This window comes from Nocardioides sp. SYSU D00038 (assembly GCF_016924665.1).
In the GTDB taxonomy this organism is placed as follows: domain Bacteria; phylum Actinomycetota; class Actinomycetes; order Propionibacteriales; family Nocardioidaceae; genus Nocardioides.
In genome coordinates this window covers 1-57,671 of the sequence record NZ_JAFFJT010000023.1, presented here as the reverse complement: position 1 = coordinate 57,671, position 57,671 = coordinate 1, and the positions used below count along the sequence as shown (strand labels likewise).

The following is a 57,671-nucleotide window of genomic DNA, read 5'->3' as shown; positions in this document are numbered from 1 at the left end:
AACGACAGCTTCACGCCCTCGGTCGCGGCGAAGTCGGCCTTGATCGAGTCGCGGAGCCGGGCGATGCCGGTGACGTCGACCTCGACGACGGTGGTCAGCTGGGCCGACACCTCGAGCGACTCGACCATCCGCTTGGCGATGGTCTGGCGCAGCCGGGTCATCTTCACCGTCTGGCCGCGCAGCGGCGACGGCTCCGCGGTCGGCGCTGCTGCTCGGGCACCCGACGGCTGGCCGCCGGCCTGGCCGCTCGACGCCTGGGCCGGGGCGGGCTGCTGGGGGGCGGACGTGGCCTGGGCGGCCTGCGCCGCCTCGAGCACGTCCTGCTTGCGGATCCGGCCGCCGACACCGGAGCCCGTCACCGTGGACAGGTCGACGCCGTGCTGGCTGGCGAGCTTCCGCACCAGCGGGGTGACGTAGCCGGACGCGTCGCCGCCGGACGTCGCCGCGGGAGCGGCCTGCTCCCGGGCCGGCTGCTCCCGGGCCGGCTGCTCCTGGGCCGGCTCCTCGACGGCCGGCTTCTCGGTCGTCTCCGGCGCGGCTTCCTCCTGGGGGGCCGCGGCCTCCGACGTCTGCTCCGGCTCCGGCTCGGGCTCCGGCTCGGACTCGGGCTCGGGCTCCGGTTCCGGCTCCGGCTCGGACTTCTGCTCGGGCTCGGGCTCGGACGACTGCTGGGGTGCTGCGGACCCGTCGCCGATCACGGCCAGCTCGGCGCCGACCTCGACGGTCTCGTCCTCCTCGACCTTGATCTCCAGCAGGGTGCCGGCGACGGGGGAGGGGATCTCGGTGTCGACCTTGTCGGTGGACACCTCGAGCAGCGGCTCGTCGACGGCGACGTCGTCGCCGACCGCCTTCAGCCACCGGGTGACGGTGCCCTCCGTGACGGACTCGCCCAGCGCGGGCAACGTGACCGGCGTACCGCCACCGCCACCGCCGCCCCCGCCGCCGCCACCGGAGGACTCGGCGGCCGGCTGCTCGGGCTGCTGCTCGGGCTCGGGCTCGGGCTCGGGCTCGGCCGGCTGCTGCTCCGGCTCCGCCTGCTGCTCGGGCTCGGGATCCGGCTCGGGCTGCTGCGCGGCCTGGGGCTCCGGCTCGGCCGCCTCGCCGCCACCACCGCCGGTCGACTCTCCCTCGTCGCCGATGACGGCGAGGATCGCCCCCACCTCCACGGTGTCGTCCTCGTTCGCCTTGATCTCCAGCAGGGTGCCGGCGACGGGGGAGGGGATCTCGGTGTCGACCTTGTCGGTGGAGACCTCCAGCAGCGGCTCGTCCACCGCGACACTGTCACCGACCGACTTGAGCCAGCGGGTGACGGTGCCCTCGGTGACGGACTCGCCGAGTGCCGGGAGGTTGACTTCGGTGGCCATGGAGTTCCTTCGTTCTCAGGAGTGGGCGTGCAAGGGCTTGCCGGCGAGCGCCAGGTGGGCCTCGCCGAGGGCTTCGTTCTGGGTGGGGTGGGCGTGCACCAGGGGCGCGACGTCCTCGGGGTGCGCCTCCCAGCCGTAGATCAGCTGGGCCTCGCCGATGAGCTCGCCGACCCGGTCGCCGACCAGGTGGATGCCGATCACCGGGCCGTCCTTGCGGCGGACCAGCTTGACGAACCCCTGCGTCCGGAGGATCTGGCTCTTGCCGTTGCCGCCCAGGTCGTAGGTGAGGGTCTCGACGGCGTCGGCGCCGTGCTCGGCCACGGCCGCGGCCTCGGTGAGCCCGACCGAGGCCAGCTCGGGGTGGGAGTAGGTGACCCGCGGGATGGCCAGCTCGTCGACGGGTCGCGGCGCGAGGCCGGCGATCTCCTCGGCGACGAAGATGCCCTGCTGGAAGCCGCGGTGGGCGAGCTGGAGGCCGGGCACCAGGTCGCCGACGGCGTAGACGCCGTCGAGGTTGGTGCGGCAGCGCTCGTCGGCGAGCACGAACCCGCGCTCCATCGCGACGCCCTGCTCGGCGTACCCGAGGCCGTCGCTGGCCGGGCCGCGACCGACGGCCACGAGCAGGAGCTCGGCCTCGAGCACGTCGCCGCCCTCGACGGTGACGGCCACGCCGGTGTCGGTGGTCTTGACGCTCTGGAACGGCGTGCCGGTGCGGAACGCGATCTTGCGCTTGCGGAACGCGCGCTCGAGGGCCTTCGACGACGCCTCGTCCTCCGCGGCGACCAGCCGGGGGAGGGCCTCGACGATGGTGACCTCGGCGCCGAAGCTGCGCCACACGCTCGCGAACTCGCAGCCGATGACACCGCCGCCGAGCACGATCACCGACGTGGGCACCCGGTCGAGACCGAGCGCGTGCTCGGAGGTGAGGACCCGCTCGCCGTCGACCTCCAGGCCGGGCAGGCTGCGGGAGTAGGAGCCGGAGGCGAGCACCAGGTGCTCACCGGTGTACGCCGTGCCGCCGACCGTCACCTCGCGGGGCCCGGTCATCCGGCCCTCGCCCTCGATGACGGTGATCCCGCGCGAGCCGATCAGCCCGGTCAAACCCTTGTGGAGACGGGCGACGACGCCGTCCTTGTAGGAGTTGACGCCGGCCATGTCGATGCCGTCGAGGCTCGCGCGGACGCCGTACTGGCCGGCGTCGCGGGCGCTGTCGGCGACCTCGGCGGCGTGCAGCAGCGCCTTGGTGGGGATGCAGCCGACGTGGAGGCAGGTGCCGCCCAGCTTGCCCTTCTCGACCAGCCCGACCCGCAGCCCCAGCTGGGCCGCTCGCAGCGCACAGGAGTAGCCACCCGATCCCGCTCCGAGCACGAGAACGTCGAAGTCGGCCACGCTGGTCCTCTCCCCTGGGGTCTCGACGAGGGCACGTCGACGAGCGCGTCCATCTTTGCACCTCCGGCGAGCGTGTCCACACCGGGTTCAGCGCGGGGTTGCGGGTGGTCTTGGCCCGCGTGGGTCACACTTGTCCCCATGTCATGGCTGGACCGGTTCCGCGGGGGCTCGCGGCAGAAGATGAGGGGGCCGGCGAAGGACGCCGCACGCACCGGCTCGACCCGGGTGCGCGCGGCCAACAGCGCCGACGTCGACCACCTCCACACCTGGGCGACCGAGCGCCGCGGCGTCGAGGGCTTCGTCGAGCCCCGCACCGCGGTCAGCGACGTCACCCTCCTCCTCGTCGCCCACGACGGTGAGTGGACCCGCCGCCGCGTCCCCTCCGTGGAGTGGGCCCACACCTTCTGCAACAAGCACCAGATCCCGTCGTACGACGCCGCCGTCGTGGGCATCCCGCAGCGGATGCGGGAGTACAACCGTCGCCGCAAGCAGCAGGGTCTCTGAGCTCGCCTCGCCGCGGTAGTCCCTGACGAAATGGCCGGGTTGAGGCCGTCTGAGGGGGCCATCTCGTCCGGGACTTTCCCGGTCGCGGCGCCCTGTGGATGAACGCCGCGCGCTGGCCGCGGACGGGGGACGCTGCGGTCATGGCACTCGAAGGGTCTCCGCGCACGACGGTCGCACCACTGCGCGTTGACCCCTCCGGCCGCGTCGGGCCGACGCGGAGTCAGGCGCGCTCGCGTGCCTGGCGACGCAGCTCCCACGGCCTGTACGTGCCGTCCCACGTGGACGGGGAACGACTGGAGCAGCGCATCGTCGAGGCCGCCGCCGTGTTGCCGGGCTATGGCGGCGTGACCGGCTGGGCGGCCCTGGCGTGGTGGGGCGGGGTGTGGTTCACAGGTCACCCCTGGTCACGACCGGGTCCGGTCGCACCCGTCGTGCTGGCCACCCCGTCGCACGCCGTACGCAGCCAGCCGGGCTGCGGGTTCATCGTGAGCGAAGAGCGGCTCAACCCCGCCGACCTGACCGTCCACAACGAGCTGCCGATCACGACCCCGGTCAGGTCGCTGGCCTTCGAGATGCGCTACGCCCCGACCGACTGGCTGGCGGTCGTCGCCCTCGACATGGCGGCGTACGACGATCTCGTCTCTCTCGACGAGGCCGGCGACTGGGCGGCCGCACACAACGGGTGGACCGGCATCCCGCGGATGCGCCTCGCCCTCACCCTCGCTGACGAGAACTCATGGTCGCCGCCGGAGACCCTGATGCGCATGCACTGGCGCCGCCTGGTCGACGGTGTGAGGTTGCGGTGCAACGCGGCCGTGCTCGACCCGGACGGTCGGCTGATCGGGACCCCCGACCTCATCGATCCTGCCACCGGCGTGGTCGGCGAGTACGACGGCGCCGTCCACCTCGAGGGCGAGCAGCGGCTCCGGGACGTGGACAGGGCAGCGCGGTTCCGCGCCCACGGGCTCGAGCCGGTCACGAGGATGGCCGGAGACCTGCGCCGGCCCGCGGCGTTCGCCGACCGGCTCCTGACCGCGTACCGCCTCGCGGCGGAGATCCCGCTCCGCCGCCGTCGCTGGACCCTCGACCCCGGGCCGGGCTGGATCGACACCAGCACCGTGGCCGCCCGGCGAGCCCTCTCCGAGCCGGAGCGCGAACGGCTGCTGCGGTACCGCGCCGCCTGAGCGCCCTCGTCGGGATAGTCCCGGACGAAATGGTCGGGTCCGGGCCCCCGGAGGGGGCCATTTCGTCAGGGACTACCGCGCCCTGGCGAACCCGAACCCGGCCCCTCAGGCCAACGACCGGGCCAGGTCGACGAGGGTGGCGACGGCGACGCCGGTGCCGCCGGAGGTGACGTGACCCCACGGGCCGCCGGAGTTGAACGACGGACCGGCGATGTCGATGTGGGCCCAGGGGAGGCCGGCGGTGAACTCGCGCAGGAACGCCGCCGCGAACAGCCCGCCACCCCAGCGCACCCAGTCGTGCTGGGCGAGGTCGGCGATCTTGCTGCTGTGGATCCGCTCGTCCATCGACTCGGGGATCGGCATGTGCCAGTGCTCCTCGCCGGCGGTCTCGGCGGCGGCGAGCACCCGGTCGACGACCTCCTGCGAGCCCAGCACGCCGGCCACCCGGTCACCCAGCGCGACGACCATGTGGCCGGTGAGGGTGGCGACGTCGACCACGAGGTCGGGCGACTTCTCCGTCGCGCGCACCAGCGCGTCGGCGAGCACCAGCCGGCCCTCGGCGTCGGTGTTGAGCACCTCGACGGTCGTGCCGCCGTAGATCGTCAGCACGTCGCCGGGGCGCATCGCCCGGCCGGAGACCATGTTCTCGGCGAGCGGGGCGAAGGTGGAGACCTTCACCGGCAGCCCGAGCCGGGCGATCGCGATCGTGGCCTGCACGACGGCGGCCGCGCCGGCCATGTCGCTCTTCATCTCGTTCATGCTCGCGGCCGGCTTGATCGTGAGCCCGCCGGAGTCGAAGGTGATCCCCTTTCCCACCAGCGCCAGGTGGGTCGTGGCGCCGGGCGGGTCGTAGGTCAGCTCGACCAGCCGCGGGGGAGCGTCGGAGCCGCCGCCGACGCCGAGGATCCCGCCGCAGCCGAGCTTCTCCAGCCGGGCCTCGTCGAGCACCGACACCGACACCTTGCCCAGCGGACCGGAGGCCTTGCGCACCGCGGCGCGCACCTGGTCGGCGAGCGCGGGCGGGGTGAGGTCGCCGGCGGGGGTGTTGACCCAGTCGCGGGTGGCGGCGACCGCCTCGGCGACGACCTGCGCCTCCTCGAAGGCCCGGGTGACGTCCTTGCGTCGCGCCGCGGGGCTGAGCACCACCAGGTCGCCGACCGCCGTGCTCGCGGCGTCCTTCTTGTACGTCGTGAAGGTGTAGGTGCCCAGCGCCCAGCCCTCGGTCACCGCCCGCACCAGCGCGGGGGAGTCGGCCGGCAGGGCGACCGCGGCGGAGGCGGCGTTGGTGACCGCACGGCCCGCCACCCCGGCGGCCCGGCGCACCGCGGTCGGCGTCGCCTCCGCGCCCAGGCCCACCAGCACCAGCAGCGGCGACGACAGCGTCCCCGACGTCGGCACCCGGTAGACCTCGCCGGCCTTGCCCTTGGCGCCGAGTGTGGCGAGCAGCGGACGCAGGGTCCGGCCGTAGGCCTTGCCGACCTCCTCGGCGCCCGCGGCGAGCTCCACCCCGGACGGGGTCTGGACGAGGCCCACGACCACGGCCTCCGCTCGGGTCCGGGCCGGGCTCGCGCTGCGCAGCGTGTACGTCGTCACCGGCGAAGAATATCCACCGGGTGCGGTGCGCTCCGCGCAGCACCTGCTGCGGTAGGTTCCCGCGCATGGCGGATCTGCTGCTCTCGCCCCTGCACGCCCGGCACGAGGCGCTCGGGGCCAAGTTCGGCGAGTTCGGCGGCTGGTCGATGCCGCTGGAGTACGCGACCGGTGTGGTCAAGGAGCACACCGCGGTGCGCGAGGCGGTCGGCATCTTCGACGTGAGCCACCTCGGCAAGGCCACCGTGGTGGGCCCCGGCGCGGCGGCGTACGTCAACGCCACGCTCACCAACGACCTGGCCAAGATCGCCCCCGGCCAGGCGCAGTACACCCTCTGCTGCGACGAGAGCGGCGGCATCGTCGACGACCTCATCGTCTACCTCCACACCGACGAGCGGATCCTGCTCGTGCCCAACGCCGCCAACACCGCCGAGGTGGTGCGGCGGCTGGCCGAGCACGCCCCCGCGGGCGTCGAGGTCCACGACCACCACACCGACTACGTCGTGCTGGCCGTCCAGGGCCCGCGCTCCGACGAGGTGCTCACGGCGCTCGGGCTGCCGGCGGGCCACGGCTACATGTCGTTCGTCGAGGCGGAGTACGACGGCGTCGGCGTGGTGGTGTGCCGCACCGGCTACACCGGCGAGCGCGGCTACGAGCTGATCGCGGCCAACGAGGTCGCCGAGCGGCTGTGGGACGCGCTGGTCGCCGCGGGGGAGCCGCACGGGCTGCTGCCCTGCGGGCTCGGAGCACGCGACACCCTGCGCACCGAGATGGGCTACCCCCTCCACGGCCAGGACATCTCCCTCGACGTCACCCCCAACGAGGCCCGGCTGGGCTGGGCGGTCGGGTGGCGGAAGCCGGAGTTCTGGGGTCGGGAGCGGCTGCTGGCCGAGAAGGCCGAGGGCCCGCGCCGGCTGCTGCACGGCATCGTCTCCACCGGCCGCGCGATCCCGCGCCCCGACATGCAGGTCAGCCTCACCCACGACGTGGTGCTGGGCGAGGTCACCTCCGGCACCTTCTCCCCGACGCTGAGGAAGGGCGTGGGTCTGGCGCTGCTCGCCTCGACAGTCCACCCCGAGGCCGAGGTGGGCGTCGACGTGCGCGGGCGCCGCGAGATCTTCCAGGTCACCCGCCCGCCGTTCGTCGACCCGTCGGTGCGCGAGTCGTAGGGTCGCCGGTGTGAACCTCCCCGACCAGCCCCCCACCTTCCGCCAGCCCACCGCCGCCGAGCGGCCGTGGTGGTGGCGGCTCGAGGACGCCTCGGGTGCCGAGGTCGCGGTCGAGGGCGAGCTCGCCGACCAGCGCTTCGCCAGCCAGGCCGACGCCGAGTCGTGGGTGGGCGAGATCTGGGCCGAGCTCGCCGCGGCCGGTGTCGCCGCGGTGACCCTCCACGAGCTCGACCGCCGGGTCTACGGCCCGATGTCGCTCTCGGCCTGACCCGGCCCCGCCCCGTGCGCCCGTTCCGCCAGGTCGACGTCTTCTCCGCCGAGCCGCTGCTCGGCAACCCGGTCGCGGTCGTCCACGACGCCGAGGGCCTCACCGACGAGCAGATGGCCGCGGTGGCGCGCTGGACCAACCTCTCCGAGACCACGTTCGTGCTGCCGCCCACCAGCCCCGACGCCGACTACCGACTCCGGATCTTCACGCCCGGCCGCGAGCTACCGTTCGCCGGGCACCCCACCCTCGGCAGCGCCCACGCCTGGCTCGAGGCCGGTGGCACGCCCCGCGGCGACGACGTCGTGCAGGAGTGCGGCGTCGGACTGGTGACCGTGCGCCGGGGGGCGCGGCTCGCGTTCGCCGCCCCGCCGCTACTGCGCTCCGGGCCCGTCGACGACGCCGACGTCGACCGGGTCGCCGCCGCGCTGCGCCTCGACCGCGCCGCGCTGCTCGACACCGCCTGGATCGACAACGGCCCGGGGTGGACCGGCGTGCTGCTCGCCGACGCCGATGCGGTGCTGGCGCTCGAGCCGGACTGGACGGCGTTCGGGGACCTCAAGATCGGCGTGGCCGGCCCTCACACCAACGGCGGCGCCGCCGACGTCGAGGTCCGCGCGTTCTGCCCCCAGTACGGCGTCCCCGAGGACCCCGTCACCGGCAGCCTCAACGCCGGGCTGGGCCAGTGGCTGGCCGGTGACCGGCTGCCGGCGTCGTACGTCGCCGCGCAGGGCACCGTGCTGGGCCGGGCCGGGCGGGTGCACGTGGGGCTGGAGGGGTCGCAGGTGTGGGTGGGTGGCCACACCCTGAGCACGGTCACGGGCACCATCGCCCTCTGACACAAATCCGACACCAATCCGACGCCACTGTGCGCGTCCTGCGCCGCCTTCGGACACCTGTCTGTATGGTTCGGGACTAGCACAACTTCCCCAGGCGACCCGGCGACAGGCCGTCAACCTTCCCGGGTCGCTGACCACTCCAGTCACTCGATTCGTATCGCTTCGGAGGAGCAGGTGGAAGAGCCGTACGCGCGCATCGTCGCGGACAGTAGGAATGAGCAGGGAGTGCGCCTGACCTCAATGGAGGTCCGCTTTCATCGCTTCGTCCTCTCGGAGTTCAATACGCATCGCGTGTTCTCGCGGAACTCAGCGAGCAGCCGAGCCATACCAATCGCGAAGCAGCTGAGCAAGTTGCAAGACGGGCTCGCGATACCTCTCTCGTGGCCCACCGAGAAACCAGGCATGCAAGGTGGCCCTGAGCTGGAGCCAAGCGCGATGACTTGTGCCGAGAAGGAATGGGTCTCAGCGGCTGATGCGGCGATCGAAGCAGTAAGGAAACTGCAGGATCTTCGCGTCCATAAATCGGTTACGAATCGGCTTCTCGAGCCTTTCATGTGGCACACGGTCGTGGTGACGTCGACGGCATGGGAGAACTTCCTACTCCAGCGAGACAGCGACTTGGCTCAACCGGAGATCCGAGTGGTTGCGCAACAAATGCGGAAGGAACTCGACAACTCGTCGCCAACTGACCTTGTTGAGGGTCAGTGGCATCTGCCATATGTCAGGGCTGAGGACAGGGACGCAGGCCTGAGCGTCCTAGATCTAGTGAAGGTCAGTGCCGCCCGCTGTGCCAGGACGTCGTATCTGACCCAGGACGGGAGTCGCGACGTTGAGAAAGACTTCTTGCTCTATGAGCGGCTTGTGTCTGCTCGACCTGCGCACTGGTCCCCGCTCGAGCACGTAGCGACGCCATGGGTCGAAAATCAGATGCAGCACGATATTGAATTCCAGGACATCTCTGGGTCCTCGCACACTGTGCGCACAGTTCACCTACCGCGTGTCGGGAATTTACGTGGCTGGCGATCCCTGCGTACTGAGGTCGAGGCGGCTCAAACTGCCGTCACGTTCAAGTAACTCCTGGCCCGGGACGTTGAGCAAGCGGATCATCCTGGTCGCCGCGGTCGCCCGCAACCGGGTCATCGGCAACGGCGCCGACATCCCGTGGCGGATCCCGGGGGAGCAGGCGGAGTTCAAGGCGCTCACCACGGGCCACGTCCTGGTGATGGGGCGCACGACGTACGAGTCGATCGGGCGGCCGCTGCCGGGCCGCACCACGATCGTGCTGACCCGCGACCGGTCCTGGTCGGCCGACGGTGTGCTGGTGGCCCACTCGTTCCTGTCGGCGTGCGCCAAGGCGGCGTCCCACGAGGGCGAGATCGTCGTGGCCGGCGGCGCCCAGGTCTACGCCGAGGCGCTGCCGCTGGCCCAGGAGCAGATCCTCTCGATGGTGCCGCTGGAGCCGGAGGGCGACGTGCTCTACCCCGAGTTCTCCGACCGCGAGTGGGTCGAGGCCGACCGCGAGCACTTCGACGGCTACGACCGGGTGTGGTGGGAGCGGGTCCCGCCCCGCTGAGCCGGCCCCGGGGAGCCACCTGAGAGGCTGGGGTCATGGAGCTGCGCGTGTTCACCGAGCCCCAGCAGGGGGCCACCTACGACGACCTGCTCGCGGTAGCGCTCGAGGCCGAGCGACTCGGGTTCGGGGCGTTCTTCCGCTCCGACCACTACCTCGGGATGGGCACCGAGGGGCTGCCCGGCCCCACCGACGCCTGGATCACGCTGGCCGGCCTGGCCCGCGAGACCAGCACCATCCGGCTCGGCACGATGATGACCAGCGCGACGTTCCGCCACCCCGGCCCGCTCGCGATCACCGTCGCCGGCGTCGACCAGATGAGCGGCGGCCGGGTCGAGCTCGGCATCGGCGCCGGCTGGTTCGAGGCCGAGCACACCAAGTACGGCATCCCGTTCCCCGACACCCGCACCCGCTTCGACGTGCTCGAGGACCAGCTCGCGATCATCACCGGGCTGTGGGCCACCGAGGGCGGCTTCACCCACGAGGGCCGGGTGCAGTCGGTGGTCGACTCGCCCGGGCTGCCCAAGCCGACCCAGGACAAGCCGCCGGTGCTCATCGGTGGTCACGGCAAGAAGCGCACGCCGGCTCTGGCCGCGCGCTACGCCGACGAGTTCAACCTGCCGTTCGCGCCGTTCGAGGAGGGGCTGGCCCAGAACGACCGGGTGCGCGCCGCCTGCGAGGCGATCGACCGCGACCCGGCGACGATGATCTTCTCCAGCGCGCTGGTGCTGTGCGTCGGCGCCGACGAGGCCGAGGTCGAGCGGCGCGCCGCCGCGATCGGTCGCGAGCCCGCCGAGCTGCGCGAGAACGGCCTGGCCGGCACCGTCGAGGAGGTCGTCGACAAGATCGGCCGCTACGCCGAGTCCGGCCAGACCCGGCTCTACCTCCAGACCCTCGACCTCTCCGACCTCGACCACCTGCGGCTGGTCGCGGCCGAGGTCATGCCGCGCGTGTGAGCGTGGGGCAGAACAACCAGGGGGAGCGATAACCTGATGCCCATGACCTCGACCCCCCTGCCCGCGGCGCCCTTCGGCCGGTTCCTCACGGCGATGGCCACCGCGTTCCAGGACGACGGGTCCGTCGACCTCGAGGGCACGGCGGCGATCGCGGCCCACCTGGTCGACCACGGTCACGACGGCGTCGTGGTCAGCGGCACCACCGGCGAGGCGCCCACCACCACGGTGCCCGAGGACGGCGAGATCCTGGCCGCGGTCAAGGATGCCGTCGGTGACCGCGCCGTGGTGGTCGCCGGCGTCGGCACCAACGCCACCGCCCACTCCGTCGAGCTGGCCCGGCAGGCCGAGAAGATCGGCGCCGACGGGCTGCTGCTGGTCACGCCCTACTACAACAAGCCCGGGCAGGCCGGCGTCCTCCACCACTTCCGGCAGGTCGTCGAGGCCACCGACGTCCCGGTGATGCTCTACGACGTCCCGGGCCGCACCGGCACCACCATCGCGATGGAGACCTACGAGGTCGCCGCGCAGTGGGAGTCCGTGGTCGCGGTCAAGGACGCGGTGGGCGACTTCGCCCGCGGCATCCGGCTGCGCGAGCTCGGGCTGGCCGTCTACTCCGGCGACGACGTCGCCAACCTCGCCTGGCTGGCCCACGGCGCCGCCGGGTGGGTCAGCGTGGTCGGTCACGTCGCCGGCGACCAGCTGCGCGCCGTCGGTGAGGCCTTCTGGTCCGGCGACCACGTCGCCGCGCTCCAGCACTTCACCCGCCTGCTGCCGGCGATCGACGCCGTGATGGGGGCCGCCAACTACGGCGCCACGACCGCCAAGGCGGGCCTGGAGCTGCTGGGCGTCCTCGACAACCGCAACGTCCGGGCACCCCTGGTGCCCCTCGACGACGACGAGGTCGCCGCCCTGCGCGCCGGCCTGGTCGCGTCGGGACTCCTCTGACCCCGAAGGACCTTCGTGAGCCATCCCCACCCCGAGCTGTCCGCGCCCGCCCCTCTCGCCCCCGGAGGACTCCGGGTCATCCCGCTCGGGGGGCTCGGCGAGGTCGGTCGCAACATGACCGTCTTCGAGCACTCCGGGCGGCTGCTCGTCGTCGACTGCGGGGTGCTGTTCCCGGAGGACCACCACCCGGGCGTCGACCTGATCCTGCCCGACTTCGCCGCGATCCGGGACCGCCTCGACGACGTCGAGGCGCTGGTGCTGACCCACGGCCACGAGGACCACATCGGTGCGACGCCGTACCTGCTCCGCGAGCGGCCGGACATCCCGCTGGTCGGATCGCAGCTGACCCTGGCGCTGCTCGACAGCAAGCTCCGCGAGCACCGGCTGCGCGAGACCGTGCACCACAAGGTGCGCGAGGGCGACCGGATCACCTTCGGGCCGTTCGACCTCGAGTTCGTGGCGGTCAACCACTCGATCCCCGACGCGCTGGCCGTCGCCATCCGGACCAGTGCCGGCATGGTGCTCCACACCGGTGACTTCAAGATGGACCAGCTGCCGCTGGACCGGCGGATCACCGACCTGCGCGCCTTCGCCCGCCTCGGCGAGGAGGGCGTCGACCTCTTCCTCACCGACTCCACCAACGCCGAGACACCGGGCTTCACGCCCACCGAGAAGTCGATCACCCCGGTCATCGACCAGGTCTTCCGCGACTCCAGCCAGCGGATCATCGTGGCCTGCTTCGCCTCCCACGTGCACCGCGTGCAGCAGGTGCTCGACGCCGCCGTCGCCCACGGCCGCAAGGTGGCCTACGTCGGGCGCTCGATGGTGCGCAACATGGCGATCGCCAGCGACCTCGGCTACCTCGAGGTGCCGCCCGGCGTCGTCGTCGACGCCAAGGAGCTGACCGGCCTGCCGCCCGAGCGCCAGGTGCTGATCTCCACCGGCTCGCAGGGCGAGCCGATGAGCGCGCTGAGCCGGATCGCCCAGCGCAACCACAACTTCGTGCACATCGAGGAGGGCGACACCGTGCTGCTCGCCTCGAGCCTGATCCCGGGCAACGAGAACGCCGTCTACCGGGTCATCAACGGCCTGGCCCGCTGGGGCGCCCACGTCGTCCACAAGGGCAACGCGCTGGTGCACGTCAGCGGGCACGCCAGCGCCGGTGAGCTGCTCTACTGCTACAACATCGTGCGGCCGCGCAACGTGCTACCGGTGCACGGCGAGATCCGGCACATGCTCGCCAACGCCGCGCTGGCCCGCTCGACCGGCGTCGAGAACGTCGTGATCGCCGAGGACGGCGTCGTCGTCGACCTGGTCGACGGCGTCGCCAAGGTCGCGGGCAAGGTCGAGTGCGGCTACGTGTTCGTCGACGGCTCCTCGGTCGGCGACATCACCGAGTCCGACCTCAAGGACCGCCGGATCCTCGGCGAGGAGGGGTTCATCTCGGTGATCGTCGTGGTCGACTCGGTCAGCGGCAAGGTCGCCGCCGGCCCCGAGATCCACGCGCGCGGCAACGCGCTCGAGGGATCCAGCTTCAGCGAGATCAAGCAGCCGATCATCGACGCCCTCGACCGCTCCATCGCCGACGGCAACACCGACGCCTACCAGCTGCAGCAGACCGTGCGCCGGGTGATCGGTCGCTGGGTGAGCAACACCCACCGCCGCCGCCCGATGATCATCCCGGTCGTCATCGAGGCGTAGCAGCCCGCACCCGACCAGCGCGCCCGGGACCGCGCGACCTCGACGGGCCGCCGTCGGCGGTCATCGGTCAGGTACGGGTGCGCAGGCCCGCGACGAGGAGGTCGAGCCCGAAGGCGAACTGCTCGTCGGAACCGACCGCCGGCATCCGCTCGGCAGGCAGGGCGTCGGCACTGACGCTCCGCATCGCATGGGCGCCCTCGGACCAGCGCTCGTCCCGCTCCCCTCCAGCCGCCACGGCCATGGCGATCGAGCTGGACAGGTAGGCGACGAGGATCTGGCTCGCTGCCACCACGACGTCCGGAGGAAGGCCGGCCTGGCCCAGGGCGTCGACCAGAACGCCACCGATCCGCTGGCCGTTCGGGCCGAGCGGCGGTCGGCTGGCGACGTGGGGCGCGATGCCAGGATGGGCGAGGGCTGCCGCGCGGGCCGCGACGAGCACCGCAGGGAGCCGTTCGTCCCACGGCAGGCCAGCAGGCGGAAGCTCGACCTCGGCCACGGCCAGGTCGGCGACCGCGTCGAGGAGCGCGACCCGGTTGGGGAAGTGGCGGTAGAGCGCCATCGGGTCGCAGTCCAGCTCGGCAGCGATACGCCGCACGGTCATGGCGGAGGCGCCGTCGCGGTCGCCGAGCACCAAGGCCCTGCGCGCGATGAGGTCGGGCGACAGCCGAGGCCCGGAAGCCCGGCGCGTGGAGCGGGTCACGGGGTCGGAATCTACACCGTAGACAGAGCGGGACTCCGGGTCTACGCTGTAGACATGAATCAGCGGGTCATCGGGATCAGCCGCGGCGTCGCCGCCGTGCTGGCGTTCGCCATGGCGACCTACTTCGCCACGGACAACTTCGGCGGAGAGCCGGTGCGGACGTGGGACAACGCGTTCCTCGTCCCCGACCTGCTGATCGTCGTGCTCCTGGGGGTCTCGGCCCTCCTTCCCCTGCGGCTGGCGCGGCCAGCACTGATGTTCTCGCTCGCCTGGGGCGCTGCGGTGTGGACGACCTCCCTCTCGCACTGGTTCGTCGAGGGTGAGTACGGCCGCGGGGTGGGACATCTCTTCTTCATCGGCCCGGCGGTCATCGCTGCCGCGCTGCTCGCGCGGGAGCGCCCGGTCGATCCCCGAGGTCACTCGTCAGGTGCCGTCAGCGATCACTCGGCGTCGAACAACGCGTAGCGGCGAGCGCGCCCGGCAGCGGTGGCTCCGCAACGGCGATGGCCCCGCCGGACCGGGTCCGACGGGGCCACCTGCGCGCGGCTGGCTGCCGCTACCGCTTCTTCGGCTTCGTCACCGTCACCTTGAAGGTGTCCTGGCTGCCGGCGACGTTCGCGGTCCCGGCGTACCGGGCGGTCAGGGTCTTCACCCCGACGCCGAGCCGCTTGGTGACCTTGATCGTCACCGTGCCGCCCCGCAGGGTGCCGCTGCCGATCTTGCGGCCCTTGAGCAGGATGTCGACCTTGCCGGTCGGCGTGCTGCCCTTCGACGTCACCGTCACCTTGGCCCGGAAGGCCTTGCCCTTGGCGACCTTGCGCGGGTTGGCCGCCGCCACGGTGCGCGAGCTCGCCTTGGTGACCGTGAGGCTCACCGAGTCGGTGGCGCCGGCGTAGGCCGCGTCACCGCCGTACTCGACGGTCAGGGCGTGCGCCCCGGCCGCCATCGTCGTGGGGAGCGCCACGGTCGCCGAGCCGCCCGAGAGCGACGCGGTGCCGAGGGTGGTCGACCCCTCCTTGACCGTCACGGTGCCGGTGGGGGCCTCGCCCGCACCGGTCACGGTCGCGGTGACGGCGCGCGGGGCGCCGTAGACGGCGCTGGCCGGAGCCGTCGCCTCCAGGGTGGCGGCGGCCTTCTCGACGCAGGTGGTGACCCGCAGGTTGTCGACCCACCAGCCCTTGACGCCGCCACAGCCGTCGCGGCCGATCGCGAACCGGATCCGCAGGGTGTCCCCGGCGGCCACGCCGGCGCCGGCCAGGTCCACGACCGAGGTGCCCCAGTCGCTGATGATCTTGCCGCCGTCGGTGCCGGTGAAGCCCGGCTGGCCGGCGAGCGGGTTGGTCGACTCGTCCTCCTCGGTGGCGAGCTGGGTCGGCCCGTTGAAGGTGTACGCCGCCGCCGGGATCGCCTCGAACGCCCCGCCGTTGACGGAGAGCTGGACGTTGCCGCCGTCGTAGCCGAGCTCGGTCTGGATGTTGTGGTCGAAGCGCAGCGCCGCACCCGCGGCCCCGGTCTCGCCCACCTCGAACTCGGGGCTGGTCATGGTCACGACCGAGGAGAAGTCGGAGGAGTCACCGTTGCAGGCACCGCGGTCGGGTGCGGGCCCGAACGCGGCCGTCTGGCTGCCGGCGGGACGGTTGCCGGCCGGCAGGTCGTTGGTCGACCGCCAGTCGAGCAGGGGCTGGTCGTAGCCGAACACGCTCTCGCCGTCGAGCTCCCAGCCCTCGAGGCCGCCCTCGAAGTCGTCCTCGAACGCGACCTCGTCGGTGAAGCCGGCGCCGCAGGCCGAGCCCGGGGTGTTCGGGTCGAGCTGGGGCTTGAAGTCGCACTGCACCGGGTCGCGACGCAGCTCCACCGCGGCGATCATCTTCGTCACCTCGGCGCAGTCGGCCGCGGTGACCTTCTGGTCGTAGGCGTTGGAGGTGTTGGGGTCGGTCGACAGCTCCCGGATGGTGGCGCCGGGTCCCGCGCTGAGGTCGGCGCAGGCCGCCTCGAGGGCGTCGGCGTGGTCGGCGAAGCTGCTGACCGGGGTCATGTACGCCGTCATCGCGCGGTAGTAGATCGCCGCGGCCTTGGTGAGCCCGATGCCGGAGACCGTCTGACCGTTGAAGCTGCCGCCGTCGACGACGAGCGCGTAGCCGTGGTTGGGCACGCCGGAGTTGCCGTGGACGCCGCCCTGGTCGTCGGTGGAGCAGACGTACTCGACGTCGGAGACCTTCCCCGGGTCGCCGTAGCAGGTCGGGTTCCACATGTCGCGGATCGCTCCGCCGAACGCCGGCGACTTCTCGCTGACCAGCCACCGGTAGGAGTCGGCCTTCTCGGCGGTCTCGACGTCCTTGACCGTGATGTTGAGGACGCCGTCGACGCTCTTGATCTTGGCACCGTCCTCCTGGGTCACCATCGCGCCGTAGAGGTCGCTCTGACCCGCCACGGAGCCGACGCCGGGGGCGTTGTTGCCGAAGATGATGCCGGTCGCGCCGGCCTCCTCGGCGTGCGCGATCTTGTCGGCGAACGCGCAGGTGCCGCGGTCGACGTAGACGAACTTCCCGTCGATCTCCGCGGCGTTGGTGAACGGCGAGCACCCGTCGGTGGTCGACCCGGTGCCCTCGGTGGGCTCGTCGGTGCCGACGACCAGGTCGGCGGTCACGCCCTGCTTGTCGAAGACCGGGCCGAACGCCGCCGCGGCCGCGCCGGCGCACGGACCGGCGACCTCGGCGGGGGAGTTGATCGTGACGCCGATGGCGCCCCGGGTGTACTGCGAGCAGAGGCCGTCGGGGCGCTTGGCGTTGATGTCGCCCTCGCCCTCGTCCTCACGGTTGTTGATCAGGTCGACCGTCTCGCCCCAGATGTCGGAGTAGGACTCGTTGAGCGCGCCCGACTGCCACTGGTAGATGCCGCCCCAGGTGTGCTCGGTGTAGGCGTGGCCCCACTCGTGGGAGACCACGTCGTCGGAGGTGACCCCGTCGCAGTAGTTGGTGGTGATGCCGTTCCAGTTGGCGTTGGGGCAGGCGATCCGCGGGTCGTTGTTGACCGTGACCATCCGGGCGCCGTTGCCGTCGTAGGAGTCGCGGTTGAAGGCGTTCTTGAAGAACCAGTAGGCCTCACCGGCCGAGGCGACCAGGTTCTTCTGGTCCTCGTTGAGGCCGTCGGTCGGCTGGCCCTCCTCCCAGACCGTCTCGAAGCCGACGAAGTCGTCGTCCTCGTCGTCGGGGGTGCCGTTGTCGTCGAGGAACGCCTCGCGCAGCTCGCGGTCGAGGGCGCTGTCGATCATCGAGTAGCGGTTGAGGACCTTCTGGCTGTGGGCGTCGACGAACACCTTCTGCCGCACGGCGTGGCCGTCGGTCACCTCGACCACCCAGGCCAGCGTGTTGGCGCCCGCCTCCTGCTTGACCACGCCCTGGCGGTAGACGGCCAGCTGGTTGCTGGTCACCTCCAGCTCGCCGACCTCGACGCCCTCGGGCGCGTGGGCCCGGGTGACGTTGATCGCGGTCTGCGCGGCCTGCTCGGCCGTGCGGCTGGGCTCGACGTCGACGTTGAGCGCCGGGGCGACGAAGCCGTTGACCGACGTCAGGTCGCCGTCGCGGTCGACGTGGGCACGCAGCAGCGCGCCGAAGACCGGGACGCCCCGGTAGGACTGGGCGTAGTCGACGGTCCAGCCGAGGTCGTCGGCGACGACCCGGCCCCGGACCAGCTGCTCGGGCCGGGCGCCGAACGCGCCGGCGTACTTGTCGAGGTACGCGCGGGTCTTGGCCACCGCGCCGTCCCGGCCGGACGCCTCGCGCGCCGGCAGCAGGTCGCCGTCGGTGCCCGCCCGCAGGAAGCCGACCTTGCCGGTGGCGTCGAGGGTCGAGGCGGCCACCGAGCCCCGGGCCTCCGCGCGCAGCTGCTGCACGAGGCTGCTGCCGACCGCTGCGGCCGGCGGGGCGGAGGCGGCGGGCGTCGTGCCCGTCACCACCGCCAGCCCGGCCCCGATGAGTGCAAGGCCCACGCCCTGCCTGAGGTGCTTCACGTCAGGTTCTCCTCCGAGTAGGAACGACGGCCCGAGACGACCATCAGCCGCACCCTAGGTAGCCCCGGCCCGCGCGGTCCAGAGCCGGCGGGAAATTGGCCGCCGCGGCGGCGGCGTCGCCGGACGGCGTCCGGGGTGGGCCGCCGACGACGGGCAAACCGCCCCGGTGGGTGGGGTGACGGCGGGGACGACACGCATCCGTGTGATCCCTGTGACTGGAGTGACGGTGGCCTAGGTTTGGTGGCATGGCGACCCGTACGTCTTCCCCGCCGGGTACCCGCCGCTCGAGCACCTCGTCGTCCTCCTCCCGAGGGGGGTCGGCCAAGGGCTCCGGCACGCGGACCCGGAGTACCGCCCGCAGCAGCTCGCGCAGCACCAGCCGTGCGAGCGGCAACCGTCGACCCCGGGCCCCGAAGGGCAAGGGCTCGACCGCCCGGCGGGTGCCGCCGCGCGCGGTCCGCACCGGGCGCGGCCCGGTCGCGCGGGTCTTCGACGGCGTCTTCCGTGCGGTCGCCACCGTCTGGCTCGGCATCGCCCACGCCGTCGGCGCGGTCGCCCGCAGCCTCGGCCACAGCGCCCGGGAGATCGAGCCCGAGCAGCGCCGCGACGGCGTCGGGCTGCTCGTGGTCGCCCTGGCCCTGGTCTCGGCCGGTGCGATCTGGTTCGAGATCGGCGGCTCGGTGATGGAGCTGGTGCGCACGCTCACCACCGGCACCGTCGGCAAGGTCGCGTGGCTGGTGCCCGTCGCGCTGGTCGCGGTGGGCTGGCGCACGATGCGCGACCCGGTGACCAACGGCCCGGTCGGCCGCCAGGTGGTCGGCTGGACCGCCCTCTCCTTCGGACTGCTCGGCGTCGTCCACGTCGCCAACGGCAGCCCGGTGCCCGAGGCCGGCGACACGGCGCCGCTGCGCGAGGGCGGTGGCGCGATCGGCTACGTCGTCTCCTCGCTGCTGCTCGACCTGCTGCGCAGCGAGTACGTCGTGGTGCCGCTGCTGCTGCTCCTGGCGGTGTTCGGTCTGCTGGTCATCACCGCGACCCCCGTCTACCAGGTACCGGCCCGGCTGGCCGAGCTGCGCGACCGCGCGCTCGGCCGCGAGGTCGAGGAGCCCGAGCCCACGCAGCCGGTGCGCCGGCGTCGCGGTCGCCTCGACGACACCGGCATCGACCCCGACCTCGGCGACCCCGCCTACGACAGCCCGGTCATCCCCGACGAATCGCCGCGCCGCCGGCGGCGTACCAAGGACGCCGTCGACGTCGCGCTCGAGCAGACGGACGCCGACCTGTTCGCCCCCGAGGCCGCTGCGCCCGAGCCGGTCGCGCCGGTCGTGGCGGTCGCCGACGACCCCGACGACCGGACCGAGCTCGAGCCGCCGCCGCACACCCCGCTGCCGCAGCGCGTCGAGCAGCTCGCGCTGTCGGGCGACATCACCTACGCATTGCCGGCCAACGACGTGCTCAAGCCCGGCTCGCCCCACAAGGCGCGGTCGAAGGCCAGCGACGACGTGGTGGGCCGGCTCACCACGGTGCTGGAGGAGTTCGGCATCGACGCGCAGGTCACCGGCTACACGCGCGGCCCCACCGTGACCCGCTACGAGGTCGAGCTCGGCCCCGCGGTGAAGGTCGAGAAGGTCACCGCGCTGTCGAAGAACATCGCCTACGCCGTCGCGTCGGCCGACGTGCGGATCCTCAGCCCGATCCCGGGCAAGTCCGCCATCGGCATCGAGATCCCCAACGTGGACAAGGAGATCGTCTCCCTCGGCGACGTGCTGCGCTCGAACGCGGCCCGCTCCGACCACCACCCGATGGTGGCCGGTCTCGGCAAGGACGTCGAGGGCGGCTTCGTGGTCGCCAACCTGGCGAAGATGCCGCACCTGCTGGTGGCCGGCGCGACCGGGTCGGGCAAGTCGTCGTTCATCAACTCGATGATCACCTCGATCCTGATGCGCTCCACGCCCGACGAGGTGCGGATGATCATGGTCGACCCCAAGCGGGTCGAGCTCAACGCCTACGAGGGCGTGCCCCACCTGATCACCCCGATCATCACCAACCCCAAGAAGGCCGCCGAGGCGCTGGCCTGGGTCGTGCGCGAGATGGACCTGCGCTACGACGACCTGGCGAACTTCGGGTTCCGCCACGTCGACGACTTCAACAAGGCGGTGCGCGCCGGCAAGGTGCAGGTGCCCGCCGGCTCGGAGCGCGAGCTGGCGCCGTACCCCTACCTCCTGGTGATCGTCGACGAGCTCGCCGACCTGATGATGGTGGCGCCGCGCGACGTCGAGGACGCCGTCGTGCGCATCACCCAGCTCGCCCGCGCCGCCGGCATCCACCTGGTGCTGGCCACCCAGCGCCCGTCGGTCGACGTCGTGACCGGCCTGATCAAGGCCAACGTGCCGTCGCGGCTGGCGTTCGCGACCTCCTCGCTCGCCGACAGCCGGGTCATCCTCGACCAGCCGGGCGCCGAGAAGCTGGTCGGCCAGGGTGACGGGCTGTTCCTGCCCATGGGTGCCTCCAAGCCGGTGCGCGTGCAGGGGTCGTGGGTCACCGAGGCCGAGATCCACCAGGTCGTCAAGCACTGCAAGGCCCAGCTCGAACCGAGCTACCGCGACGACGTCACCGCACCCGCCGCCAGCAAGCGCGAGCTCGACGACGACATCGGCGACGACATGGACCTGGTGATCCAGGCGATCGAGCTGGTCGTGTCGACCCAGTTCGGCTCCACCTCGATGCTGCAGCGCAAGCTGCGGGTCGGGTTCGCCAAGGCCGGCCGGCTGATGGACATCCTCGAGAGCCGGGGCGTGGTGGGCCCCAGCGAGGGCTCCAAGGCCCGGGACGTGCTGGTCAAGCCCGACGAGGTCGACGGGCTGATCGCGACGCTGCAGGGAGAGGGGTGAGCGCCATGGACGCCACGACCGACACGACCGACCAGATGGCCGACGGGACGACCGCGCCGACGGACGCCGGGCCGGAGCACGGCAGCGAGGTGGAGGTGCGCCGCGAGGTGCGGCTCACCACCGCCCTGGCCGCCGGGTCCCTGCTGGTGGCGCTGGCCTGGCTGGTGCGGGCCGCGGGCTGGGGTGGGGCGGGCAGCTGGCTCACCGGCCTGGCGCTGCTTGGGCTCGCCGCGGCGTACGCGAGGGCGGTCCACGACGCCCGCACGCCGCTGCTGGTCGCCGACGAGCAGGGCCTGCGGCTCCGGCTCGGCCGCGACTGGACCGGGCTGCCCTGGGACGCCGTCGAGGAGGTCGAGCACCTGCCCCGTCGTGGCCGGCTGCGTGACGGCCGGCTCGTGGTCTTCCCGCTCGACCCCGACGCCGTGCTCGACGGGCTGCCGACCCGGGCGCGCTGGCACGCGCGGCTGGCCGAGCGACTGCACGGCGCCCCGTTCGCGGTGCCGCTCGGGCTGGCGACGACCGTGCGCGGCGGTGCGGACCCCACCGAGGCCCTGGCCGCCCTGGCCGACGGCCGCTGCGAGATCGTCGAGATCGTCGACGCCACCTCCGCCGACGATCTGGTGACGCTCGACCCCTCCCGGTCCGAGCCTCCCGTCGGGACCACCGACCGGCTGCTGTGGGAGGAGTCGACCGACGAGGTGCCGGTGGTGCCCGAGGCCGACCTCGACCCCGACGCCACCGCCGCGATGGGGGCGGTGGGCCGGGTCCTGCCCGAGGACACCGTCGACTTCTCGCCGGTCCTCGACGTGCGCCTGGTCGGCCCTGCGCCGGCCGAGGACACCGGCGTCTGGCGAGCCTCCACCGAGCTGATCCACGACCTCTCCGAGGTGCCGGTGGTCGACCCCACGATCGGGCCGCGGCTGGCCGCCGCACGCGAGCGACTGGGCCTGCGCATCGAGCAGCTCGCCGAGCGCACCCGGATCCGCCCGCACGTCATCGAGGCCATGGAGATCGACGACTTCGTGCCGTGCGGCGGCGACTTCTACGCCCGTGGCCACCTGCGCACCCTGGCCCGGGTGCTGGGCCTCGACGCCGCTCCGCTGCTCGCCACCTACGACGAGCGCTACGCCGACGCCCCCATCGACCCGCGGCGGGTCTTCGAGGCCGACCTCAACGCCGCCCGCGGCTCGCTCTCCGGCTCGCTGACCCGCACCGGCCCGAACTGGTCGGTGCTGGTGGCCGCGGTGATGGCGCTGGTGCTCTGCTGGTCGGTGGCCCGGCTGATCATGGACCGGCCCGTCGACACCCCCGCGACGCCGTCGCTGGCCAACGGGTCGGGCGGCATCTCGCCGGCCTCGGCCGACCTGGCGCCGCCGGTGCCGGTGATCGTGACCGCCGCCGGCGGCGGGGCCCGGGTGATCGTCCGCGACGGCGGGGGAGCGGTGGTGTTCAAGGGCGAGCTGGCGTTCGGCGAGTCGCGCAGCATGCAGGCGAGCCCGCCGGTGCGGGTGCAGTCGACCGACGGGTCGCTGGAGGTCCGCATCGACGGCGACGACCGCGGTGCGCTGGGCAAGACCGGCGAGCCCGCCGAGAACCGGTTCGTCGTCCGCTGACACTGCCCTGCCGTCGGGGGAACGGCGGCGGAGGTCGTCGCCGGTTCGCGCCCCGCGGTCCGGGGCAGCCATACTCGACCACGGACATGACGACCGACACCACACTCCCTCCCGGGCTCCCCAGCGAGCACCCCGCCGAGCACCCCGCCGACACCCCGCTGTCGGTCGCGATGGTGACGCTCGGCTGCGCGCGCAACGAGGTCGACTCCGAGGAGCTGGCCGGTCGGCTCGAGGCCGGCGGCTTCCGCCTCGTGGCCGACCCCGAGGACGCCGACACCGTGGTGGTCAACACCTGCGGTTTCGTCGAGGCCGCCAAGAAGGACTCCGTCGACACGCTGCTCGAGGCCGCCGACCTCAAGGAGTCGGGTCGCCCCCAGGCCGTCGTCGCCGTCGGCTGCCTGGCCGAGCGCTACGGCAAGGACCTCGCCGAGTCGCTGCCCGAGGCCGACGCCGTGCTGGGCTTCGACGACTACCCCGACATCGCCGCCCGCCTGCGCTCGATCGTGGCGGGGGAGACCCACCACCCGCACACCCCGCAGGACCGCCGGCTGCTGCTGCCGATCTCGCCGGTCGACCGCGACGCGTCCGCCATCTCGGTGCCCGGGGTCGGCACCGAGCGGCGTACCCGCCTGGAGTCGGGGCCGATGGCGCCGCTCAAGCTCGCCAGCGGCTGCGACCGCCGGTGCACCTTCTGCGCCATCCCCAGCTTCCGCGGCTCCTTCGTGAGCCGCCGGCCGAGCGACGTGCTGCAGGAGGCGCGCTGGCTGGCCGACCAGGGCGTGCGCGAGCTGTTCCTGGTGAGCGAGAACTCCACGTCCTACGGCAAGGACCTCGGCGACCTGCGGCTGCTCGAGACGATGCTCCCCGAGCTGGCCGCCCTCGACGGGGTCGACCGGGTGCGGGTCTCCTACCTCCAGCCGGCCGAGACCCGGCCCGGCCTCATCGAGGCGATCGCGACGACCCCCGGGGTGGTGCCGTACTTCGACCTCTCCTTCCAGCACGCCAGCAACCCGGTGCTGCGCCGGATGCGTCGCTTCGGCGACCCCGAGAGCTTCCTCGGCCTGCTCGAGCAGGTGCGGGGCCTGGCCCCCACGGCCGGCGTCCGCTCCAACGTGATCGTCGGCTTCCCCGGCGAGACCGAGGACGACCTGCAGGTGCTGTGCGACTTCCTGGTCGCGGCGCGGCTGGACGTCACCGGGGTCTTCGGCTACTCCGACGAGGACGGCACCGAGGCCGCGACGTTCGAGGGCAAGCTCGACGACGACGAGGTGCGGGCCCGCACCGAGCACGTCACCCGGCTGGTCGAGGAGCTCAACGCCCAGCGCGCCGAGGAGCGGATCGGCGAGACGGTCAGCGTGCTCGTGGAGTCGGTCGACGACGAGGGGCCGGTCGGTCGTGCCGACCACCAGGGCCCCGAGGTCGACGGCACCACCCTGCTGGCGGGCAGCACCGCCCGGGTGGGCGACCTGGTCACCGCCGTCGTCGTCGCCACCGAGGGGGTCGACCTGGTCGCCGAGGTGGGCTCGTGAGCGAGGCCCGCCCCGAGCAGACGGTGAGCAACCTCAACCTGCCCAACGCGCTCACGACGCTGCGGATCGTGATGGTGCCGTTCTTCGGCTGGGCCCTGCTCCACGACGGCGGCGACTCCGCCGCCTGGCGGCTGGTGGCCTGGGCGATCTTCGTGGTCGCGATGATCACCGACAAGGTCGACGGCGACATCGCCCGCGCCCGAGGGCTGGTGACCGACTTCGGCAAGATCGCCGACCCGATCGCGGACAAGGCGATCACCGGCATGGCGTTCGTCGGGCTCGCGATCGTCCACGACTCCTGGTGGTGGTGGGCGATCACGATCGTGGTGCTGGCCCGCGAGTGGAGCGTCACGCTGCTGCGCCTCTCGATCCTGCGCCGGATGGTGGTGGCCGCCGACCGGCTCGGCAAGCTCAAGACCACCGCCCAGGCCCTGGCCCTGGGCGGGCTCACGCTGCCGCTGCTCGACCGCGACATCCCGGACTGGCTGCACACCCCGGGCGACGTCCTCAACGTCGCCGCGCTGGTCTGCCTCGCCGCCGCGGTGGTGCTCACCCTGGTGTCCGGGTGGCAGTTCTTCGCCGGCGTCTGGCGCCAGCGGCACCTGCTCCGCGGCGCCTGACCCGACCCGCAAGGCTCGGCGTCCGGGCCTACGGCAAGACCTGACAGATCACCGGAATATCTCTCGTAGATCCGTCACCGACCGTTAACTTCTCGGCCTTGTCCCTCGGTCGGCTCCCAGGGTTACAGTGACGCGGGCTCGGGCCCCACCTTCTTCCCCGCGCGTCACCTCTCACTCATCACCTGACCCCTGGAGACCGCTTCATGTCGTCCCTCCGCAAGAGAATCGCCGGGGCCCTCGGGCTCGGTGTGGCCGTCGCCGGCCTCTCGTTCGTGGCCACGCCGGCCGCCAACGCCGCCCCGCCCGACCACCTGGTCATCACCGAGGTCTACCTCAACGGCGGGTCCGCCGGGGCGACCTATGCGAACAAGTTCGTCGAGCTCTACAACCCCACCGCCGCACCCATCCCGCTGACCGGGCTCTCGGTGCAGTACCGGTCGCCCACGGGCACCGGCAACGCCAACGGCAAGGCCGACCTCAGCGGTGACCTCGCGCCCGGCGACTACTACGTCATCAAGGGTGGCTCCAACGGCGCCGTGGGCGGCGAGGTGCCGAACGTCGACCAGACCGCGACGGGGATCAACCCCGGCGGCGGGGGCGGCACGGTCTTCATCGCCAGCGGCACCGCCCTGGTCAACCCCGCGAGCATCACGGCCATCGACAAGGTCGGCTACGGCAACAGCAACTCCCCGGAGGGAACGGTTGCCGGCACCGCCTCCGTGACCACGACCATCCAGCGCGCCGCGGACGGCACCGACACGAACGACAACGCCGCCGACTTCAGCGCGACCGACCCGACCCCGGGTGCTCCGCGCGCGGCTGCCGGCACCTGCCCCACGGCCCCCCAGACCATCGCCGGCATCCAGGGCACCGGCGCCAACAGCGCGTGCGCCAACCAGGCGGTGACCACCACCGGCGTCGTGACCGCGGCCTACCCCACGGGTGGCTTCAACGGCTTCTACATCCAGACCCCGGGCGCCGACGCGACCCCGGACGCCTCTGACGGCATCTTCGTCTACGGCGGCCCGGGCGGCTTCGCCACCTACCCCGAGGTCGGCGCCTCGGTGCAGGTCACCGGCACCGCCAAGGAGTTCAACGGCCTGACCGAGATCGAGGCGACCAACGCCGGGGTCACCTCGGTCGCCAGCCTCGGCACGGTCGTGCCCAAGACCGTAGTCCCCGGCACCGACTGCGCCCTGCCCGGCACCGGGTGCCTGACCGGCGCGGCGCTCGACGCCGCGCGCGAGAAGGTCGAGGGCGAGGTCTTCGAGCCCACCGGCGACGTGACCGTCACCGACGTCTACGACGGCTCGCCCTACAACGGCGGCAGCAACTCCAACGCCCACTTCGGGGAGATCGGCCTGGCGGCCGGCAGCGCCACCCCTCTCTACAACGTCACCGAGGTCGTGGACGCGCAGGACGCCGCCGGTGTCGCGGCGCGCACGGCCTACAACAACGCCCACCGCCTGATCCTCGACGACGGCTCCAGCACCAAGTTCTGGGACGTCGACGGCAGCGGCCAGGAGGACCAGCCGTTCCCGTGGCTCACCCAGGACCACACCGTCCGCGTTGGCGCGGCAGTCACCTTCCCCGAGCCGGTCGTGCTCGACTTCCGCTTCGGCTGGCGGCTGCAGCCCACCGAGGGCAAGGTCGTCGGCGAGCCCGAGGGCATCGAGTTCGAGCAGGACCGCCCCGCTGCCCCCACGCCGGTCGAGGGCGACCTCAAGCTCGCGACGTTCAACGTGCTCAACTACTTCACCACGCTCGGCGAGGACGTCCCGGGCTGCGTGCCCTTCGAGGACCGAGCGGGCAACCCGCTCACCGTCGACGAGTGCGAGGTTCCCGAGGACAACGGGCCGCGCGGCGCGTGGAACGAGGAGAACTTCGAGCGCCAGCAGGCCAAGATCGTCAACTCGATCAACGCCCTCGACGCCGACGTGGTGACCCTCGAGGAGATCGAGAACAGCCGCAAGGTCGACGGTGCCAACCGCGACGAGGCCGTGGCCGCGCTGGTCGACGCCCTCAACGAGGACGCGGGCACCGAGCGCTGGGACTACGTCGTCTCCCCGGGTGAGGCCGGCCTCCCGCCGGTCGCCATCGAGGACGTGATCCGCACGGCCTTCATCTACAACCCCCAGACCGTCGAGACCGTGGGCGCCTCCCAGGTGCTGGTCGGTGTGTCGGCGTTCGACAACGCGCGTGAGCCGTTCGCCCAGGCCTTCAAGGCCAAGGGCGGCGACGACGCCGACGGGTTCGCGGTGATCGCCAACCACTTCAAGTCCAAGAGCGGCTCCAACGACGGCACCGGCCAGGGCGGGTCCAACCCCGACCGGGTCGCCCAGGCCAACGCGCTGGTGACCTTCGCCGACTCCTTCGCGACCGCCCGCGGCGTGCAGAAGGTGTTCCTGTCCGGCGACTTCAACGCGTACTCCAAGGAGGACCCCATCCAGGTCCTGGAGGCGGCGGGCTACGTCAACCTCGAGTCGACGACCGAGGTGGGCGAGAAGAGCTACAACTTCGACGGCGGGATCGGGTCGCTCGACCACATCCTCGCCAACGAGGTCGCGGCCGCCGACGTCAAGGGCGTCGACATCTGGACGACCAACGGCTACGAGTCGGTCTACTACGAGTACGGTCGCCGCAACTACAACGTGACCGACCTCTACGACGACGGCCCGTTCCGGGCCTCGGACCACAACCCGGAGATCGTCGGCTTCGACGTCGCCGACACCGAGCCCGCCGAGCGGGAGATCCAGATCCTCGGCACCAACGACTTCCACGGTCGCCTGACCAACAACTCCTCCGGCACCGAGGCCGGCGCGGCCGTCCTCGCCGGTGCGGTGAAGTCGCTGCGGGCGCAGAACCCCGACACGGTGTTCGCGGCGGCGGGCGACCTGATCGGCGCCTCGACGTTCGACTCCTTCATCCAGCAGGACAACCCGACGATCGACGCCCTCAACGAGGCCGGTCTCGACGTCTCGGCCGTGGGCAACCACGAGTTCGACCAGGGCTTCAACGACCTGAAGAACCGGGTCATCCCGCGGGCGCAGTGGAAGTACATCGGCGCCAACGTCAAGTACCGCGACAGCGGCGACCCGGCGCTCGAGCCGTCGTTCGTGAAGGCCTTCGGCAGCGTCGAGGTCGGCTTCATCGGTGCGGTCACCGAGGACCTCGAGTCGCTGGTCCGACCCGACGGCATCGCCCAGATCCGGGCCACCGACATCGTCGAGGCCGTGAACGCCGAGGCGGACCTCCTGGAGGCCGACGGCGTCGACCTGATCGTGCTGCTGGTGCACGAGGGCGCCGGCGGAGTGGACCTGGCGTCTGCCACCGCTCCCAACACGCCGTTCGGCGAGATCGTCAACGGGGTCGACCCCAACATCGACGCGATCGTGTCGGGTCACACCCACCTGGCCTACAACCACTCGATCCCGGTGCCCGCCTGGGTCACCGAGGGGCGCGACGTCACGGAGCGTCCCGTGGTGTCGGCCGGCCAGTACGGCTCGGCGCTGAACCAGCTGGTCTTCACCGTCGACACCGCCACCGGCGAGGTCACGGCCAAGACCCAGGCGCTGCTGAACCTGAAGACCGGTCAGACGGCCAACTACCCCGCCGACCCGGCGACCGCGGCGATCGTGCAGTCCGCCGTGACCGCGGCCAACGAGCTGGGCAAGGCCCCGCTCGGTGAGGTCGCCGCGCCGTTCCACCGGGCCAAGTTCGAGGGCGGCGCCGAGAACCGCGGTGGCGAGTCAACCCTCGGCAACCTGGTCGCCGAGGTGCAGCGCTGGGCCACCGAGACCCCGGAGGCCGGCGCTGCCGAGATCGCGTTCATGAACCCGGGCGGCCTGCGCGGCGACATGCTCGGCGGCCTCGAGGGCGAGACCGCCTACCCGCGGACGCTGACCTACCGGCAGGCGGCCGACGTGCAGTCGTTCGCCAACACGTTGGTCAACATGCGCCTGACGGGGGCCGCGATCAAGCAGGTCCTCGAGCAGCAGTGGCAGACCAACCCCGGGGGCCAGGCGCCCGCCCGGCCGTTCCTGCGGCTGGGCACGTCGAAGGGCTTCGAGTTCACCTACGACCCCGACCGGGCCGAGGGTGACCGGATCACCGGCATCTGGCTGCACGGCCAGCCGATCAAGCCCGGGCAGGTCTACTCGGTGACGGCCAACTCGTTCCTGGCCGGGGGCGGCGACAACTTCCGCGCCTTCAACCTGGGCACGAGCAAGAAGGACACCGGCAAGGTCGACCTGCAGGCGATGGTCGACTACATGGCCGAGTTCGCGGACGAGGAGCCGCTCGACGTCGACTACAGCCAGCACGCCGTGGGCATCAGCCCGGCGGCCGGCGAGCCCGCGACGTACCAGCCGGGCGCGCACGTGAAGCTCGACGTGTCGTCGTTCGCGATGACCGGCCCCGGTGACGTCGTCGACGACACCGTGGACGTGTCCTACGAGGGCGCCCCGCTCGGGTCGTTCCCGGTCACCGTCACCCTGTCGGCCGCCGGCAACGCCAACAGCAACGACGAGGCCGGCAAGGCCACCGTCGACGTCGTGCTCCCGGCGGACATCGCGGCCGGCCCGGCCACGCTGACGCTCAAGGGCGCCGAGACCGGCACCGAGGTCACCACCACCGTGCAGGTCGAGCGGACGCTGGCCGTCACGGCCGACGACGTGACGATCACCTGGGGCGAGTCCGCCCAGCTGGTCGCGGAGGTCACCGGCAACGACGGCGAGGCCACCGGCTCGGTCGAGTTCTTCGCCGGCAACACCTCGCTCGGCACCGCCGACGTGGTCGACGGCGTGGCGACGCTGACCCTGGCGCCGCGCTCGCTGTCGCCGGCCACCCGCGAGATCACCGCGGTCTACTCGGGTGACGACACCTACGACGAGGCTGAGGTCGACTTCGACCTGGTCGTGGAGAAGGCTGCGGTCACCGTGACGGCGGCCGACGCCCAGGCGCCGCTCGGCACCGACGCCCAGGTGCAGGTGGCCGTCACCTCCGAGGTGCCGGTCGCGCCGACGGGCACCGTCGAGGTCTACGACGGCGACACCCTGGTCGGCGAGGGCACCCTGTCCGGCGGGCAGGCGGACGTCGCGGTCGACACCGACGCCCTCGGTGTGGGGGCCAGCGAGCTCGAGGTGCGCTACCTCGGCAGCGCCTTCTACGAGGGCGGCACCGACACCGCGGTCGTCACCGTGGCGACGGCGGCCGTGACGGTCACGGCCCCGAACGTGTCGCTGACCTACGGCCAGGCCCGCACGGTCGCCGTGCAGGTCTCCGGTGGAGCCACCGGCACCGTCGAGATCCGCAGCGGTGCGACGGTGCTCGGCTCGGCAGCCGTCGTCGACGGGGTCGCCACGGTGACCCTGCCGGCGCGGTCGCTGGCCCCGGGCGCCCGCACCCTCACCGCGGCCTACCTGGGTGACGCCGCCACCAGCCCGGCCAGCGACACCTTCACCGCCACGGTCTCCAAGGCGGCCTCGTCGGTGTCGGGCACGATCTCGCCCAAGCCGGTCAAGGTGAAGAAGACCAAGGTGTCGCTGACGATCAAGGTGTCGGCCCCGGCCGGCGTCCCGGTCACCGGCAAGGTCAGCTTCAAGGTCGACGGCAAGACCAAGACCAAGACGCTGGTCAACGGAAAGGTCGTGGTCAACCTCGGCAAGTTCAAGCAGAAGGGGTCGAAGTCGGTGAAGATCACCTACCTCGGCAGCGACCTGCTCACCGGGAGCACCAGGACGGTCACCTTCACGGTCAGGTGATCCAGCATGCGCCGAGCCCGGGGGAGTGATCCCGGGTAGGCCCGACTGAGGCGAGGGGCCGGTCTTGCGGGGCCGGCCCCTCGTCACGTCCCACCCCGCCGAGGGGGGGGCGCCAAGGCCCCACTGGGCGCCGCCCCGCGGGGGGGGGCCCCCCCCCCCCCCCCCCCCCCCCCCGCCCGCCCCCGCCCCCCCCCCCCCCCCCCCCCCCGACTCGGCGTCGGTCAGCGGCGCTCGGCGTCCGCGACGTGGAGGGCCGCCTGCACCAAGGTGAGGTGGGAGAAGGCCTGCGGGAAGTTGCCGACCATCCGGTCGTGCCGGGCGTCGTACTCCTCGGCCAGCAGGCCGACGTCGTTGCAGAGCCCCACCAGGCGGTCGAGCAGGTCGCGCGCCCGGTCGACCTGGCCGGCGCAGGCCAGCGCCGAGACCAGCCAGAACGAGCAGGCGAGGAACGGGTGCTCGTCGCCCTGGAGGCCGTCGACGCCGCTCGAGGTGCGGTAGCGCAGCACCAGCCCGTCGCGGATCAGGTCCTCCTCGACCGCCGCGATGGTGCCGAGCATCCGCGGGTCGTCGGGCTCGACCAGCCCCACCAGCCCGAGCACCAGCAACGACGCGTCGACCTCTGTGGTGTCGTAGTGCTGCACGAAGGTGTTGCGCACCGGGTCGAAGCCCCGGTCGAGCACCTCCTCACGAACCTCGTCGCGCAGCGCCCGCCACTCCTCCAGGGGGCCGGTGAGCCCGTGGTCCTCCATGGCGCGGACGGCGCGGTCGAGGGCCACCCACACCATCGCCTTGGAGTGGGTGAAGTGCTGCGGCTCGCCGCGGATCTCCCAGAGCCCGTGGTCGGGCTCGCGCCACCACTTGGTCAGCTCGGCGACCAGGATCCGCTGGAGCGGCCAGGAGTCGTCGGAGGGCTGGGGCTCGGCGTCGCGCATCTCCGCGAGGGCGTCCATCACCTCGCCCAGCACGTCGTGCTGGCGTTGGAGCACCGCGCCGTTGCCGATGCGCACCGGTCGCGAGTCGGCGTAGCCGGGCAGGTGGTCGAGGGTGAGCTCGGGGATCCGCCGGGCGCCGTCGACGGCGTAGAGCACCTGCATGTCCTGGGGGTCGCCGGCGAGCGCGCGCAGCAACCAGCCGCGCCACAGCTTGGCCTCCTCGGTGTAGCCGGATCGCACCAGGGCCTGGAGGGTCAGCGCCGCGTCGCGCAGCCAGCAGAACCGGTAGTCCCAGTTGCGCTCCCCGCCGAAGTCCTCGGGCAACGAGGTGGTGGGCGCGGCGACGATGCCGCCGGTCTGCTCGTGGGTCATCAGCCGCAGCGTGAGCAGCGAACGACGCACCGCCTCGGCCTGCGGCACGTCGCGCCCGCAGGCCTCTGCCACCCAGGCGGCGTCCTCCTCGACGTCGACCGCGATCCGGGCGGCCGGGTCGCCGAGGTCGTCCAGCTCGACGTGGGAGGGCACCCAGGTCAGGGCGAAGGCCATGGTCTGGCCGGCCGCGACCTCGAACTCGTCGTCGTGGGTGTGGTCGGTCGCGACCGGCAGCCGGGTGCCGCTCAGGTGCAGCTTGTCGGGCCCGGCGATGGCGGTGATCACCTCGGCGCCACCCAGCTGCTCGCGGCGCACCCACGGCCGGACCTGCCCGTAGTCGAAGCGGATCCGCCACTGGTGGCGCATCGTCACCCGGCCCCGGACCCCGGTGAGGACCCGCACCACGTCGGCCCGCTCGTCGCTGCGCGGCATGTGGTCGGTGAGCGTGACCTCGCCGTCGGCGGTGGTGAAGGTGGTCTCCAGCACCGTGGAGTCGTCGACGTAGCGCCGCCGGGTGGAGTAGTCGCCGGCCGGCTCGAGCTGCCAGTGCCCGTGGTCGTCGGTGCCGAGCAGCCCGGCCAGGCAGGCCGCGGAGTCGAAGCGGGGCAGGCACAGCCAGTCGATCGAGCCGTTGCTCCCCACCAGGGCGGCGGTGCGGCGGTCGCCGATCAGGGCGTAGTCCTCGATGGGCAGGGCCATGCTCGCAGGGTACGTGTGCCACCATCGCCGCATGGTCGACCCCGCCGCCCCGCAGGCCGGCCTCCCGAACGCCCTCGTCGCCGCCCTGCGCGGGCGCGGCGAGACCCTGGCGACGGCGGAGTCGCTGACCGGCGGCCGGCTGGCCGCGCTCGTGACCGGGGTGCCCGGCGCGTCGGAGGCGTACGTCGGAGGCGTGGTCTCCTACGCGACCGAGGTCAAGATCGAGGTGCTCGGCGTGCCGCGGGCGCTGGTGCAGCGGCACGGCGTGGTCTCGGCGGAGTGCGCGGTGGCGATGGCGCGGGGTGCGGTCTCGACCCTGGGTGCGACCTGGGCGCTGAGCACCACGGGGGTGGCCGGACCCGAGCCGCAGGAGGACCGGTCGGTCGGCACGGTCTTCGTCGGCGTCGCGGGGCCCGGCGTGGCCGAGGCCCGGGCGCTGCGGCTGGCCGGCGACCGCTGGACGATCCAGGACCGGGCCTGCCGGGAGGCGTTGTCGGCGCTCGGTGGCATCCTCGGACTGGAAGAATCCGGTCTCGGGTAGCGTTGTGCCACACGGACCGGTCGTGACCCGACCCGAGAGGGGAACCCGCATGGTGCTGTTCCGCCGACTTCTCGGCGACGTGCTTCGTGCCCAGCGCGTGGAGCGCGGCATGACCCTGCGCGAGGTCTCGGCCGAGGCGCGGGTCAGCCTGGGCTACATCTCCGAGATCGAGCGTGGACAGAAGGAAGCGTCCTCCGAGCTGCTGGCGTCGCTGTGCGGGGCGCTCGACCTGCCGCTCTCGACGGTGCTGCGCGAGGTCTCCGACGCGGTCGCCCTCGAGGAGGCCGCGCTGGCCCCGACCCCCATCGGCGTCGCCGGTCGCCCGACCGAGGTCGTCGCCTCCGCAGCCTGACCGCTCCCGTCCGGCTACGCCGGCTCGGGCTGGCAGACCGGGCACCAGTACGACGCCCGCTCGCGGCCCTGCGAGCCGCGCATCGCGACCGCGACCGGTGTGCCGCACCGCCGGCACGGCGACCGGTCGCGGCGGTAGACCCACATCCGCTCCCGCTCCCGCAGGTTGCCGGTGGTCGACTGCACCGCCCGCTCCTTGTTGAGCTGGAGCATCTGCCGGGCCCGCCGCACCAACCGCTCGGGCTGGGCCACCGCGCCCATCGGGGTGGCCGGGTGTACCCCGTGGGTGAAGCACAGCTCGGCGGCGTACATGTTGCCGATGCCGGCGAGGTTGCGCTGGTCGAGCAACGCCTCGACCACGGGCCGGTCGGGCTCGGCCAGCAGCCGGCGCAGCGCCTCGTCCTCGTCCCAGTCGGGGCCGAGCAGGTCGGGGCCGAGGTGGCCCACCACGTCGTCCTCGCGCTCGCGCGGGAAGAGCTCGACGATGCCGAGGCTGAACCCGACGGCGACCCGGCCGGGCACCTCGAGCACCACCCGGGCCTGGTGGGTCGGGCGCGGCCAGCGCCGGCCCGGCTCGAGCACCCGCCAGGCACCCTCCATCTTCAGGTGCGTGTGCAGCGTCCACGCGGCGCCGTCGTGGTCGATCCGGGTCAGCAGGTGCTTGCCGCGCGACACGGTCTCGGCCACGGTGCCGCCCGAGAGGTCGGCGGTCGCGTGCTGGGGCACCCGGAAGTCGGTGCGCTCGAGCACCTCGCCCGACAGCTCGCGGTCGAGCAGCCGGGCCGCGCGCCAGACGGTGTCGCCCTCAGGCACGGGCGGCCGCCCGCAGCCGCAGGCCGCGCGGTGTCGAGACGAACCCCGCAGCCTGCAACGCCTCGCGCAGGGGGGTGGAGCCGGAGCCCAGCAGCTGCTCGCCGTCGGCCTTCTCGACAGTTAGCCGGCCGAGCGATCCGCGACCGGCGGCGGCCGCCAGGGCGGTGGCGGCCGGGCCGAGGAGGTCGGGGTCGTCGCCCCAGGTGAGCAGCGTGCGTCCGCCCCGCTCGACGTAGAGGGTGAGCACGCCGTCGACCAGCACCACCATCGCACCGGCCTTGCGCCCCGGGCGGTGCCCGGCCCCCTCCGCCGCGGACTGCGGGCGCTCCGGCCACGGCAGCGCGGCGCCGTAGGGGTTGGCGGGGTCGGTGGCGGCCAGGGCCACGGCGTGCGGCTTGGCGTCGGGTGACAGCTCGGTGAAGGTGCGCAGCCGGTCGATCGAGCCGGAGGTGCCGAACTGGGCGGCGCCGAGGCCGTCGACGAAGTAGCCGCGTCGGCAGCGGCCCGAGTCCTCGAACGCCGAGAGCACCTTGTAGACGGCGGCGAACCCGCCGGGCACCCGCTCGTTGACGACGGCGCCGCGGATCACCACGCCGTGCCGGTCGAGCAGCCGCTCGGCGGTGGCGTGGGCGCGCCGGGTGGGGTCGGTGTCGATCGCGGGCAGCAGCGCCCAGCGGCCGGCGGTCTCGGGCGGACCCCCGCGCACCGGCATCCGGCCGCCGGTGGTCGACGACATCCGCAGCCGCGGCGGCGGCTTGCGGGAGCGGTGGGCGGTGCGGCCGCCCCGGCCGAGCGCGCGCAGCGGGGCGAGGGTGTCGTTGGTGACCCGGCTCGCCCAGACGAGGTCCCACAGGGCCGCTGAGAGCGCGGCGTCGTCGGTGGCGCCGACGGTGGTGGCCAGCTGGCGGAAGAACCAGGCTCCGCCGGGATCGAGCGCGGCCAGCACCGCCTCGTGGAGCTCGGTGAGCTCCAGCGGCGCCGGCTCGGGCAGGGTCAGCGGCGCGCTCTCGGCGAGGTGGAGCGAGACCCACCCGTCGGCGCCCGGCAGCGTGGCGTGCCCGGCCCAGACGACCTCGCCGGTGGCGCTGAGCTCATCCAGGAAGGCGGGCTCGTAGTCGCGCACCCGGCTGGCGAGCACCAGCGGCTCGAGGGCGCTGGCCGGCACCGGGCAGCCGGCGAGCTGGTCGACGACCGAGAGCACGCCGTCGACCCCCCGCGGCCCCCGCGAGGTGCCGACGTGCTGCCACGCGGTGAGGAACCGGCCGAGCGCCTCGGGCGGGACCGGCTCGACCTCCTTGCGGAGCCGGGCCAGCGACCGGCGGCGCAGGCTGCGCAGCACCTCGGCGTCGCACCACTCGGTGCCGCTGCCGGAGGGCCGGAACTCGCCGTCGAGCACCCGGCCCTGGGTGGCCAGCCGCTGCAGGGTGTGGCGGACCACGGCGCCGCCGAGGCCCAGGCGCTCGGCCACCTGGTCGGTGGTGAACGGGCCGTGGGTCCGGGCGTAGCGGGCCACCAGGTCGGCGAGGGGGTCGTCGACGGGGTCGGTGAACGCCTCCGGGGTGCCGGGAGGCACGGCGACGCCCAGTCCGTCGCGCAGGCGGCCGACGTCCTCGACGGCGGTCCACCGGGGCTCGCCCGCGACCCGCACCTCGGCGACCCGGCGGCTCGCCACGAGCAGCTCCAGCCAGGCACCGGCCTGGTCGGGCTCGCGGCTGCGCTGGGCCACCTCGGCGGTCGAGAGCGGCCCGAGCAGCCGGAGCAGGTCGGCGACGCCCTCGGCGTCGCGCGCCTGCCGCTCGGGGGTGAGCCGCTGGAGCTCGGCCTCCACCTCGGCCAGCACCTCGGGGTCGAGCAGCTCGCGCAGCTCGGCGCGGCCGAGCAGCTCCGCGAGCAGGCCCTGGTCGAGCGAGAGCGCGGCGGCCCGCCGCTCGGCGATGGGGGAGTCGCCCTCGTAGACGAACTGGGCGACGTAGCCGAACAGCAGGCTGCGCGCGAAGGGCGACGGCGAGGTTGTGGACACGTCGGCCACCTGCACCTGGCGGGTGTCGACCCGACGCATCAGCCCGACCAGCGCGGGCAGGTCGTAGACGTCCTGGAGGCACTCGCGCACCGCTTCGAGGACGATCGGGAACGACGGGTACTTGCTGGCGACCTCGAGCAGCGCGGCCGAGCGCTGCCGCTGCTGCCACAGGGGCGAGCGGCGGCCGGGGTCGCGCCGGGGGAGCAGGAGCGCGCGGGCCGCGCACTCGCGGAACCGGGAGGCGAACAGCGCCGAGCCGCCGACCTCCTGGGTGACCAGGTCGTCGACCTCGTCGGGCGAGAACACGACGAGGTCGCCGCCCGGCGGCTCGGCGTCGGTGTCGGGCACCCGCACCACGATGCCGTCGTCGGAGGCGACCGCCTGCCCGTCGATGCCGTAGCGCTCGCGCAGCCGGGCGTTGATCGCCAGCGCCCAGGGCGCGTGGACGGGCGTGCCGTAGGGGGAGTGGACCACCAGCCGCCAGTCGCCGAGCTCGTCGCGGAACCGCTCGACCAGCAGCGTGGTGTCGCTGGGCAGGAGGTTGGTGGCCTCGAGCTGCTCGTGGAGGTAGGCGACCAGGTTGGCGGCGGCGTAGTCGTCGAGGCCGTGCTCCTGGGCGGCGGCGCGGGCCCTGGCCTGCGGCAGCGCGGCGAGCTCGCGGGTGAACGAGCCGATCGCCTCGCCCAGCTCGGCGGGTCGCCCGAGCGCGTCGCCCTTCCAGAAGGGCAGCCGGCCCGGCACGCCGGGGGCGGGGGTGACCAGCACCCGGTCGTGGGTGATGTCCTCGATCCGCCAGCTGGTCGCGCCGAGGGCGAACACGTCGCCGACGCGCGACTCGTAGACCATCTCCTCGTCGAGCTCGCCCACCCGCTTGCCGGGGCCCTCGCCGCCGACGAGGAAGACGCCGAACAGGCCGCGGTCGGGGATGGTGCCACCGCTGGTCACGGCGAGCCGCTGCGCACCGGGCCGGCCGGTGAGCTGGCCGGTCACCCGGTCCCAGACGACCCGGGGCCGCAGCTCGGCGAACTCGTCGGAGGGGTAGCGACCGCTGAGCAGGTCGAGGGTGGCGTCGTAGGCCCCGCGCGGGAGCGAGGCGAACGACGCCGCCCGCCGGACCAGGTCGTAGAGCTCGTCGACGTCCCAGGCGTCGACGGCGGTCGCGGCGACCACCTGCTGGGCCAGCACGTCGAGCGGGTTGGCGGGCACCGAGAGCGACTCGATCGCGCCGCTGCGCATCCGCTGCACGGCCACCGCGGTCTGGGCAAGGTCGCCGCGGTGCTTGGGGAACAGCACGCCGCGGGAGACCTCGCCGACCTGGTGGCCGGCGCGGCCCACCCGCTGGAGGGCGCTGGCGACGCTGGGCGGCGACTCGATCTGCACCACGAGGTCGACCGCGCCCATGTCGATGCCGAGCTCGAGGCTGCTGGTGGCGACCACCGCGGGCAGGCGGCCGCGCTTGAGGTCGTCCTCGATCAGCGCCCGCTGCTCCTTGGAGACCGAGCCGTGGTGGGCCTTGGCGATCACCTGGTCGGCGCCGCTCGAGGCGCCGGACTGGGCCATCACCTCGGCGGGGCTGCCGACCGGCCCGGCCGACTCGCCGGTCACCCGCTCGGTGGCGATCTCGTTGAGGCGGGCGGTCAGCCGCTCGGAGAGGCGGCGGGAGTTGGCGAAGACGATCGTGGAGCGGTGCTGCTCGATGAGGTCGACCACGCGCTCCTCGACGTGGGGCCAGATGGACGCGTGGCGGCTCTCGTCGGCCTCCTCGTCGTAGTCGCCGGGAGCGGTCATGTCCTCGACCGGGACCACGACGCGCAGGTCCCACTCCTTGGCGCTCGGTGGCGCGACGATCTCGACCGGCGCGGCTCCGCCGAGGAACCGGGCGACCTCCTCCAGCGGGCGCACGGTCGCGGAGAGCCCGATCCGCTGCGCCGGCCGGTCGAGCAGGGCGTCGAGGCGCTCGAGGGTGATCGCGAGGTGGGCCCCGCGCTTGCTGCCGGCGACGGCGTGGACCTCGTCGACGATCACGGTCTCGACCCCGCGCAGCGACTCGCGGGCCTGGGAGGTGAGCATGAGGAACAGCGACTCGGGGGTCGTGATCATGATGTCGGGCGGCTGGGTCACCAGCTTGCGCCGCTCCGCCGCGGGGGTGTCGCCCGAGCGCACGCCCACCCGCACCTCCGGCACCGGGGTGCCCAGCCGGTCGGCGGTGTGGCGGATGCCGGTGAGCGGGGAGCGGAGGTTGCGCTCGACGTCGACGGCCAGCGCCTTGAGCGGCGAGACGTACAGCACCCGGCAGCGCCGCTGCCGGTCGTCGGGCACCGGACCGGTCAGCAGCCGGTCGATGCTCCACAGGAACGCGCTCAGCGTCTTGCCCGACCCGGTGGGCGCCACCACCAGCGCGTGCCGGCCCGCCCCGATGGCCTCCCAGGCACCGGCCTGGGCGGGGGTCGGCTCGGCGAACGCGGCACCGAACCAGGTGCGCGTGGGCTCGCTGAACCGGTCGAGGGCGGACATGCCCTCCATCCTGACCTACGGCACCGACAGCGGGTCTCGGCGACGGGGCGCCGGGTACCGACGTCGGGTGACCAGCACACCGGACGAGTCCAGGATCGACCGCCGCGCCGAGCTGCTGCCCGAGGAGCAGACCGCCGGCAGCGCGGACCCCGAGGCACAGGCCGAGGCCATCCTCGAGGAGTCCGACGAGCGCACCGACGACCCCCAGGGCACCCGTGCCGACTCGGTGCAGACGCCCGGCCCGGAGGACTGAGCAGCTCGTCCCGGTCACGGGGAGCCGCGTGAGAAACCAGGTGTGCCGGACGGCGTGGGACTCCTAGGGTGCCGACCGTGACGGACCTGATGATCTCGGCGCGCGGTCTGCGCAAGAGCTTCGGCCGCCCGGGCGAGGAGCTCGAGGCGGTGCGGGGCATCGGCGTCGACGTACGCCGCGGCGAGGCGTTCGGCTTCCTCGGGCCCAACGGCGCCGGCAAGTCCTCGACGATGCGGATGATCGCCGCGGTCTCACCGGTCAGCGGTGGGGAGCTGCGGATCCTCGGCCTCGACCCGGCCAGGCACGGCCCGGCGATCCGGGCGCGGCTCGGGGTGTGCCCGCAGGACGACACCCTCGACGTCGACCTGACGGTGCGCGACAACCTCTACATCTACGGCCGCTACTTCGGCATCCCCAAGGGCGAGATGCGCGACCGGGCCGACGAGCTGCTCGACTTCGTGCAGCTCACCGACAAGGCCCGGGCCAAGGTCGACGACCTCTCCGGCGGCATGAAGCGGCGGCTCACCATCGCCCGCAGCCTGGTGAACCGTCCCGACCTGCTGCTCCTCGACGAGCCGACCACCGGGCTCGACCCCCAGGCCCGCCACGTGCTGTGGGACCGGCTGTTCCGGCTCAAGCAGTCGGGCGTGACCCTCGTGCTGACCACGCACTACATGGACGAGGCCGAGCAGCTCTGCGACCGGCTGGTCGTGATGGACAAGGGCCTCGTCGTGGCGGAGGGTTCGCCGCTGGAGCTGATCCGCACCCACACCACCCGGGAGGTCGCCGAGCTCCGGCTCGGTGTCGCCGCGGTGGGGGAGACCCACGACGCCCTGGCGGCGCAGGTTTCCGACCTGGGCGAGCGGGTGGAGGTGCTGCCCGACCGGGTGCTGGTCTACGGCCACGACGGCGACGAGGTGGTGGCGAAGGTCCACGAGCGCGGCATCCAGCCCGCGGCGGTGCTAGTGCGCCGCACCACGCTCGAGGACGTGTTCCTGCGCCTCACCGGCCGGACCCTGGTCGACTGATGGACGCCGCCGCAGGGCTCTCGGTGCGCGAGGGGCTGGGCCGCCTGGCCGACTACTGGGTGGTGGTCTACCGGCGCACCTGGCGGGGATCGGTGATCTCGTCGTTCGCCTCCCCGCTCTTCTACGTGCTGGCGATGGGCGTGCTGCTGGGCGGCTTCATCGAGGCCGACCCCGACACCCTCGAGGGCGCCACCAGCTACCTCGCGTTCGTGGTGCCCGGGCTGATCGCCGCCCACGCCATGCAGACCGCCGTCGGCGAGACGACGTGGCCGGTCATGAGCATGTGGAAGTGGAACCCCGTCTACCCCTCGATGCTCGCCACCCCGCTGACCCCGACCCACGTCGTCACCGCCCACCTGGGGTTCGTGGCGTTCCGGCTCGCGACGACGTGCGCGGTCTACATGGTCGTGGTCGCGCCGTTCGGGGTCTTCGAGTCGTGGTGGGGCCCGCTGCTGGCCTACGTCGCGCAGGTGATCACCGGGCTCGCCTTCGCCGCCCTGGTCTACGCGTTCACGGTGCGGATCAGCTCGGAGGAGGCGTTCGGCGTGCTGTTCCGCCTGGGCGTCTTCCCGCTCTTCCTGTTCTCGGGTGCGTTCTTCCCCATCGCCAACCTCGGCGAGGTCGGCGCGTGGGTGGCCCGCGCCACTCCGCTGTGGCACGGCGTCAACCTGTCGCGGATGCTCGCCCTCGACCACGTCACCTGGTGGGTCGCCGGCGTCAACACCGTCGTCCTGGCCGCTCTGGTGGTCGTGGGGTGGCGGCTCTCGGTGCGCGGCCTGACCCGGAAGCTGGTCGCGTGACGACCGCCGCCCCGCTCACCCCGCTGCGCGCGCTCGGGGTGCTGGTGGCGCGCAACGTCGTCGTCTACCGGCGGGCGTGGAAGCTGTTCCTCACCGGCTTCCTCGAGCCCGTCTTCTACCTGCTCTCGATCGGGGTCGGGGTCGGCGCGCTGGTCGACGTGCTGGAGGTCAACGGGCGCGAGGTGCCCTACGCGGAGTTCGTCGCCCCGGCGTTGCTCGCGGTGTCGGCCTTCAACGGCGCGCTCCTCGACTCGACGTACAGCGTGTACTTCCGGCTGCGCTACGAACGCCTCTACGAGCAGATGCTCGCGACGCCGCTCACCACCGCCGACATCGCGCGCAGCGAGATCGTCTGGTCGCAGCTGCGCGGCGGCACCTACTCCGCGATGTTCCTGGTCGTCATGGCCGCTCTGGGCCTCACCGGGTCCTGGACCGCCATGCTCGCGCTCCCGGCAGCCCTGCTCATCGGGTTCTCGTTCAGCGCGGTCTGCATGGCGCTGACGACGTACATGCGCTCCTGGCAGGACTTCGACAAGATCACCCTCCTCCAGCTGCCGCTCTTCCTCTTCTCGGGCACCTTCTTCCCGGTGACCGCCTACGACGGCGTGCTGCGCTGGGCGGTCGAGGCGACGCCGCTCTACCGCGGCGTGGTGCTGTGCCGCGAGCTGGTCACCGGCGAGGTCGGCTGGGGCTCCGCCGTATCGGTGGTCTACCTGCTGCTCATGGGGCTCGCCGGAGCGGTCGTCGTGCGCCGGCGCCTCGACGCGCTGCTGGTCACCTGAGTCGTCGGGGTCACTGGCTCAGAGCAGCCGCTGGTAGAGCGCGGTGTCGACCCAGCGGCCCAGCTTGTGGCCGACCTCGGCGAGCACGCCCACCCGCTCGTAGCCGAGCGCGCGGTGCAGCGCCTCGCTGGCCGGGTTGGGCAGCGCCACCACCGCCAGCGCTGCGTGCACGTCGTCGGCGGCCATCCGCGCGTGCAGCTCGTCGTAGAGCGCCCGGCCGACGCCCCGGCCCCGGCCGTCGTCGGCGAGGTAGATGGACACCTCGCGGGTGTGGCGGTAGGCCGGGCGCGGCCGGTAGCCGCCCGACCGGGCGTGACCGACGACCCGGCCGCCCACCTCGGCGACGAGGAAGTGGTCGCCGGGCTCGGGCTGCTCGAGCCGCTGCCGCCAGACCGACTCCGGGGGCGGCTCGAGGTCGAAGGTCGAGATCGCGGTGCGCACCTGGTCGTCGTAGACGGCCATCACCGCGGGCAGGTCGGCAGCGGTGGCGGGCCGCACGCTGACGGCCCGGTCGTGGGGGTCGGTGAGGTTCGGGGACGACATGGCGCCATCTTCGCCGATGTTGGCAGGATCGCGGCGGGCGCCCGGTCACTGCCACTGCCAGCATGACGCCATGACCGGACCGACCATCACCCCCGACACCAAGGACTGGACCTGGGTCCTCGACCGGCCCTGCCCCGACTGCGGCTTCGACGCCGCCGCCGTCGACGCCCGCCGCACCGGCGACCTGGTGCGCGACAACGCGCGGCGGTGGGTCACGGTGCTGCAGCGCGACGGGGCGACCGCGCGGCCGTCGCCCGAGGTGTGGTCGCCGACCGAGTACGCCGCGCACGTGCGCGACGTCCACCTCATCTTCGCCGAGCGGCTCGGCCTCATGCTCACGCAGGCCGACCCGCTCTTCGCCAACTGGGACCAGGACGAGACCGCGGTCGCCGAGCGCTACGACCTCCAGCGCCCCGAGGACGTCTCGCCCGCGCTGGTCGCCGCGGCCGACGCGGCGGCCGACGCCTACGACCGGGTCGCCGACGACCAGTGGTCGCGCACCGCGCGCCGCAGCGACGGCGCGTCGTTCACGGTCGACACCTTCGCGCGCTACCACCTCCACGACGTCGTCCACCACGTCTGGGACGTGCGAGGCTGAAGAGGGCGACTCGTCGTGCCTCGCGTCGGTCACGACCACCCCTACCGGTGACCCGGCCGGCCGGCGCGGTCTGACACCCTTTCCCCGTGCGGCACACGGAGTTCTGGGCCCGGATGGAGGACGCCCTCGGCGAGGCGTACGCCACCTCGTGGGCGGAGCGGCACGTGCTGGCCGAGCTCGGCGGCCGCACCGCCAGCGAGGCGCTGGGCGCCGGGGTGCCGCCCAAGCAGGTGTGGGCGGCGGTGTGGCGGGCCCTGGACCTGCCGGAGTCGGCGCGCTGACGCCGCTGGCAGAGTGGGCGCCGTGAGCACGCCCCGCGCAGAGGTCGCCGTGATCGGCGGCACCGGCTTCTACTCCTTCCTCGACGACCCCGAGGACGTCCCGGTCGACACCCCCTACGGCGAGCCGTCGGCGCCGGTCTCGGTGGGTGTCGTGGCCGGTCGTCGGGTGGCGTTCCTGCCCCGGCACGGCCGGCACCACGAGCACCCGCCCCACGCGATCGCCTACCGGGCGAACCTGTGGGCGCTGCGCTCGCTCGGCGTGCGTCAGGTGCTGGCGCCGTGCGCGGTGGGCGGGCTGTCCTCCGACGTCGCCCCCGGTGACGTCGTGGTGCCCGACCAGCTGGTCGACCGCACCTTCCGGCGGGTCGGGTCCTACGTCGAGACCGGCGCGGTGCACCTGCCGTTCGCCGACCCCTACTGCCCCCACGTCTCCGCCGCCGTGCTGGCCGCCGCACCCGACATCCGCGGCGGCGGCACCATGGTCGTCGTCGAGGGGCCGCGGTTCTCGACCCGGGCGGAGTCGCGCCACCACGCCGACCAGGGCTGGACCCTCGTCAACATGACCGGCGCCCCCGAGGCGGCCCTCGCCCGCGAGCTGCGGATGTGCTACGCCGCGATCGCCCTGGTCACCGACATGGACGCCGGCGCCGAGCACGGTCACGGGGTCGGGCAGGAGGAGGTCTTCGCGCTGTTCCGCCAGAACCTCGACCGCCTCACCGGCCTGCTGTCCGCCACCATCGCCGGGCTCCCGTCCCCGGACGGGTGCTCCTGCTCGACCTGGGCCGACGGCATCGAGCTGACCTACGAGGTGCCGGGGTGAGGGTGCTGCTCACCGGAGCCGCCGGGTTCATCGGCTCCACCATCGGCCGGCTGCTCCGCGAGGACGGTCACGACGTCGTACCGGTCGACGTGATGCTCGCCCTCGCCCACGGCACCGCCGAACCGCCCGCGGGCACCCACCGGCTCGACGTCCGCGACGCCGCCGCCTGGGTCGACCTCCTGCGCGGCGCCGACGCCGTCTGCCACCAGGCCGCCGTGGTGGGTGCGGGTGTGAGGGTGGGTGACCTGCCCGACTACGCCGCCCACAACGACCTCGGCACCGCCGCGCTCCTCGCCGCCATGCACGAGGCCGGCGTCGACCGCCTGGTGCTCGCCTCGTCGATGGTCGTCTACGGGGAGGGGCACTACGCCTGCGCCGAGCACGGCGAGCAGGTGCCCCCGCCGCGCACGGTGGCGGCGCTGGAGTCCGGCGACTTCGACAACCACTGCCCCCGCTGCGCCCGGCCGCTCGACTGGGCGCTGGTCGACGAGGGCGCCCGGCTCGACCCGCGTTCGTCGTACGCAGCCAGCAAGGTCGCCCAGGAGCACTACGCCTCGGCGTGGGCCCGGCAGGCGGGTGCAGCGGTGGTCGCGCTGCGCTACCACAACGTCTACGGGCCCGGCATGCCCCGGGACACGCCGTACTCGGGGGTGGCAGCGATGTTCCGCTCCTCCCTCGAGCGCGGCGAGGCGCCCCGGGTCTTCGAGGACGGTGGGCAGGTGCGCGACTTCGTGCACGTCGACGACGTCGCCCGCGCCAACCTCGCGGCCCTGACCGCGGTGGTCGACGACCCCGCCGGCTCAGCCCGGGCGTTCAACGTCGCCTCCGGCACCCCGGTCGACATCCACACCGTGGCCCGGCTGGTGGCGGAGGGCTCGGGCCGCGACATCGCCCCCGAGATCACCGGCCAGTTCCGCCTCGGCGACGTGCGCCACGTGGTGGCCTCACCCGAGCGTGCCGCCACCGAGCTGGGCTTCCGCGCGGAGGTGGCGCCCGCGACCGGGCTGCCGGCGTTCGCCACCGCGCCGCTGCGCGGCTGAGGGTCTGCGCCGCTGCGCGGCTGAGGGTCTGCGCCGCTGCGCGGCTGAGGGTCTGCGCCGCTGCGGGACTGACGGCTGACGGGGCTGACGGGGCTGACGGGGCTGACGGGGACGGGGTCCTACCAGCTGGTGTAGAGCAGGTGCTGCACCACCAGCGCCGCCAGCAGCTGGAGGCCCAGACCCCATCGGCGCCACCGCTCCGGCAGCAGGGCCGTGGTGACCAGCAGCCACGGCACGAACGGGAGCCAGATCCGCTCCACCTCCGCCTTGCTCATCCGCGACAGGTCGGCCAGCACCACCGCAACGGCTGCCGACCCGGCCAGCAGCAGCACCACCCGGTCCGCGTGCCGTCCCAGCCCGGCCAGCCGGGCCAGCCCGGGGCCGAGCAGCGGGCCGGCGCAGACCGCGAGCGCGGCGAGGTTGCCCCACATCCAGTACGACGCGGGGCGGTCGGCGGCGATGCCGTCCCAGTAGCGGTCGTGGAGCACCGGGTAGGCCTCCCACCACGCGAAGCCGGCCGCCGCGAAGGCGAGCACGACCAGCAGCGCCGCCCCGGCCGCGACCGGCAGCGGCGACCACGAGCGGGCCGCGGCCAGCACCGCCAGTGCGACCAGGCCGAGCAGCGGCATGCCGTAGGACATCATCACCAGCCAGCCGAGCAGCAGCCCGGCGGCCGCCGACCACAGCAGCCGAGGCCGCGCCGACGGCGCGGTCGCCCCCAGGGCCAGGCAGGCCAGACCCCACGCACCGACCGCGGCGAACACCGCGTCGGCCGAGACGGCCAGGAACACCGCGGCCGGGCCGAGCACGAGGAACGGCGCCGCCCGCCGGGCCACCGGCTCGGCGCCCAGCGCGCGCAGGGTCACCAGCACGGCGGGGGCGATCGTCGCCGCGACTCCCACCACCACCAGGGCCGCGGCGAGGTCGCCACCGAGACCGAGCCGCACCAGCCCGACGAAGAAGAGCAAGGCCCCGGGCGGGTGGCCGGCCACGTGGGTGGGCCAGCGGTCGTCGGAGTCCATCGGCACCCGGTCGAGGTAGCCGCGCAGCAGGGCCGGCACGTCGTCGACGGCGCGGGCGGTCGGCAGGTACTCGAACCGGTTGCCCAGCACCCGGGTGAGGCCGTCGGTGCCGTCGACCAGCGCCAGGGCGAGCAGCCAGGCCACGCCCACCGCCCACGCCACCAGCAGCAGCCGTCGCCAGCCCAGGAGCTGGGCGAGCCCGACCGCCCACCGCCACGAGACGAGCGCGAGCAGCCCGGCGGGCAGGGTGCCGGGGCCGAGCAGCTGCGGGTGCCAGTAGCCGTGCAGCGGTGGCGCGGCGCCGTCGACCTCCGAGCGCGGCGCCCGGGAGGCGACCTCGAGGTCGAGCAGGTGGGGCAGGGCGAACGCCGCGGCGACGAGCAGCCCCGTGACGGCGAGGCCGAGCCACGGCGCCCGTGCCCGCGCCCCCTCCGCCGCTTCCGCCGCCTCCGTCATGCCCCGACCGTAGTGACCGGCGGCGAGCGGGCGGTCGCCGGCGCGCGCCGTCACCGGTTCGTAAGGGTTCGACCGCCACCGAGGGGGGACCGGCTGGCAACGTGGATGACATGGCGAGCGACCCGGACTGCGACCTGGTGCTGCCCTGCCGCGACGAGGGACCCGCGCTCGCCGCGCTGCTGCCCGACGTGCCGCGCGACTTCGCCGTGATCGTCGTCGACAACGGCTCGCGCGACGACACCGCCGAGGTGGCCCGGCGGCTCGGCGCCCGGGTGGTTCCCGAGGCGACCGCGGGCTACGGCGCGGCGGTGGCGGCCGGGGTCGCGGCGGCGAGAGCCGACTACGTCGCGGTCATGGACGGCGACGGGTCCTTCGACCCGGCCGAGCTGGTCGACCTGCTCGACGAGGTGCGCAGCGGCCGGGCCGACCTCGCGGTGGGGCGCCGCCGTCCGGTGCGTCGCGGTGTCTGGCCCTGGCACGCCCGGCTCGGCAACGCGCTCGTGGTGGCCTGGCTGCGGCGCCGGATCGGGCTGCCGGTCCACGACATCGCACCGGTGCGGGTCTGTCGTCGTGCCGACCTGGTCGCCCTCGACGTGCGCGACCGGCGCTTCGGCTACCCCGTGGAGCTGCTGCAGAAGGCGGTGGCCGCCCGGTGGCGGTTCGCCGAGCGCGACGTCGCCTACCACCCGCGTGCGGCCGGCACCCGGTCGAAGGTGTCGGGCTCGGTGCGCGGCACCGCCCGCACCGCCCGCGACTTCTGGCGGGTGCTCTCGTGAGCGCGGCGCCACGTCCCGCTCCGCCGGCCCCTGCGCCGCTGGGCCACGCGCTGGTGCTCGCCAAGGCCCCGGTGCCGGGCCGGGTGAAGACCCGGTTGGCCGTCGACGTCGGCGACGTGGCGGCCGCGGAGGTGGCCGCGGCCGCGCTGGTCGACACCATCGTGGCGTGCACGGCGGCGTTCGGGTCGCGCCACTGCCACCTGGCTCTCGACGGCGACCTGGCCGACGGCCTGCTGCCGGATCGCCTGACCGCGCTCGTGACGGGGTGGCGGATCACGCCCCAGCACGGCGACGGCCTCGACGCCAGGCTCGCCCACGCCCACGCGTCGACCCCGGGGCCCCTGGTCCAGGTCGGGATGGACACCCCGCAGGCGACCCCCGAGCTGCTCCGCGGCGCCGCCCGCGGGCTGGCTCGCCACGACGCCGTGCTCGGTCCCGCCGACGACGGCGGCTGGTGGGTGCTCGCGCTCCGCGACGGCACGGCGGCCGCGGCGCTGCGCGGCGTACCCATGTCCACCCCCCACACTCACAACGACACCCGGGTCGCGCTCACGGCCGCCGGCCTCGACGTCGGCACCACCACCCGCCTCCGCGACGTCGACACGGTCGCCGACGCGGAGGAGGTGGCGGCCCTGGTGCCCGACAGTGCCTTCGGCCGCGCCTGGGCGAGGATCACGGGGGCCGCCGCGTGAGCCTGCCGGACGACTCGTTCACCACCGTGTTCTCGGCGGCCCTGCGCGGCCGCCCGTGCGCGGTGGTGGGTCTCGACGACGCGCCCCAGCCGCTGCCGGTGCCCGCCTGGCTCCGCGCCGCCGACGCCGACGACCTCGCGCTGCTCGAGCGGTGCCAGGGGCCGACCCTCGACGTCGGCTGCGGGCCCGGCCGGCTCAGCGCCGCCCTCGCCGAGCGCGGCGGGGTGGTGCTGGGCATCGATGTCGTCCACGAGGCCGTCAGCCAGACCCAGGACCGCGGGGTCGCGGCGCTGCACCGCGACGTGTTCGACGTCCTGCCGGGCGAGGGGCGGTGGATGAGCGTGCTGCTCGCCGACGGCAACGTCGGCATCGGAGGCGACCCCGAGCACCTGCTGACCCGGCTCCGCGAGCTGATCGACCCGCGCGGCCGCCTGGTCGTCGAGGTCGCCGCTCCGGGCGTGCCCGACCGCGCGGTGTGGGCCCGACTGGAGTGCGAGGGCATCCGGAGCCGCCCGTTCCGGTGGGCGGTCGTCGGCGCCGACGGAGTGACCGCCCTGGCCCGGCGGGTCGGGTTGCGGGTCACCGAGCTGGCGCCGGTGGGGGAGCGCTGGTGCGCCGTCCTCGAGGAGGCGGCGTGAGTCGGCTGCCGGTGCCGCGCGAGGACTCGTTCGGGTCGCGGCTGCGCAGCGCGGCCGTCGCCGCGCGGGTCGGCCTCTGGCTCGGCGTCTGCTTCACCATCTGCTTCGCCACCGGACTTCTGAGCCACTACGCCCAGAACGTCGACCACCCCATCCCGTTCCCCACCAGCCCGTCCTGGGGCTACCGCCTCACCCAGGGCCTGCACGTCACCACCGGCACCGCTGCCGTCCCGCTGCTGCTGGTCAAGCTCTGGGCGGTCTACCCCAAGCTGTTCGCCCGGCCACCGCGGGGGCTGCGCCGGCTGGCGGTCGAGGGGCTCGAGCGGGCCTCGATCGCGGTGCTGGTGGCCACGGCGATCTTCCAGCTCGCCTCGGGGCTGCTCAACAGCGCCCAGTGGTACCCGTGGGCGTTCTCCTTCCGCGCCACCCACTACGCCCTGGCCTGGGTCGCGATCGGCGCACTGGTGGTGCACGTCGCGGTGAAGCTCCCGGTCATTCGGGCCGCGCTGGGCGCCGACGTCGACGACACCGCGCTCGACCGGCCCTCGGCCACCCGGGTCGGCGCCGTCTCGCGCCGCGGGCTGCTGCGCACCACCTGGCTGGCCGCGGGGGTCGCGGTGCTGGCGACCGCCGGCAGCTCCGTGCCGCTGCTGCGCCGGGTCTCGGTGCTCGGCGTGCGCTCCGGCGACGGGCCCGGCGGCGTGCCGGTCAACAAGTCGGCGCGGGCGGCGGGCGTCACCGCCTCGGCCACGTCGGCGTCGTACGTGCTGGAGGTGGTGGTGGCCGGCACCACCCACCGCTGGTCGCGCGACGACCTCCTGGCGCTGCCGCAGCGCACCGAGACGCTGCCGATCGCCTGCGTCGAGGGCTGGAGCGCCGAGGGCACCTGGACCGGCGTGCGGTTGCGCGACCTGCTCGACCTCGCCGGCGCCCCGGCCGGCGCCGACGTCGAGGTCACGTCGCTGCAGGAGTCGGGGCCGTTCCGGGTCACCCGGCTCCAGGCCAACTTCGCCGACGACGACCGCACCCTGCTCGCCCTCGGTCTCGCCGGCGAGCCGCTCTCGCTCGACCACGGCTACCCCGCCCGCGTGATCGCCCCCAACCGGCCCGGTGTGCTCCAGACCAAGTGGGTGCGGCGGCTCGAGGTGCTCGCGTGAGGTGGCTGCTCGGTGCGCTGGGCGCGCTGCTCGGGGTGTACGGCGGGTGGCTGCTGCTCAGCCGCCAGGACGCCGACCGGCTGCTCGACGCCGCGACCTGGCTGGTCGCCGGGGTGGTCGTGCACGACCTCGTGCTGGCGCCCTTGTGGCTGCTCGTCGTGGCGGTCGCCGGCCAGCTGCTCCCGCGGCCGCTGCAGGCGCCCGCGCTGGTGGTGGGGGTGGTGGTGGGGGCGGTCACCCTCCTGGCGGTGCCGGTGCTCGGCCGGTTCGGCGCCCGGGCCGACAACCCCACGCTGCTGGACCGCGACTACGCGCTGGGCTGGCTGGCGTTCGTCGCGGTGACGGTCGGGGTCGTCGCGGCCGCCGCCGTCGTACGCTCTCGGCAGTCGAGCAAACAGTCGAGCCGACAGCCGAGCCGGCAGCCCAGCCGGCAGCAGAGCGGGAGGAGGCCGGGTGGCCCGGGTCCTGGTGGTCGATGACGACCCGACCGTGCGCGAGGTGGTCGTCTCCTACCTGCTGGCCCACCAGCACGACGTCGTCGAGGCCGGCGACGGGGAGCAGGCGCTCGCGGAGATGTCCGCCGCTCCGGCCGACCTGGTCGTGCTCGACCTGATGCTGCCCGGCATCGACGGCCTCGAGGTGGCCCGCCGGCTGCGCGCCGAGGGGGAGGTGCCGATCATCATGCTCACCGCCCTCGGTGGCGAGCTCGACCGGGTCGCCGGCCTCGAGCTGGGCGCCGACGACTACGTCACCAAGCCGTTCAGCCCCCGCGAGCTCGCGCTGCGCGTCGACTCGGTGCTGCGCCGGGCCGGCGCCGCCCCAGGTCTTCCGGCAGTGGTGACCGACGGAGATCTGGAGCTCGACGCGGTGCGGCACCGGGTCGTCCTCGGCGGCCGCGAGCTCGCGCTGACCGGCCGCGAGTTCGACCTGCTGCACCACCTCGTCGCCCATCCCGGGGTCGCGTTCTCGCGCGACGACCTCCTCGAGCGGGTCTGGGGCTGGTCCTTCGGCGACGGCTCCACCGTGACCGTGCACGTGCGCCGGCTCCGCGAGAAGGTCGAGGCCGACCCCCGGCGGCCGACCCGGCTGCGCACGGTGTGGGGTGTCGGCTACTGCTGGGAGGCCTCGTGAGCACCCCCGACCTGCTCGAAGTGGCCGTGGTGTCCGCCGTCGCCGCCCTGGTGGTGGGGGTGCTCGGTCTCGGCACCGCGTGGCTGCTGCGGCGTCGGACGCTGCGCTGGCAGCTCGGCGTGGTCGCCGTCGTGGCGGTGGTGGGCACCTGGCTCGGCGTGCTGGCGATCGCCCAGCGGATGTTCCTGTCCACCCACGACCTCGAGGTCGTCACCACGGTCGCCTCCACGGCAGGCGTCGTCTCCCTGCTGGTCGCGGTCGCCCTCGGCCAGGCGGTGGTGGGCTGGTCGGAGTCGCTGCGCCGCGCGGTCAGCCGGGTCGGGGGCGGGACGGGCGAGCGGGACGGCGACCGCGGCGCCGTCGGGTCGGCGGAGTTCCGGCGGCTCAGCGAGGAGCTCGACCTGGCCCGGGCCCGGCTGGAGGAGGCCCACCACCGCGAGCGCCGGCTGGAGGAGTCGCGCCGCGAGCTCGTCTCGTGGGTCTCCCACGACCTGCGCACGCCGCTGGCGGGGCTGCGGGCGATGACCGAGGCGCTCGACGACGGCCTGGCCGCCGACCCCGAGCGCTACCGGCACCGGATCGCCGCCGAGGTCGACCGGATGACCACGATGGTCGACGACCTCTTCGAGCTCTCCCGCATCCACGCCGGGGTGCTGACGCTGAGCCCGGAGCCGCTGGACCTCAACGACGTCGTGAGCGAGGCCGTCGCCGGCGCCGACCCGGTGGCGCGCGCCCGTGGCGTTCGGCTGGACGGCGGGGTGGAGCCGGGCGTCGAGGTGGTGGCCGACCCGGCGGGGCTGTCGCGGGTGGTGACCAACCTGCTCGTGAACGCGATCCGCCACACGCCGCCCGACGGGCTGGTCGAGGTGACGGGGCGCGCGGTTCCCGACGGCGTGGAGCTCTCGGTCAGCGACGGCTGCGGCGGGATCCCGGACGACGACCTGCCACGGCTCTTCGACGTCGCCTTCCAGGGCGGCCCGGCGCGCACGCCCGACGAGACCGGCACCCGCGGTGCCGGTCTCGGGCTGGCGATCGTCCGGGGCATCGTCGAGGCCCACCGGGGCCGGGTCGAGGTCGAGAACCTGGAGCCGGCCACCGGCTGCCGGTTCCGGGTGCGGCTGCCGCACGCGGTGTCCTGAGACGTCTCTACGGTCCGGCCTAGGGAGAGCGGTGACCGGCGTGTCGGGCCCGAGTCGAACAGGTGTTCGGGCTAGGTTGTGTGCACAGGCACGACGCAGGCGGGACGTTCTCCACAGCTCATGACGCGCTGATCAGGCGCTGTCGGTGGTCCGCCCTAGCGTCGCCGACGTGCCTGGAACCCGACGAGAGAAGAGGAAGACACCCATGGCTGGTGGAGACCGCGAGAAGGCCCTGGACGCCGCGCTCGCCAACATCGAGAAGTCGTTCGGCAAGGGAACGGTGATGCGCCTCGGCGACGACGTCCGCGCGCCGCTGGAGATCATCCCGAGCGGCTCCATCGCGCTCGACGTGGCACTCGGCCTGGGCGGCTTCCCGCGCGGCCGGATCGTGGAGATCTACGGCCCGGAGTCCTCCGGCAAGACCACGGTCGCCCTGCACGCGGTGGCCAACGCCCAGCGCGCCGGCGGCATCGTCGCGTTCATCGACGCCGAGCACGCGCTTGACCCCGACTACGCCAAGAACCTCGGCGTCGACACCGACGCGCTGCTGGTCTCCCAGCCCGACTCCGGCGAGCAGGCGCTCGAGATCGCCGACATGCTGATCCGCTCGGGTGCGCTCGACCTGATCGTCATCGACTCCGTGGCCGCGCTCGTGCCGCGGGCCGAGATCGAGGGCGAGATGGGCGACAGCCACGTCGGCCTCCAGGCCCGCCTGATGAGCCAGGCGCTGCGCAAGATGACCGGTGCCCTCAACAACTCCGGCACCACGATGATCTTCATCAACCAGCTGCGCGAGAAGATCGGCGTCATGTTCGGCTCGCCCGAGACGACCACGGGCGGCAAGGCGCTGAAGTTCTACGCCTCGGTGCGCCTCGACGTCCGCCGGATCGAGACCCTCAAGGACGGCACCGACATGGTCGGCAACCGCACCCGGGTCAAGGTCGTCAAGAACAAGGTGGCCCCGCCGTTCAAGCAGGCGGAGTTCGACATCATGTACGGCAAGGGGATCAGCCGCGAGGGCGGCCTGATCGACGTCGGCGTCGACGCCGGCCTCGTCCGCAAGGCCGGTGCCTGGTACACCTACGAGGGCGACCAGCTCGGGCAGGGCAAGGAGAACTCGCGCAACTTCCTGCGCGACAACCCCGACCTCGCCAACGAGCTGGAGAAGAAGATCCTCGAGAAGCTCGGCGTGGGCCCGACCGTCGACGCCGAGGCGCCGGTGGCCGAGCCCGTCGGGGTCGACGCCTTCTGATCGTGCGCGACGAGGAGCGACCCGCACCCGACTGGGTCGGTGACGTCTCCGTCGGGGTCGACGCGTGGACCCACCGCGCCGACACCCCGGCCGGGGACGGCTCGCCCGACGGCTCCGCAACCGGGGAGCCCCGGCGTGCGTCGCGGCCCCGCTCGCGGTGGCCGTCGCCCCCGCCGGCCGACACCGTCGCGGCCGGCCCGGAGGCCGACCCCGAGTCGGTCGCGCGGACGATCCTGCTCGACCAGCTCGCCGGCCGGGCCCGCTCGCGCCGGGAGCTGGCCGACAAGCTGGCCTCCCGCAACGTGCCTGCCGACGTCGCCACTCGCCTCCTCGACCGGTTCGAGGAGGTCGGGCTGGTCGACGATGCGCAGTTCGCCCGGAGCTGGGTCGACCAGCGGGGCGCCACCGCGGCCCGGGGCCTGGCCAGCCGGGCGCTCGCCCAGGAGCTGCGGCGCAAGGGGGTCGCCGACGAGGTGACCCGTGAGGTGCTCGACGAGGTCGACCCGGCCGCCGAGGAGACCGCCGCCCGGGCCCTGGTCCGCAAGAAGCTGCGCGGGCTGGCCGGGGTCGACGACGTCGCCGCGACCCGACGGCTGGTCGGGATGCTGGCCCGCAAGGGCTACTCGACCGGGTTGGCGTTCTCGGTGGTCCGCGAGGAGCTGGCCGCGGCCGGCCGCGACGCGCCCGAGCCGGACTGACCGGCTCCGCGGACCGGGTGACGCTGCGGGCGCGGAGCGCCACAATCGGGTCGTGAGCGACCCTGGTGGCCCCGACCGCCCCGTCCCCGTGGTGGTCCACGACGACGGCCACGAGCTGGCCGGCGTCGTGCACCCGGGGGAGTCGTGGGCGGCCGCGGCCCGCCGTACCTGCGCCAGCCTGCACGCCGAGCCGGTGCCGGTGGACCTCTCCGGCCCGGTCAAGGTCTTCGCGGTCGACCACGACGTGCGGGTGGCGCTGCGGGCGATGGTCCGCGGCGACCTGCCCGACGTGGCGCGGTGGCGGGCGGAGCCGCACGTGCAGCGCTGGTTCGCCTCCGACGGCGAGCCGACGCTGGCCGGGGTCACCGAGCGCTACGGCGCGCGGATCGACGGGATGAGCCCCGTCCGGATGTGGGTGGTGGAGGCCAACGGCCGCTCGGTGGGGTTCGTGCAGGACTACCGGATCGGCGACCACCCCGAGTTCGCCGTGCTCGGGCCCGACCCCGACGCGGTCGGTGTCGACTACGCGATCGGCGACCCGCGCTGGACCGGTCGCGGGCTGGGCGTCCGGGTCGTGTGGGCCTGGGCGGTGCTGGCGACGCGGCGGTTCCCCGCGGCCCGGACCCTGTTCGCGGCGCCCGACCACCGCAACGCGGCGTCGCTGCGGGTGCTGGCCCGGGCCGGGTTCGCCGCCGGACTCTGGTTCGACGAGCCCAACGCCGCCGGCGGGGTCGACACGGTCGTGGGGCACACCCTCGACGTCGCCACCGTGCTGGGCCGATGATGGCCGGCATGACTCCCGAGCTGCTGCGGCTGCCGCCTGGCCCCGTCGACCTCACCGCCGTCCCGACGCGGGCGAAGCCGGGGTTCGACGGCGACAAGGCGGCCGGCAAGCAGGCGCTGCTCGACCTGGGCCCCGAGCTGGCCGAGCGCCAGGAGCGGCTCTTCGCGGCCGGCACCGCCGGCTTCCGGCGATCGGTGCTGCTGGTGCTTCAAGGCATGGACACCTCGGGCAAGGGCGGGACGCTGCGCCACACGGTGGGCCTGATGGACCCTCAGGGCGTGCGGATCTCCTCGTTCAAGGCGCCCAGCGAGGAGGAGCGCCGCCACGACTTCCTGTGGCGGATCCGCAGGGCGCTGCCGGCGCCGGGGCTGGTCGGCGTCTTCGACCGGTCGCACTACGAGGACGTGCTGATCCAGCGGGTGCGCTCGCTGGCGCCGCCCGAGGAGATCGAGCGCCGCTACGGGGCGATCAACGACTTCGAGCGAGAGCTGGTCGACGGCGGCACCGTGGTGCTGAAGTGCATGCTCCACATCTCGGCCGACGAGCAGAAGGAGCGGCTGCTGGCGCGGCTCGACGACCCCACCAAGCACTGGAAGTACAACCCCGGCGACCTCGACGAGCGGGCGCTGTGGCCGCAGTACCGGGAGGCCTACGAGGTGGCGCTCGAGCGCACCAACACCGAGCACGCGCCGTGGTACGTCGTGCCGGCCGACCGCAAGTGGTACCGCAACCTCGCCATCGGCGGGCTGCTCCACCACGCCCTGACCTCGCTCGACCCGCAGTGGCCGGCCGCGGACTTCGACGTGGAGCACGAACGGGCCAGGCTCACCGGCGAGGAGCCGGTGGCCTGACCCGTTCGGGGGCTACTGGGTCGTGCTGGTCCTGCTGGCGTGCGTCAGCGGGTGACGGCCTTGGCGGTCGTCCGGTAGGTCTTGATGGTGCCGATGACCACGCTGTCGACGAAGCCCTTGCTGCCCTTGAAGATCAGCTGGTAGGTGAACTTGCCGCCGCGGCGCGGGGCCGGCAGCAGGACCTTCCACTTGCCGTTGGACTTGGTCTTGAAGGTCTTGACCTTCTTGAACTTCTTGCCGACCTTCTTCTTGACGGTGACCTTCACCTTGGCCTTGGGGCTGACCTTGCCCTGGAAGCCGGTGCGCTTGCCGCTGACGCCCTTGCCCTTGATGTAGCGCTGGGCCTTGATGACGGCGGTGGCGGAGGTCGGGTCGAACTCGGAGGTGCCGGCGTAGATGACCCGGTAGGTCGCGGTGCCGGCGACCGGGATGGAGTCGTAGAGGTAGGCCGAGGTCGAGCTGGCCACGGTCTGCCAGGTGGAGGTGCTCGCCAGCAGGCGCTGGACGGTCACACCGCCGTCGTAGACCTGCTCGCCGCCCGCGTCCTGGACGTTGATGGAGAAGCGGACGGAGTCCTTGCCGTAGCTCGGCGAGGCGCCGTAGTAGTTGGAGGCCGAGACCCAGCTCTGGCCGGCGGTGCCGCTGACGATGGTCGTCGGCGTGGCCGCGGAGGCCGGGCTGGCGGCCAGGATCGCGCCCGCGGGGGCGATCAGGCCGGTGGTCACGATGGCTGCCAGGAGGCGGCGTGCGCGCACAGTGATTCCTTCGTGGGAGAGGTTGGTGTCGGAACGGCGACCGAGGTCGCCGCGCCCTTGTATACCGCCTCTGACGCTGGGTCAAACAATCGTCTTACGGGCGATAGGGTCGGGGGGTGCTGCCCGTCGTCCCGGTCACCCGCTACGTGACCCCGCTCCGGGAGGGCGGCTCGCTCCCCGGCGTGGTCGAGGCCGCCGACCTCGGCACCTACGTGTGCAAGTTCCGCGGTGCCGGGCAGGGCGTGCGGGTGCTCGTGGCCGAGGTGGTGGTGGCCGAGCTGGCCCGCCGGATCGGGCTGCGGACCCCGCGCCTGGTCGCCCTCGAGCTCGACCCCGAGATCGCCCGCTACGAGGCCGACGAGGAGGTGCAGGACCTGCTGCGCGCCAGCGTCGGACTCAACCTCGGGGTCGACTTCCTGCCCGGCTCGTTCGGCTACGACGGCGACGTCCCCGGTGGTGAGCGCGACGCCGGGCTGGTGCTCTGGCTCGACGCGTTCACCGCGAACGTCGACCGGAGCTGGCGCAACCCCAACCTGCTGGTCTGGCACGGCGACCTGTGGGTGATCGACCACGGCGCGTCGCTGTGGTTCCACCACGGGTGGGGCGGCGGGATCACCGACCCCGCCCGGTTCGCGGCCCAGGCCTGGGACCCGAGCGACCACGTGCTCGGCCGCCACCTGGCCGCCGTACCCGCCGCGGACGAGCTGGTCGCCACGAGGCTCGGCGAGGTCGACTTCCCCGAGATCCTCTCGCTGGTCCCCGACGTGTGGCTCGAGCCGGTGCCGGGCGCCGAGACCCCGCAGGCGGTCCGCGACGCCTACGTCGCGTTCCTGACCGCCCGGTTCGCCACCCGCGACTGGCTGCCGGTGGTCGCGTCGTGACCGAGCACAGCTACCAGTACGTCGCGCTGCGCTGCGTCCCGCGGGTCGACCGCGAGGAGTTCGTCAACGTGGGCGTCGTCCTCTACTGCCAGGCCACCGACTTCCTCGACGTCGCCTGGCGGCTCGACCGGCCCCGTCTGCTGGCACTCGCGCCGACCCTCGACCTCGCTCAGGTCGAGGAGGGGCTGGCCTTCGTCGAGGGGGTCTGCCGCGGCGACGAGCGGGGCGGCGTCGCGGCCGGCGCCCCGGTCAGCCAGCGCTTCGGCTTCCTCAAGGCACCCCGCAGCACCGTGCTGCAGCCCGGCCCCGTCCACGGCGGCCGCACCGACGACCCCACCCGTCAGCTCGCCCGCCTCCTCGACCACCTCGTGGGCTGACCGAGGTACGCCGAGTCGGGGGGGGGTGGTTGGTGGTGAGAACAGAAGCGGGCGGGGGGGGGGGTGGGGGGGGGG

At 73.5% G+C, this 57,671-nt stretch carries 50 protein-coding genes (1 of these 50 running past the window's edge); 39 read left to right on the top strand and 11 right to left on the bottom strand.

All coding sequences use genetic code 11. The annotated features are described in order from the left end of the window. Window positions 1–1,364, bottom strand: partial view of a 2-oxoglutarate dehydrogenase, E2 component, dihydrolipoamide succinyltransferase gene (sucB, locus tag JT721_RS12965; protein ID WP_205473559.1) — the 5' portion only. It extends 529 nt beyond the left edge of the window; the window shows 1,364 of its 1,893 coding nt (coding positions 1–1,364); its start codon is at window positions 1,362–1,364; its stop codon lies off the left edge, out of view. A 15-nt stretch (window positions 1,365–1,379) separates the two neighbouring features. After that, window positions 1,380–2,753: a dihydrolipoyl dehydrogenase gene (gene lpdA / locus JT721_RS12960; RefSeq protein WP_205473558.1), complete on the bottom strand. Its 1,374-nt coding sequence runs from the start codon at window positions 2,751–2,753 to the stop codon at window positions 1,380–1,382. Between the two features lie 138 nt (window positions 2,754–2,891). Between lpdA and JT721_RS12955 the strand changes: the two genes are divergently transcribed. Continuing rightward, the gene (locus JT721_RS12955; protein ID WP_240340680.1) at window positions 2,892–3,257 is read left to right on the top strand and encodes a hypothetical protein; all 366 of its coding nucleotides are present in this window, start codon (window positions 2,892–2,894) and stop codon (window positions 3,255–3,257) included. Between the two features lie 278 nt (window positions 3,258–3,535). Further along, the gene (locus tag JT721_RS12950) at window positions 3,536–4,441 is read left to right on the top strand and encodes a hypothetical protein (RefSeq protein WP_205473557.1); all 906 of its coding nucleotides are present in this window, start codon (window positions 3,536–3,538) and stop codon (window positions 4,439–4,441) included. A 105-nt stretch (window positions 4,442–4,546) separates the two neighbouring features. Here the strand turns inward: JT721_RS12950 and JT721_RS12945 are convergent, their stop codons facing one another. Next, on the bottom strand, window positions 4,547–6,034 hold the full coding sequence (locus JT721_RS12945; RefSeq protein WP_205473556.1) for a leucyl aminopeptidase: 1,488 nt from the start codon (window positions 6,032–6,034) through the stop codon (window positions 4,547–4,549). A 65-nt stretch (window positions 6,035–6,099) separates the two neighbouring features. Here JT721_RS12945 and gcvT point away from each other — a divergent pair, with 65 nt between their 5' ends. From gcvT to JT721_RS12905, 8 genes are all read left to right on the top strand, one after another. After that, the gene (gcvT, locus tag JT721_RS12940) at window positions 6,100–7,200 is read left to right on the top strand and encodes a glycine cleavage system aminomethyltransferase GcvT (RefSeq protein ID WP_205473555.1); all 1,101 of its coding nucleotides are present in this window, start codon (window positions 6,100–6,102) and stop codon (window positions 7,198–7,200) included. Window positions 7,201–7,210: 10 nt separating this feature from the next. Next, entirely contained in the window at window positions 7,211–7,468 is a 258-nt protein-coding gene (locus JT721_RS12935; protein WP_205473554.1) for a hypothetical protein, read from the top strand. A gap of 14 nt (window positions 7,469–7,482) precedes the next feature. Then, window positions 7,483–8,304, top strand: coding sequence for a PhzF family phenazine biosynthesis protein (locus tag JT721_RS12930; RefSeq protein WP_205473553.1), 822 nt, complete (start codon window positions 7,483–7,485; stop codon window positions 8,302–8,304). Window positions 8,305–8,478: 174 nt separating this feature from the next. Then, complete coding sequence (locus JT721_RS21920) at window positions 8,479–9,378, top strand: FAD-dependent thymidylate synthase (RefSeq protein ID WP_205473552.1); 900 nt, start codon at window positions 8,479–8,481, stop codon at window positions 9,376–9,378. A 16-nt stretch (window positions 9,379–9,394) separates the two neighbouring features. Beyond that, the gene (locus JT721_RS12920; RefSeq protein ID WP_205473551.1) at window positions 9,395–9,877 is read left to right on the top strand and encodes a dihydrofolate reductase; all 483 of its coding nucleotides are present in this window, start codon (window positions 9,395–9,397) and stop codon (window positions 9,875–9,877) included. A gap of 35 nt (window positions 9,878–9,912) precedes the next feature. Next, complete coding sequence (locus JT721_RS12915) at window positions 9,913–10,830, top strand: LLM class F420-dependent oxidoreductase (protein WP_205473550.1); 918 nt, start codon at window positions 9,913–9,915, stop codon at window positions 10,828–10,830. A gap of 42 nt (window positions 10,831–10,872) precedes the next feature. Next, a complete protein-coding gene (gene dapA / locus JT721_RS12910; RefSeq protein WP_205473549.1) occupies window positions 10,873–11,775 on the top strand; it encodes a 4-hydroxy-tetrahydrodipicolinate synthase in 903 nt (300 codons plus the stop codon). 15 nt (window positions 11,776–11,790) lie between these two features. Next, complete coding sequence (locus JT721_RS12905; RefSeq protein ID WP_205473548.1) at window positions 11,791–13,476, top strand: ribonuclease J; 1,686 nt, start codon at window positions 11,791–11,793, stop codon at window positions 13,474–13,476. Between the two features lie 67 nt (window positions 13,477–13,543). Here JT721_RS12905 and JT721_RS12900 read toward each other — a convergent pair whose 3' ends face one another. Next, window positions 13,544–14,176, bottom strand: coding sequence for a TetR/AcrR family transcriptional regulator (locus tag JT721_RS12900; RefSeq protein ID WP_205473547.1), 633 nt, complete (start codon window positions 14,174–14,176; stop codon window positions 13,544–13,546). Between the two features lie 54 nt (window positions 14,177–14,230). Between JT721_RS12900 and JT721_RS12895 the strand changes: the two genes are divergently transcribed. Further along, window positions 14,231–14,641: a hypothetical protein gene (locus tag JT721_RS12895; protein ID WP_205473546.1), complete on the top strand. Its 411-nt coding sequence runs from the start codon at window positions 14,231–14,233 to the stop codon at window positions 14,639–14,641. 91 nt (window positions 14,642–14,732) lie between these two features. Here JT721_RS12895 and JT721_RS20955 read toward each other — a convergent pair whose 3' ends face one another. Beyond that, the gene (locus JT721_RS20955; RefSeq protein ID WP_205473545.1) at window positions 14,733–18,185 is read right to left on the bottom strand and encodes an Ig-like domain repeat protein; all 3,453 of its coding nucleotides are present in this window, start codon (window positions 18,183–18,185) and stop codon (window positions 14,733–14,735) included. Window positions 18,186–18,430: 245 nt separating this feature from the next. Between JT721_RS20955 and JT721_RS12885 the strand changes: the two genes are divergently transcribed. The 5 genes from JT721_RS12885 to JT721_RS12865 all read left to right on the top strand — a co-directional run bounded on the left by JT721_RS12885 (window position 18,431) and on the right by JT721_RS12865 (window position 30,600). Then, window positions 18,431–21,076: a DNA translocase FtsK gene (locus tag JT721_RS12885; protein WP_205473544.1), complete on the top strand. Its 2,646-nt coding sequence runs from the start codon at window positions 18,431–18,433 to the stop codon at window positions 21,074–21,076. 5 nt (window positions 21,077–21,081) lie between these two features. Continuing rightward, window positions 21,082–22,689 (top strand): RodZ family helix-turn-helix domain-containing protein, encoded by a 1,608-nt coding sequence (locus tag JT721_RS12880; RefSeq protein ID WP_205473543.1) that lies wholly within the window; start codon window positions 21,082–21,084, stop codon window positions 22,687–22,689. A 158-nt stretch (window positions 22,690–22,847) separates the two neighbouring features. Then, entirely contained in the window at window positions 22,848–24,218 is a 1,371-nt protein-coding gene (gene rimO / locus JT721_RS12875; protein ID WP_240340698.1) for a 30S ribosomal protein S12 methylthiotransferase RimO, read from the top strand. Next, complete coding sequence (gene pgsA / locus JT721_RS12870) at window positions 24,215–24,838, top strand: CDP-diacylglycerol--glycerol-3-phosphate 3-phosphatidyltransferase (RefSeq protein WP_205473541.1); 624 nt, start codon at window positions 24,215–24,217, stop codon at window positions 24,836–24,838. Before rimO ends, pgsA begins: the two co-directional genes overlap by 4 nt. A 203-nt stretch (window positions 24,839–25,041) precedes the next feature. Beyond that, entirely contained in the window at window positions 25,042–30,600 is a 5,559-nt protein-coding gene (locus tag JT721_RS12865) for an ExeM/NucH family extracellular endonuclease (protein ID WP_205473540.1), read from the top strand. A 221-nt stretch (window positions 30,601–30,821) separates the two neighbouring features. Here JT721_RS12865 and JT721_RS12860 read toward each other — a convergent pair whose 3' ends face one another. Further along, a complete protein-coding gene (locus tag JT721_RS12860; RefSeq protein ID WP_275898836.1) occupies window positions 30,822–32,636 on the bottom strand; it encodes a glycoside hydrolase family 15 protein in 1,815 nt (604 codons plus the stop codon). On the opposite strand from JT721_RS12860, the gene JT721_RS12855 reads away from it, so the two are divergent. Further along, a complete protein-coding gene (locus JT721_RS12855) occupies window positions 32,635–33,144 on the top strand; it encodes a CinA family protein (protein ID WP_205473538.1) in 510 nt (169 codons plus the stop codon). The genes JT721_RS12860 and JT721_RS12855 overlap by 2 nt on opposite strands. Window positions 33,145–33,193: 49 nt before the next feature. Beyond that, window positions 33,194–33,496, top strand: coding sequence for a helix-turn-helix domain-containing protein (locus JT721_RS12850; RefSeq protein ID WP_205473537.1), 303 nt, complete (start codon window positions 33,194–33,196; stop codon window positions 33,494–33,496). Window positions 33,497–33,510: 14 nt separating this feature from the next. Here the strand turns inward: JT721_RS12850 and JT721_RS12845 are convergent, their stop codons facing one another. Beyond that, window positions 33,511–34,308, bottom strand: coding sequence for an Fpg/Nei family DNA glycosylase (locus tag JT721_RS12845; RefSeq protein WP_205473536.1), 798 nt, complete (start codon window positions 34,306–34,308; stop codon window positions 33,511–33,513). Then, window positions 34,301–38,842 carry an ATP-dependent helicase gene (locus JT721_RS12840; RefSeq protein ID WP_205473535.1) on the bottom strand — a complete coding sequence of 1,514 codons (4,542 nt, stop codon included), beginning with the start codon at window positions 38,840–38,842 and terminating at the stop codon, window positions 34,301–34,303. Before JT721_RS12840 ends, JT721_RS12845 begins: the two co-directional genes overlap by 8 nt. A gap of 67 nt (window positions 38,843–38,909) precedes the next feature. Here JT721_RS12840 and JT721_RS12835 point away from each other — a divergent pair, with 67 nt between their 5' ends. The 4 genes from JT721_RS12835 to JT721_RS12820 all read left to right on the top strand — a co-directional run bounded on the left by JT721_RS12835 (window position 38,910) and on the right by JT721_RS12820 (window position 41,705). Beyond that, window positions 38,910–39,095 carry a hypothetical protein gene (locus tag JT721_RS12835; RefSeq protein ID WP_205473534.1) on the top strand — a complete coding sequence of 62 codons (186 nt, stop codon included), beginning with the start codon at window positions 38,910–38,912 and terminating at the stop codon, window positions 39,093–39,095. An 89-nt stretch (window positions 39,096–39,184) separates the two neighbouring features. After that, complete coding sequence (locus JT721_RS12830) at window positions 39,185–40,123, top strand: ABC transporter ATP-binding protein (RefSeq protein ID WP_205473691.1); 939 nt, start codon at window positions 39,185–39,187, stop codon at window positions 40,121–40,123. Next, window positions 40,123–40,923, top strand: coding sequence for an ABC transporter permease (locus tag JT721_RS12825; protein ID WP_205473533.1), 801 nt, complete (start codon window positions 40,123–40,125; stop codon window positions 40,921–40,923). The genes JT721_RS12830 and JT721_RS12825 overlap by 1 nt, the downstream gene beginning before the upstream one ends. Beyond that, a complete protein-coding gene (locus JT721_RS12820; protein ID WP_205473532.1) occupies window positions 40,920–41,705 on the top strand; it encodes an ABC transporter permease in 786 nt (261 codons plus the stop codon). Before JT721_RS12825 ends, JT721_RS12820 begins: the two co-directional genes overlap by 4 nt. A gap of 18 nt (window positions 41,706–41,723) precedes the next feature. Here JT721_RS12820 and JT721_RS12815 read toward each other — a convergent pair whose 3' ends face one another. Continuing rightward, window positions 41,724–42,248 (bottom strand): GNAT family N-acetyltransferase, encoded by a 525-nt coding sequence (locus tag JT721_RS12815; RefSeq protein ID WP_205473531.1) that lies wholly within the window; start codon window positions 42,246–42,248, stop codon window positions 41,724–41,726. Window positions 42,249–42,318: 70 nt separating this feature from the next. On the opposite strand from JT721_RS12815, the gene JT721_RS12810 reads away from it, so the two are divergent. From JT721_RS12810 to JT721_RS12795, 4 genes are all read left to right on the top strand, one after another. Next, window positions 42,319–42,846 carry a DinB family protein gene (locus JT721_RS12810; protein ID WP_205473530.1) on the top strand — a complete coding sequence of 176 codons (528 nt, stop codon included), beginning with the start codon at window positions 42,319–42,321 and terminating at the stop codon, window positions 42,844–42,846. Between the two features lie 86 nt (window positions 42,847–42,932). Then, window positions 42,933–43,127: a DUF3046 domain-containing protein gene (locus JT721_RS12805; RefSeq protein WP_205473529.1), complete on the top strand. Its 195-nt coding sequence runs from the start codon at window positions 42,933–42,935 to the stop codon at window positions 43,125–43,127. Window positions 43,128–43,149: 22 nt separating this feature from the next. Further along, window positions 43,150–43,947 (top strand): S-methyl-5'-thioadenosine phosphorylase, encoded by a 798-nt coding sequence (locus JT721_RS12800; protein WP_205473528.1) that lies wholly within the window; start codon window positions 43,150–43,152, stop codon window positions 43,945–43,947. Beyond that, the gene (locus JT721_RS12795; protein ID WP_205473527.1) at window positions 43,944–44,987 is read left to right on the top strand and encodes an NAD-dependent epimerase/dehydratase family protein; all 1,044 of its coding nucleotides are present in this window, start codon (window positions 43,944–43,946) and stop codon (window positions 44,985–44,987) included. The genes JT721_RS12800 and JT721_RS12795 overlap by 4 nt, the downstream gene beginning before the upstream one ends. 119 nt (window positions 44,988–45,106) lie before the next feature. Here the strand turns inward: JT721_RS12795 and JT721_RS12790 are convergent, their stop codons facing one another. Continuing rightward, on the bottom strand, window positions 45,107–46,465 hold the full coding sequence (locus JT721_RS12790) for a hypothetical protein (RefSeq protein WP_205473526.1): 1,359 nt from the start codon (window positions 46,463–46,465) through the stop codon (window positions 45,107–45,109). Between the two features lie 110 nt (window positions 46,466–46,575). Here JT721_RS12790 and JT721_RS12785 point away from each other — a divergent pair, with 110 nt between their 5' ends. The 11 genes from JT721_RS12785 to JT721_RS12735 all read left to right on the top strand — a co-directional run bounded on the left by JT721_RS12785 (window position 46,576) and on the right by JT721_RS12735 (window position 55,583). Beyond that, window positions 46,576–47,241, top strand: coding sequence for a glycosyltransferase (locus tag JT721_RS12785; protein ID WP_205473525.1), 666 nt, complete (start codon window positions 46,576–46,578; stop codon window positions 47,239–47,241). Further along, on the top strand, window positions 47,238–47,933 hold the full coding sequence (locus JT721_RS12780; RefSeq protein ID WP_307828034.1) for a DUF2064 domain-containing protein: 696 nt from the start codon (window positions 47,238–47,240) through the stop codon (window positions 47,931–47,933). The genes JT721_RS12785 and JT721_RS12780 overlap by 4 nt, the downstream gene beginning before the upstream one ends. Continuing rightward, window positions 47,930–48,571 (top strand): bifunctional 2-polyprenyl-6-hydroxyphenol methylase/3-demethylubiquinol 3-O-methyltransferase UbiG, encoded by a 642-nt coding sequence (locus JT721_RS12775; protein ID WP_205473524.1) that lies wholly within the window; start codon window positions 47,930–47,932, stop codon window positions 48,569–48,571. Before JT721_RS12780 ends, JT721_RS12775 begins: the two co-directional genes overlap by 4 nt. Further along, the gene (locus JT721_RS12770) at window positions 48,568–49,728 is read left to right on the top strand and encodes a molybdopterin-dependent oxidoreductase (RefSeq protein ID WP_307828033.1); all 1,161 of its coding nucleotides are present in this window, start codon (window positions 48,568–48,570) and stop codon (window positions 49,726–49,728) included. Before JT721_RS12775 ends, JT721_RS12770 begins: the two co-directional genes overlap by 4 nt. Beyond that, window positions 49,725–50,207 (top strand): hypothetical protein, encoded by a 483-nt coding sequence (locus JT721_RS12765; RefSeq protein ID WP_205473523.1) that lies wholly within the window; start codon window positions 49,725–49,727, stop codon window positions 50,205–50,207. Before JT721_RS12770 ends, JT721_RS12765 begins: the two co-directional genes overlap by 4 nt. After that, window positions 50,182–50,859, top strand: coding sequence for a response regulator transcription factor (locus tag JT721_RS12760; RefSeq protein ID WP_205473522.1), 678 nt, complete (start codon window positions 50,182–50,184; stop codon window positions 50,857–50,859). Before JT721_RS12765 ends, JT721_RS12760 begins: the two co-directional genes overlap by 26 nt. Continuing rightward, window positions 50,856–51,998 (top strand): HAMP domain-containing sensor histidine kinase, encoded by a 1,143-nt coding sequence (locus tag JT721_RS12755; protein WP_307828032.1) that lies wholly within the window; start codon window positions 50,856–50,858, stop codon window positions 51,996–51,998. Before JT721_RS12760 ends, JT721_RS12755 begins: the two co-directional genes overlap by 4 nt. Before the next feature lie 205 nt (window positions 51,999–52,203). Continuing rightward, a complete protein-coding gene (gene recA / locus JT721_RS12750) occupies window positions 52,204–53,250 on the top strand; it encodes a recombinase RecA (RefSeq protein WP_205473520.1) in 1,047 nt (348 codons plus the stop codon). A 2-nt stretch (window positions 53,251–53,252) separates the two neighbouring features. Next, window positions 53,253–53,948: a regulatory protein RecX gene (locus tag JT721_RS21765; RefSeq protein WP_307828031.1), complete on the top strand. Its 696-nt coding sequence runs from the start codon at window positions 53,253–53,255 to the stop codon at window positions 53,946–53,948. Window positions 53,949–54,000: 52 nt separating this feature from the next. Then, window positions 54,001–54,732, top strand: a complete 732-nt coding sequence (locus tag JT721_RS12740; RefSeq protein WP_307828030.1) for a GNAT family N-acetyltransferase — start codon at window positions 54,001–54,003, stop codon at window positions 54,730–54,732. Next, the gene (locus JT721_RS12735) at window positions 54,732–55,583 is read left to right on the top strand and encodes a polyphosphate kinase 2 family protein (RefSeq protein ID WP_205473685.1); all 852 of its coding nucleotides are present in this window, start codon (window positions 54,732–54,734) and stop codon (window positions 55,581–55,583) included. Before JT721_RS12740 ends, JT721_RS12735 begins: the two co-directional genes overlap by 1 nt. 44 nt (window positions 55,584–55,627) lie before the next feature. Here the strand turns inward: JT721_RS12735 and JT721_RS12730 are convergent, their stop codons facing one another. Next, window positions 55,628–56,338: a hypothetical protein gene (locus JT721_RS12730; protein ID WP_205473519.1), complete on the bottom strand. Its 711-nt coding sequence runs from the start codon at window positions 56,336–56,338 to the stop codon at window positions 55,628–55,630. Window positions 56,339–56,454: 116 nt separating this feature from the next. Here JT721_RS12730 and JT721_RS12725 point away from each other — a divergent pair, with 116 nt between their 5' ends. Next, the gene (locus JT721_RS12725; protein ID WP_205473518.1) at window positions 56,455–57,219 is read left to right on the top strand and encodes a HipA family kinase; all 765 of its coding nucleotides are present in this window, start codon (window positions 56,455–56,457) and stop codon (window positions 57,217–57,219) included. Continuing rightward, window positions 57,216–57,596, top strand: coding sequence for a DUF3037 domain-containing protein (locus JT721_RS12720; protein WP_205473517.1), 381 nt, complete (start codon window positions 57,216–57,218; stop codon window positions 57,594–57,596). Before JT721_RS12725 ends, JT721_RS12720 begins: the two co-directional genes overlap by 4 nt. Window positions 57,597–57,671: the final 75 nt, after the last annotated feature.

What these genes read in the sequence shown, in the direction of transcription:
- JT721_RS12955 (WP_240340680.1), top strand. Translation starts at nt 2,892, where the DNA reads ATGTCATGGCTGGACCGGTTCCGCGGGGGCTCGCGGCAGAAGATGAGG.
- gcvT (WP_205473555.1), top strand. Translation starts at nt 6,100, where the DNA reads ATGGCGGATCTGCTGCTCTCGCCCCTGCACGCCCGGCACGAGGCGCTC.
- JT721_RS12915 (WP_205473550.1), top strand. Translation starts at nt 9,913, where the DNA reads ATGGAGCTGCGCGTGTTCACCGAGCCCCAGCAGGGGGCCACCTACGAC.
- dapA (WP_205473549.1), top strand. Translation starts at nt 10,873, where the DNA reads ATGACCTCGACCCCCCTGCCCGCGGCGCCCTTCGGCCGGTTCCTCACG.
- JT721_RS12895 (WP_205473546.1), top strand. Translation starts at nt 14,231, where the DNA reads ATGAATCAGCGGGTCATCGGGATCAGCCGCGGCGTCGCCGCCGTGCTG.
- JT721_RS12885 (WP_205473544.1), top strand. Translation starts at nt 18,431, where the DNA reads ATGGCGACCCGTACGTCTTCCCCGCCGGGTACCCGCCGCTCGAGCACC.
- JT721_RS12880 (WP_205473543.1), top strand. Translation starts at nt 21,082, where the DNA reads ATGGACGCCACGACCGACACGACCGACCAGATGGCCGACGGGACGACC.
- JT721_RS12865 (WP_205473540.1), top strand. Translation starts at nt 25,042, where the DNA reads ATGTCGTCCCTCCGCAAGAGAATCGCCGGGGCCCTCGGGCTCGGTGTG.
- JT721_RS12855 (WP_205473538.1), top strand. Translation starts at nt 32,635, where the DNA reads ATGGTCGACCCCGCCGCCCCGCAGGCCGGCCTCCCGAACGCCCTCGTC.
- JT721_RS12860 (WP_275898836.1), bottom strand. Translation starts at nt 32,636, where the DNA reads ATGCGGCGATGGTGGCACACGTACCCTGCGAGCATGGCCCTGCCCATC.
- JT721_RS12850 (WP_205473537.1), top strand. Translation starts at nt 33,194, where the DNA reads ATGGTGCTGTTCCGCCGACTTCTCGGCGACGTGCTTCGTGCCCAGCGC.
- JT721_RS12840 (WP_205473535.1), bottom strand. Translation starts at nt 38,842, where the DNA reads ATGTCCGCCCTCGACCGGTTCAGCGAGCCCACGCGCACCTGGTTCGGT.
- JT721_RS12830 (WP_205473691.1), top strand. Translation starts at nt 39,185, where the DNA reads ATGATCTCGGCGCGCGGTCTGCGCAAGAGCTTCGGCCGCCCGGGCGAG.
- JT721_RS12825 (WP_205473533.1), top strand. Translation starts at nt 40,123, where the DNA reads ATGGACGCCGCCGCAGGGCTCTCGGTGCGCGAGGGGCTGGGCCGCCTG.
- JT721_RS12815 (WP_205473531.1), bottom strand. Translation starts at nt 42,248, where the DNA reads ATGTCGTCCCCGAACCTCACCGACCCCCACGACCGGGCCGTCAGCGTG.
- JT721_RS12810 (WP_205473530.1), top strand. Translation starts at nt 42,319, where the DNA reads ATGACCGGACCGACCATCACCCCCGACACCAAGGACTGGACCTGGGTC.
- JT721_RS12790 (WP_205473526.1), bottom strand. Translation starts at nt 46,465, where the DNA reads ATGACGGAGGCGGCGGAAGCGGCGGAGGGGGCGCGGGCACGGGCGCCG.
- JT721_RS12785 (WP_205473525.1), top strand. Translation starts at nt 46,576, where the DNA reads ATGGCGAGCGACCCGGACTGCGACCTGGTGCTGCCCTGCCGCGACGAG.
- recA (WP_205473520.1), top strand. Translation starts at nt 52,204, where the DNA reads ATGGCTGGTGGAGACCGCGAGAAGGCCCTGGACGCCGCGCTCGCCAAC.
- JT721_RS12735 (WP_205473685.1), top strand. Translation starts at nt 54,732, where the DNA reads ATGGCCGGCATGACTCCCGAGCTGCTGCGGCTGCCGCCTGGCCCCGTC.